This is a genomic window from Streptomyces iakyrus (genome assembly GCF_000717055.1).
In the GTDB taxonomy this organism is placed as follows: domain Bacteria; phylum Actinomycetota; class Actinomycetes; order Streptomycetales; family Streptomycetaceae; genus Streptomyces; species Streptomyces iakyrus.
In genome coordinates this window covers 1-55,702 of sequence record NZ_JNXI01000011.1, presented here as the reverse complement: position 1 = coordinate 55,702, position 55,702 = coordinate 1, and the positions used below count along the sequence as shown (strand labels likewise).

General features: G+C 72.8%; 48 protein-coding genes and 6 pseudogenes. 17 read left to right on the top strand and 37 right to left on the bottom strand.

The annotated features are described in order from the left end of the window. Positions 1-71: 71 nt before the first annotated feature. The gene (locus OO68_RS18065) at positions 72-1,523 is read left to right on the top strand and encodes a serine hydrolase domain-containing protein (RefSeq protein ID WP_033309415.1); all 1,452 of its coding nucleotides are present in this window, start codon (positions 72-74) and stop codon (positions 1,521-1,523) included. Here the strand turns inward: OO68_RS18065 and OO68_RS18060 are convergent. From OO68_RS18060 to OO68_RS48800, 7 genes and pseudogenes are all read right to left on the bottom strand, one after another. Next, a complete protein-coding gene (locus OO68_RS18060) occupies positions 1,515-3,161 on the bottom strand; it encodes a serine/threonine-protein kinase (RefSeq protein ID WP_033309414.1) in 1,647 nt (548 codons plus the stop codon). The two genes, OO68_RS18065 and OO68_RS18060, sit on opposite strands and share 9 nt — an antisense overlap. A 335-nt stretch (positions 3,162-3,496) precedes the next feature. Then, entirely contained in the window at positions 3,497-4,456 is a 960-nt protein-coding gene (locus OO68_RS18055) for a threonine/serine dehydratase family protein (RefSeq protein WP_033309413.1), read from the bottom strand. 175 nt (positions 4,457-4,631) lie between these two features. After that, positions 4,632-5,723 carry a polyprenyl synthetase family protein gene (locus OO68_RS18050; protein WP_106974365.1) on the bottom strand — a complete coding sequence of 364 codons (1,092 nt, stop codon included), beginning with the start codon at positions 5,721-5,723 and terminating at the stop codon, positions 4,632-4,634. Then, complete coding sequence (locus tag OO68_RS18045) at positions 5,720-6,775, bottom strand: tetratricopeptide repeat protein (RefSeq protein WP_033309412.1); 1,056 nt, start codon at positions 6,773-6,775, stop codon at positions 5,720-5,722. Before OO68_RS18045 ends, OO68_RS18050 begins: the two co-directional genes overlap by 4 nt. Before the next feature lie 172 nt (positions 6,776-6,947). Beyond that, positions 6,948-7,625, bottom strand: coding sequence for an AIM24 family protein (locus OO68_RS18040; protein WP_033309411.1), 678 nt, complete (start codon positions 7,623-7,625; stop codon positions 6,948-6,950). Between the two features lie 66 nt (positions 7,626-7,691). Continuing rightward, positions 7,692-7,856, bottom strand: a pseudogene (locus tag OO68_RS47690) (CAP domain-containing protein); the annotation flags it as partial. A gap of 48 nt (positions 7,857-7,904) precedes the next feature. Beyond that, a pseudogene (locus OO68_RS48800) lies at positions 7,905-8,036 on the bottom strand (CAP domain-containing protein); the annotation flags it as partial. A 261-nt stretch (positions 8,037-8,297) separates the two neighbouring features. On the opposite strand from OO68_RS48800, the gene OO68_RS18030 reads away from it, so the two are divergent. After that, on the top strand, positions 8,298-9,539 hold the full coding sequence (locus OO68_RS18030; protein WP_033309409.1) for an SGNH/GDSL hydrolase family protein: 1,242 nt from the start codon (positions 8,298-8,300) through the stop codon (positions 9,537-9,539). Positions 9,540-9,702: 163 nt separating this feature from the next. On the opposite strand, the gene OO68_RS18025 is transcribed toward OO68_RS18030, so the two are convergent. From OO68_RS18025 to OO68_RS18010, 4 genes are all read right to left on the bottom strand, one after another. After that, positions 9,703-12,639, bottom strand: a complete 2,937-nt coding sequence (locus tag OO68_RS18025) for a helix-turn-helix transcriptional regulator (protein WP_033309408.1) — start codon at positions 12,637-12,639, stop codon at positions 9,703-9,705. 112 nt (positions 12,640-12,751) lie between these two features. Further along, positions 12,752-13,105, bottom strand: a complete 354-nt coding sequence (locus OO68_RS18020) for a UBP-type zinc finger domain-containing protein (protein ID WP_033309407.1) — start codon at positions 13,103-13,105, stop codon at positions 12,752-12,754. Next, complete coding sequence (locus OO68_RS18015; RefSeq protein WP_033309406.1) at positions 13,102-14,547, bottom strand: ATP-binding protein; 1,446 nt, start codon at positions 14,545-14,547, stop codon at positions 13,102-13,104. The genes OO68_RS18020 and OO68_RS18015 overlap by 4 nt, the downstream gene beginning before the upstream one ends. Next, the gene (locus OO68_RS18010) at positions 14,544-16,220 is read right to left on the bottom strand and encodes an NAD(P)/FAD-dependent oxidoreductase (RefSeq protein ID WP_033309405.1); all 1,677 of its coding nucleotides are present in this window, start codon (positions 16,218-16,220) and stop codon (positions 14,544-14,546) included. Before OO68_RS18010 ends, OO68_RS18015 begins: the two co-directional genes overlap by 4 nt. A gap of 174 nt (positions 16,221-16,394) precedes the next feature. Between OO68_RS18010 and OO68_RS18005 the strand changes: the two genes are divergently transcribed. Next, positions 16,395-17,276, top strand: coding sequence for a universal stress protein (locus OO68_RS18005; protein WP_033309404.1), 882 nt, complete (start codon positions 16,395-16,397; stop codon positions 17,274-17,276). Between the two features lie 13 nt (positions 17,277-17,289). Here the strand turns inward: OO68_RS18005 and OO68_RS18000 are convergent, their stop codons facing one another. The 3 genes from OO68_RS18000 to OO68_RS17990 form a co-directional block, all read right to left on the bottom strand. Beyond that, positions 17,290-18,522 carry a DUF4032 domain-containing protein gene (locus OO68_RS18000; RefSeq protein WP_033309403.1) on the bottom strand — a complete coding sequence of 411 codons (1,233 nt, stop codon included), beginning with the start codon at positions 18,520-18,522 and terminating at the stop codon, positions 17,290-17,292. 41 nt (positions 18,523-18,563) lie between these two features. Further along, complete coding sequence (locus tag OO68_RS17995; protein WP_033309402.1) at positions 18,564-19,310, bottom strand: MBL fold metallo-hydrolase; 747 nt, start codon at positions 19,308-19,310, stop codon at positions 18,564-18,566. A 125-nt stretch (positions 19,311-19,435) separates the two neighbouring features. Next, positions 19,436-20,059: an alpha-ketoglutarate-dependent dioxygenase AlkB gene (locus tag OO68_RS17990; RefSeq protein WP_033309401.1), complete on the bottom strand. Its 624-nt coding sequence runs from the start codon at positions 20,057-20,059 to the stop codon at positions 19,436-19,438. A 102-nt stretch (positions 20,060-20,161) separates the two neighbouring features. Between OO68_RS17990 and OO68_RS17985 the strand changes: the two genes are divergently transcribed. Both OO68_RS17985 and OO68_RS17980 read left to right on the top strand, forming a co-directional pair. After that, positions 20,162-20,800 (top strand): TetR/AcrR family transcriptional regulator, encoded by a 639-nt coding sequence (locus OO68_RS17985; RefSeq protein WP_033309400.1) that lies wholly within the window; start codon positions 20,162-20,164, stop codon positions 20,798-20,800. Positions 20,801-20,817: 17 nt separating this feature from the next. Beyond that, entirely contained in the window at positions 20,818-22,491 is a 1,674-nt protein-coding gene (locus tag OO68_RS17980) for an FAD-binding dehydrogenase (RefSeq protein WP_033309399.1), read from the top strand. Between the two features lie 19 nt (positions 22,492-22,510). On the opposite strand, the gene OO68_RS17975 is transcribed toward OO68_RS17980, so the two are convergent. After that, positions 22,511-22,861, bottom strand: coding sequence for a DUF488 domain-containing protein (locus OO68_RS17975; protein WP_033309398.1), 351 nt, complete (start codon positions 22,859-22,861; stop codon positions 22,511-22,513). A gap of 146 nt (positions 22,862-23,007) precedes the next feature. Here OO68_RS17975 and OO68_RS17970 point away from each other — a divergent pair, with 146 nt between their 5' ends. Next, the gene (locus tag OO68_RS17970; RefSeq protein ID WP_033309397.1) at positions 23,008-23,451 is read left to right on the top strand and encodes a DUF6098 family protein; all 444 of its coding nucleotides are present in this window, start codon (positions 23,008-23,010) and stop codon (positions 23,449-23,451) included. 23 nt (positions 23,452-23,474) lie between these two features. On the opposite strand, the gene OO68_RS17965 is transcribed toward OO68_RS17970, so the two are convergent. Both OO68_RS17965 and OO68_RS17960 read right to left on the bottom strand, forming a co-directional pair. Next, positions 23,475-23,729, bottom strand: a complete 255-nt coding sequence (locus OO68_RS17965) for a WhiB family transcriptional regulator (RefSeq protein WP_030844076.1) — start codon at positions 23,727-23,729, stop codon at positions 23,475-23,477. Positions 23,730-23,832: 103 nt separating this feature from the next. Continuing rightward, positions 23,833-25,050, bottom strand: coding sequence for a saccharopine dehydrogenase family protein (locus tag OO68_RS17960; RefSeq protein WP_033309396.1), 1,218 nt, complete (start codon positions 25,048-25,050; stop codon positions 23,833-23,835). Between the two features lie 125 nt (positions 25,051-25,175). Between OO68_RS17960 and OO68_RS17955 the strand changes: the two genes are divergently transcribed. After that, positions 25,176-25,883, top strand: coding sequence for a TetR/AcrR family transcriptional regulator (locus OO68_RS17955; protein WP_033309395.1), 708 nt, complete (start codon positions 25,176-25,178; stop codon positions 25,881-25,883). 4 nt (positions 25,884-25,887) lie between these two features. On the opposite strand, the gene OO68_RS17950 is transcribed toward OO68_RS17955, so the two are convergent. Next, a complete protein-coding gene (locus OO68_RS17950) occupies positions 25,888-26,787 on the bottom strand; it encodes a LysR family transcriptional regulator ArgP (protein ID WP_033309394.1) in 900 nt (299 codons plus the stop codon). A 70-nt stretch (positions 26,788-26,857) separates the two neighbouring features. On the opposite strand from OO68_RS17950, the gene OO68_RS17945 reads away from it, so the two are divergent. Then, positions 26,858-27,475 (top strand): LysE/ArgO family amino acid transporter, encoded by a 618-nt coding sequence (locus tag OO68_RS17945; protein ID WP_033309393.1) that lies wholly within the window; start codon positions 26,858-26,860, stop codon positions 27,473-27,475. 81 nt (positions 27,476-27,556) lie between these two features. Beyond that, positions 27,557-28,849: an MFS transporter gene (locus tag OO68_RS17940; RefSeq protein WP_033309392.1), complete on the top strand. Its 1,293-nt coding sequence runs from the start codon at positions 27,557-27,559 to the stop codon at positions 28,847-28,849. 4 nt (positions 28,850-28,853) lie between these two features. Here OO68_RS17940 and OO68_RS17935 read toward each other — a convergent pair whose 3' ends face one another. The 3 genes from OO68_RS17935 to OO68_RS17925 form a co-directional block, all read right to left on the bottom strand. After that, on the bottom strand, positions 28,854-29,309 hold the full coding sequence (locus tag OO68_RS17935; protein ID WP_033309391.1) for a cyclic nucleotide-binding domain-containing protein: 456 nt from the start codon (positions 29,307-29,309) through the stop codon (positions 28,854-28,856). A 279-nt stretch (positions 29,310-29,588) separates the two neighbouring features. Further along, positions 29,589-31,058: an aminotransferase class I/II-fold pyridoxal phosphate-dependent enzyme gene (locus tag OO68_RS17930; RefSeq protein ID WP_033309390.1), complete on the bottom strand. Its 1,470-nt coding sequence runs from the start codon at positions 31,056-31,058 to the stop codon at positions 29,589-29,591. A gap of 69 nt (positions 31,059-31,127) precedes the next feature. Continuing rightward, positions 31,128-31,349, bottom strand: coding sequence for a hypothetical protein (locus OO68_RS17925; RefSeq protein WP_033309548.1), 222 nt, complete (start codon positions 31,347-31,349; stop codon positions 31,128-31,130). A 268-nt stretch (positions 31,350-31,617) separates the two neighbouring features. Here OO68_RS17925 and OO68_RS17920 point away from each other — a divergent pair, with 268 nt between their 5' ends. The 6 genes from OO68_RS17920 (at position 31,618) to OO68_RS17895 (ending at position 35,810) form a co-directional block, all read left to right on the top strand. Further along, complete coding sequence (locus OO68_RS17920) at positions 31,618-32,052, top strand: ATP-binding protein (protein ID WP_033309389.1); 435 nt, start codon at positions 31,618-31,620, stop codon at positions 32,050-32,052. A gap of 201 nt (positions 32,053-32,253) precedes the next feature. Then, the gene (locus tag OO68_RS17915) at positions 32,254-33,117 is read left to right on the top strand and encodes a SigB/SigF/SigG family RNA polymerase sigma factor (protein WP_033309388.1); all 864 of its coding nucleotides are present in this window, start codon (positions 32,254-32,256) and stop codon (positions 33,115-33,117) included. A gap of 30 nt (positions 33,118-33,147) precedes the next feature. Continuing rightward, the gene (locus OO68_RS17910) at positions 33,148-33,411 is read left to right on the top strand and encodes a DUF5133 domain-containing protein (RefSeq protein WP_033309387.1); all 264 of its coding nucleotides are present in this window, start codon (positions 33,148-33,150) and stop codon (positions 33,409-33,411) included. Between the two features lie 109 nt (positions 33,412-33,520). Next, positions 33,521-34,378 (top strand): ANTAR domain-containing protein, encoded by an 858-nt coding sequence (locus OO68_RS17905; RefSeq protein WP_051814705.1) that lies wholly within the window; start codon positions 33,521-33,523, stop codon positions 34,376-34,378. Positions 34,379-34,510: 132 nt separating this feature from the next. Further along, positions 34,511-35,347 carry a DUF1206 domain-containing protein gene (locus OO68_RS17900; RefSeq protein ID WP_033309546.1) on the top strand — a complete coding sequence of 279 codons (837 nt, stop codon included), beginning with the start codon at positions 34,511-34,513 and terminating at the stop codon, positions 35,345-35,347. 28 nt (positions 35,348-35,375) lie between these two features. Then, positions 35,376-35,810: a hypothetical protein gene (locus tag OO68_RS17895; RefSeq protein WP_033309386.1), complete on the top strand. Its 435-nt coding sequence runs from the start codon at positions 35,376-35,378 to the stop codon at positions 35,808-35,810. 24 nt (positions 35,811-35,834) lie between these two features. Here OO68_RS17895 and OO68_RS17890 read toward each other — a convergent pair whose 3' ends face one another. The 9 genes and pseudogenes from OO68_RS17890 to OO68_RS17850 form a co-directional block, all read right to left on the bottom strand. Continuing rightward, entirely contained in the window at positions 35,835-38,078 is a 2,244-nt protein-coding gene (locus OO68_RS17890) for an FUSC family protein (protein ID WP_033309385.1), read from the bottom strand. An 84-nt stretch (positions 38,079-38,162) separates the two neighbouring features. Further along, positions 38,163-39,533 carry an NAD(P)/FAD-dependent oxidoreductase gene (locus OO68_RS17885; RefSeq protein ID WP_033309384.1) on the bottom strand — a complete coding sequence of 457 codons (1,371 nt, stop codon included), beginning with the start codon at positions 39,531-39,533 and terminating at the stop codon, positions 38,163-38,165. Between the two features lie 219 nt (positions 39,534-39,752). After that, positions 39,753-41,480 carry a PP2C family protein-serine/threonine phosphatase gene (locus tag OO68_RS17880; RefSeq protein WP_033309383.1) on the bottom strand — a complete coding sequence of 576 codons (1,728 nt, stop codon included), beginning with the start codon at positions 41,478-41,480 and terminating at the stop codon, positions 39,753-39,755. Continuing rightward, positions 41,477-42,139, bottom strand: a pseudogene (locus tag OO68_RS17875) (SpoIIE family protein phosphatase); the annotation flags it as partial. The gene OO68_RS17880 and the pseudogene OO68_RS17875, both read right to left, overlap by 4 nt. A gap of 483 nt (positions 42,140-42,622) precedes the next feature. After that, positions 42,623-43,096 (bottom strand): annotated as a pseudogene (locus OO68_RS17870) (anti-sigma regulatory factor); the annotation flags it as partial. Then, positions 43,096-43,536, bottom strand: coding sequence for an anti-sigma regulatory factor (locus tag OO68_RS17865; RefSeq protein ID WP_033309382.1), 441 nt, complete (start codon positions 43,534-43,536; stop codon positions 43,096-43,098). The pseudogene OO68_RS17870 and the gene OO68_RS17865, both read right to left, overlap by 1 nt. After that, positions 43,536-43,955, bottom strand: coding sequence for an STAS domain-containing protein (locus tag OO68_RS17860; protein ID WP_033309381.1), 420 nt, complete (start codon positions 43,953-43,955; stop codon positions 43,536-43,538). Before OO68_RS17860 ends, OO68_RS17865 begins: the two co-directional genes overlap by 1 nt. Further along, complete coding sequence (locus OO68_RS17855; RefSeq protein ID WP_033309380.1) at positions 43,952-44,839, bottom strand: STAS domain-containing protein; 888 nt, start codon at positions 44,837-44,839, stop codon at positions 43,952-43,954. Before OO68_RS17855 ends, OO68_RS17860 begins: the two co-directional genes overlap by 4 nt. A 264-nt stretch (positions 44,840-45,103) precedes the next feature. Continuing rightward, complete coding sequence (locus OO68_RS17850; RefSeq protein WP_033309379.1) at positions 45,104-45,505, bottom strand: STAS domain-containing protein; 402 nt, start codon at positions 45,503-45,505, stop codon at positions 45,104-45,106. 309 nt (positions 45,506-45,814) lie between these two features. Here OO68_RS17850 and OO68_RS17845 point away from each other — a divergent pair, with 309 nt between their 5' ends. Then, positions 45,815-46,222 (top strand): hypothetical protein, encoded by a 408-nt coding sequence (locus OO68_RS17845; RefSeq protein WP_051814704.1) that lies wholly within the window; start codon positions 45,815-45,817, stop codon positions 46,220-46,222. Positions 46,223-46,268: 46 nt separating this feature from the next. On the opposite strand, the gene OO68_RS17840 is transcribed toward OO68_RS17845, so the two are convergent. Continuing rightward, on the bottom strand, positions 46,269-46,703 hold the full coding sequence (locus OO68_RS17840) for an ATP-binding protein (protein ID WP_033309377.1): 435 nt from the start codon (positions 46,701-46,703) through the stop codon (positions 46,269-46,271). A gap of 117 nt (positions 46,704-46,820) precedes the next feature. Next, entirely contained in the window at positions 46,821-48,719 is a 1,899-nt protein-coding gene (locus OO68_RS17835) for an AMP-dependent synthetase/ligase (RefSeq protein WP_033309376.1), read from the bottom strand. A 151-nt stretch (positions 48,720-48,870) separates the two neighbouring features. On the opposite strand from OO68_RS17835, the gene OO68_RS17830 reads away from it, so the two are divergent. Then, positions 48,871-49,104, top strand: coding sequence for a DUF6480 family protein (locus tag OO68_RS17830; RefSeq protein ID WP_033309375.1), 234 nt, complete (start codon positions 48,871-48,873; stop codon positions 49,102-49,104). A gap of 28 nt (positions 49,105-49,132) precedes the next feature. Here the strand turns inward: OO68_RS17830 and OO68_RS17825 are convergent, their stop codons facing one another. The 5 genes and pseudogenes from OO68_RS17825 to OO68_RS17805 form a co-directional block, all read right to left on the bottom strand. Beyond that, on the bottom strand, positions 49,133-50,221 hold the full coding sequence (locus OO68_RS17825; RefSeq protein ID WP_033309374.1) for a glutamate--cysteine ligase 2: 1,089 nt from the start codon (positions 50,219-50,221) through the stop codon (positions 49,133-49,135). A 110-nt stretch (positions 50,222-50,331) separates the two neighbouring features. Beyond that, positions 50,332-52,539 (bottom strand): 1,4-alpha-glucan branching protein GlgB, encoded by a 2,208-nt coding sequence (gene glgB / locus OO68_RS17820; protein ID WP_033309373.1) that lies wholly within the window; start codon positions 52,537-52,539, stop codon positions 50,332-50,334. Positions 52,540-52,542: 3 nt separating this feature from the next. After that, positions 52,543-53,913, bottom strand: coding sequence for a maltokinase N-terminal cap-like domain-containing protein (locus tag OO68_RS17815; RefSeq protein ID WP_033309372.1), 1,371 nt, complete (start codon positions 53,911-53,913; stop codon positions 52,543-52,545). Positions 53,914-53,941: 28 nt separating this feature from the next. After that, positions 53,942-55,090: pseudogene (locus OO68_RS42330) on the bottom strand (alpha-amylase family glycosyl hydrolase). Next, positions 55,087-55,702 (bottom strand): annotated as a pseudogene (locus OO68_RS17805) (alpha-1,4-glucan--maltose-1-phosphate maltosyltransferase); the annotation flags it as partial. The pseudogenes OO68_RS42330 and OO68_RS17805, both read right to left, overlap by 4 nt.

Genomic DNA, 55,702 nt, shown 5'->3' with positions numbered 1-55,702 from the left:
ACCGGCGAGTCCCCTGAGAGCGGGCCCGGAAACGGCTCGATCAAGGTCGCCGACGGGTGCAGGATGCATCCATGAGTGCTTCCCCCCTGCCGACTTCCGGCCCGGCCGCCGAGGGTGTCGACGCCTCCGGTGTCCACGCCTTCCTCGACGCCCTCGAAGCCGCCCCCGAGATCGAGCCGCACAGTCTGGTGATCATGCGGCACGGGCGCCTGGTGGCCTCCGGCTGGTGGGCGCCGTACACCCCCGAGCGACTCCACCTGCTGTACTCGCTCAGCAAGAGCTTCACCGGGACCGCGGCCGCCCTGGCCGAGGCCGAGGGACTGCTCGACTTCGACGCGCCGGTGATCTCGTACTTCCCCGAGTTCGAGGCCGGCATCACCGATCCGCGCAGCCGGGCCATGCTCGTCCGGCACGTGGCGTCCATGGCCAGCGGCCACCGGCGGGACACCGTCCACGAGGCCTTCGGGAGGGACCCCGCCGAGCCCGTCCGAGGATTCCTGCAGCTGCCGCCCGACGGGGACCCGGGCACGGTCTTCGCCTACAACCAGCCCGCCACCTACACGCTCGCCGCGATCGTCCAGCGCGTGACCGGCCGGCCGCTCACCGCGTACCTGCGGCCCCGGCTGCTGGACCCGCTGGGCATCGGCGAGGCGGCCTGGCGGTGCGACCGCGCCGGCCGCGAGCTCGGCTTCAGCGGTCTGCACGCCACCACCGACGCCGTCGCCCGGCTCGGCCAGCTGTATCTGCGCGACGGGCTGTGGGAGGGCAAGCGACTGCTGCCTCAGGGATGGGCGGCCCGGGCCTCGCACCCCCGCATACCGACCGCCGGAGCGATGGGAGACGTGGACCGGCAGGACTGGGACCGGGGCTATGGCTACCAGTTCTGGACGTCCCGGCACGGCTACCGGGGTGACGGCGCGTACGGCCAGTTCTGCCTGGTGCTGCCGGAGTACGACGTGGTCATCGCGGCGACCTCCGCGACCGAGCGGATGCAGGAGTACTTGAACCTGGTCTGGGAGCATCTGCTGCCCGCCTTCGGCCCCGGGCCGCTGACCGGCCGCGACGCCGCCGACGCGGAGCTGCGGGAGCGCCTCGGCCGGCTCGCGCTGCCGCCCGCCCCGGGCCGTCCCGCACCCCCGGAGCGGGAGCCGGACTGGACGGCCGCCGCGTTCACGCGCTCCGCGGAGACGGGGCCGGTCCGGTCGGCCGGGCTCGACCGGGACGCGGACGGCTGGACGCTCACCCTCACCGGTGAAGGCGACCGGGCGGACCACCCGGACCGGCTCGCCCTGCGTCTTGCGGGGGAGGACTGGACGGTCGCCGAGAAACCCGTGCCGACCGCGGTGAGCGGCGGCTGGACCGATGCCGGCACGCTGGCCGTGGACGTGGTGTTCCTGGAGACCCCGCACCGTCTGGCACTGACCTGCTCCCTCGCCGACGGGACGCTCACCGCGTCCTGGCGCACCCAGCCGCTGCACGGCGGACGGCTCACCGCCCTGTGCGCCCCGCGCCGCTCAGGCTGAGCCGGGCCGGAAGGTCTTGAAGAACGTGCGCAGCGCCACCTGGTTGGCGGCGTCCTCCCAGTCGGCGTCCGGGGTCGTCCAGCGCAGCGAGAAACTCCGGCCGCCGCCCAGCAGGACACCCCGGCCGAGGGTGTGCACCCGGATGCCGTCGACGTCCGCGGTCCATTCCATGTCGGCGGCCTTGCGGCCCTGGTACGTCGTCGCGCGGATCGCCCCGATCCGGTCGTAGTCGTCGGCCTGCTTGAGGTTCGGCTCGACGTCGTCCCGCCACACGGCCACGGGGTCCGGACCCGCCTGCTCGCTGTAGGTGACGGCCAGCGTGCGGTCGTCCCCCTTGGCGCCGAAGACGACCCGGTACGCGGCGCCGTCGCGGTCGGTGTCCAGCCGCTTCCAGCCCTCGGGCAGTGCGAGGGAGAAACCCTCCGCCGCTCGGTAGCGCTGGAAGCCGGGCGGCAGGGCCGTGGCCGGGGCGGACGGTGTGGGCGTGGGAGTGGGGGACGGGGACGAGGGAGTGGGGGAGGGAGACTTGGGAGGACTGGGCGGCCCGGACGGATCGGGGCTGACGCCACCGGTGCCCTCGCCCGGTGTGGCGGCGGAGGCCGGCGGCCGGGCCGGTGATTCGGCCGCGTCGCTGCCGCCGTCCGTGCCGGGCAGCCCCTGGGTCGCGGCGAGCACGGCGACCGCGACGGTGACGACGGCCAGGGCCGTCCCCGCCACCATGGTCCGTCTGCTCCACACCGGGCTCCCCGGCAGCATCGCGGCGTAGGCGCCGCGCAGCCGCGGGACCGGCGCCGTGGCCAGGGCCGCCTCGGGGTCCTCGCTGAGCGCGCGGGTCAGCGCCTCCCGCACGACCGGGCGGGTCAGCCGCTCCCGTGAGTCCTTGCGGAGCAGCCCCTGCACGACCTGGGTGAGCGGCCCGGCGCGCACCGGCGTGCGCAGCGGCAGCCGGTCCACGCCCTTCAGGGTGTTCTCCGGACGCCCCCGGTCCCGGAACGGCGGGCGCCCCTCGACCATCGTGTACAGGATCGCGCCCAGCGCCCACAGATCCGCCGCGGGTCCGATGCGCTGGTCACGGGCCTGCTCGGGGGACGCGTACGCCGGTGCCGTCAGACGCGGCGCGAGGGTCGCGCCGGCCAGGCCGAAGCCGGTGACGACGGCCGAGTGGTCCTCGCGTACGAACACCTGGCCCGGGCTGAGCTCGCCGTGGGTGATGCCCTGTGCGTGCGCGGCGTCCAGCACGTCGAGCAGCTCCAGACCGATCCGCGCCGCCCGCACGTAGTTGAACGTGCCCTGCTCCGAGAGGAGTTCGCCGAGCGGAGTGCCGTCGATCCACTCGTTGACGGTCCACAGGGCGCCGGCCTCCTCCGCGGCGTCGACGACCGTGGCGATGCGGCCGGGGCACAGCAGCGCCATGTTCTCGGTCGTACGCAGCAGGCGGGCCGCGGCCCGGCGCTCGGCCCCGCCCGGGTCCTCCGGAAGCCCGACCTGGGTCACGAGGCACGGGCGGGAGATCTCGCCGGTCCCGGTGTCCTCGGCGTACCAGCAGATGCGGTTGGTCTCCCGCTGGATGATCTCGAGCAGCCGGTACCGGCCGGCGACCAACTGGTGTGTGGAGACGTGCGCCCTGCCCATGGCCATCCCTCGCTGGAAACCTGGCTCTCACCTTTTCCAGAAGTACGGGGAGTGAGCCCGTCCGCGTTCAATCGGATCACAACTCGGTGTTCATTCTTGTCTTTTGTTCAAAAGATGGGATCAAGTGTGCGAGGGAAAACGGTCTTTCGCGGGCTCGGGTGCGGTTCACCTCGGCCGCCCGGGCTGCCACGGGCGCGAGGAATTCGCCCGTGGCTGGCCGTTCATTGGCGAATTCCGGCCCGGCCTGGTGGTAACCGGCGGTAAATGCGAACGTGTACGACGTCTGAACTCCGAGCCCTCCGATGAATTCCGCGACGGATTCCCCGACAGGCGCCGGATCGTCAGCGCAGACCGAAGCGATGCGACCAGGCGAACAGGTCGCCCGTCGTCACGTTGCCCCCGCACACCACCAGGCCGAGCCGGGCACCGTCGCCGACCCGCTCCAAAACCTGCCGGGCGGCGGGAAGCAGGCAGCCCGCCGCCGGTTCGGCCCACACCTTGGCGTGGTCGGCCAGGTCGAGGGAGCCCTGCACGGCCTCCCGGTCGGGAACCACGAGAACCTCGGTGACCAGGGCCGAGACATGGTCGTACGTCAGCTGCGACACGGACGGGGCGCTGAGGGTGGAGACGATCGACGACAGGGCGACCGGCAGCGGGCCGCCCGCCGCCAGCGCCTCGGACATGGCCTGCGCGCCCTCGGTCTCCACGCCCCACACCCGCACCCCGGGCCGGCGGGCCCGCAGTGCGGCCGCGACACCGGCGATCAGACCGCCGCCCCCGATGCTCACGAGGATGTCGGTGAGCTCACCGGCGTCGGCGGCGAACTCCAGCCCGACCGTGCCCTGCCCGGCGATCACCACCGGGTCGTCGAAGGGGTGGACCAGGGTCAGACCCTCCTGCTGGAGCCGCGTCATGAGCGCGAACGCGCCGTCCATGTCGTCGGTCAGCCGCACCGACGCGCCGGCCGCCTCCGCGATCTCGACGGCACGGGCGGGTGCCGAGCGCGGCATCACCACCGTCGCCTTCACATCGAGGGCCGCGGCCATGACCGCCAGGGCGATCCCGTGATTGCCGCCGCTGACCGCCACCACCCCGGCGGCCCGATCGGCCGCGCCCAGCGACAGCAGCTTCGCCACCGCCCCGCGCACCTTGAACGAGCCGGTGCGCTGGAGCAGTTCGAGCTTGGCGGTGACCGGCGCGCCGAGCAGCTCCGACAGCCCAGGGCTGTCCACCGTCGGGGTGCGTACGACGTGCCCGGCGATCCGCCCGGCCACGGCCTCGATCTCCGAGATCCCGGTCATGTCGGCCATCCTTCCGGCGCGGGGTCGCGGAACGCGCCGTGTCGAACCCTGACGCGGGGGAAGGGGCAAGGTCAAAGCGGTGCGGGTGGCGGGGTGCACGTCGATGGACCTGGCAGGGGCGGGACGAGGTGGGTCGTGTGCGGACCCCCGGCACCCCTGCCCGGCCGCAGGGCGTTCAGGTGTCGCGCCGTACCAGGTAGGCGAGCAGCGACCGCAGGTCCTCGGAGGCTCCCGTGGCCAACGGTGTCCCGGCCAGCGCCGTCTCGACGGCGGTGAGGTGCCGCCGGGCCTCCGTCATCGCCGCCGAACGGCCGCCCGCTTCCTCGATCAGCGCCGCGGCCGTTCCCGGCGCGCCCCCCGTCTCCAGGAGCGCGGCGGCGCGGCCGCCCAGCGGGGAACCGAGTGCCACCAGCACCGGGTACGTCTTCTTCCGCTCGCGCAGATCACCGTGGACCGGCTTGCCGGTGACCCGGGGATCGCCCCAGATCCCCAGCACGTCGTCGACGATCTGGAACGCGACTCCGAGATGCCGGCCCGCCCGGTCGAGTGCGGCGGCCGTCCCGGGGCCGGCACCCCCGAGCACGGCACCCAGTGCCGCCGCGCAGCCCAGCAGCGCGCCCGTCTTGTGCTCGGCCATCGCCCGGTATTCGTCCGGCCTCACTCGCTCCGGCCCTGTCCACGGACGATCGGCGAACAGGAGGTCGTCCGCCTGTCCGCGCACCAGGTCACCCAGCGCCGCGGACAGAGTCCGGACGGCCTGCGCGCCCCGCGGCTGGGCGGCGAGGGTCTCGACGGCCAGGGCGAACAGGGCGTCGCCCGCGAGCACCGCGGGCCCCGTGCCGTAGGCCTTCCATACCGTCGGGCGGCCCCGCCGGTCCGCGTCGCCGTCCATGATGTCGTCGTGCAGCAGGGAGAAGGTGTGCACCAGTTCCACCGCGACGGCCGCCGCCACCCCGGCCCGCTCCGGAGCACCCGCCGCCTCGGAGCCCAGCACCGCGAGCGCCTGCCGTACGCCCTTGCCGCCGGAGGCGACGGCCGGCGCGCCGCCGGCCCCGCACCAGCCGAGGGAATACGCGGCCATCTCACCGACCCAGGGATGCAGCCGCCCGACGGCTTCCTCCAGGGCCGGCCGGACCAGGTCGCGGCAGCGGTCGAGGACCCGGAGGGCGACGTCCGCGCCGGTCGCCGGATCGCGCTGCGCGGTGGGTGGCGATGCCGTCGCGGTGCCCCGGCGGGCCGCCTCCAGTGTCGTCGGCAGCGCCGTCACCGTGCCGCCTCCGTCGCCCGAGCGGCCGCCGGTATGCCGAGCTCGTCGTGTGCCCGGGCCACCATCCGGCGGGCGTGCTGCAGACCGATGCGCTCCAGCAGACCGGCGAGGTCGGCCAGTTCGGCCGCCGTCTCGTCACGGTCGCGGCCCAGGCGGGCCAGGGACTTGGCGAGCCCGAGCCGCGACAGCGCCTCCCCGCGCGGCTCGCGCATCTCCCGGAACTCTTCGAGCGCCTGCTCGTACAGCTCACGTGCCTGCGCGTAACGCCGCGCCCGGTACAGGACGTTGCCGCGCATCTTGTGGTTGTAGGCGAGCGCACTGGACAGCCGCATCGCGCGGCACGTCGTCTCCGCCTCGCTCAGCAGCTCCAGCGCCCGCTCGGTGTCGCCGTCGCGCACCGACACCACATCGGCCAGCCCGCGCAGCGCCCAGGCGTGGCCGCGTCGGTCGTCGGCACGGGCGGCGATCTCGGCGGCTTCCTCGAACAGCGCGTACGCCGTGTCGTAACGCCCGGTGTTGCGGTGCATCTGCGCGATGCCCTCCAGCGCCCACACCGTGTGCCGCGCCTCCCCGCGCCGCCGGGCCTCGGCGAGCAACTGCTCGTGCAGCCGGCCGACGGCCTCGTAGTCGCCCTGGATGCGGCCGGTCTCGGCCAGGCCGGCCAGCGAGTAGCCGCGGACGACGATGTCCCCGCCCTGTTCGCCCAGATCGGCCGCCAGCCGGAGCAGTCTGCGGGCCAGCGGGAGCGCGCCGCGCTGCCGGGCCAGCGTGCCGCCGCTCCACAGCGCCCAGGCCATCGCCCCGAGGTCCCCGGCCTCCCGGGCCGCGCGGTAGCTCGCCTTCCAGGCCCGGTCCGCGTCCTCGACCCGGCCCAGCCGGCGGTGCGCCTCGGCCACCGCCAGCCCGGAACGCGCCGCCTCCGCGGGCTGCCCGGCGCGCTCGGCCGCCCTCAACTGCTCGGTACCGGCGGCCAGGACGTCGGTCAGTGAGGAGTTGACGGACAGGGTGGTGAGTGCCCCCTGGTACTCCGGGGCGAATGCCTTGCCGTACATCGTTGCCTTTCGGTCCGTATACGCACCATGTATGCACGGTGCGTATACATGGTGTGTATAGAGGGGTGGAAAGCTGCCCTGGCCACAAGGGCCAGGGCATCACCTGTTGCCGGTCAAGACGTCGGAGGCACGGACCGGGTTGCCTGTGAGGCGCAGATCACCTGACGGGCCCTCAGTGCTGGCCGGCCTTCTGCGGGGTCGCCTCGCTCGGCCGGACGACGACGTAGCCCTCGCCCTGGAGCAGCAGTTGCACCGCCTCCCCGGAGCCGCCGCGCAGCATAGAGCCGATGGACTGGGAGCGGTGCAGGGAGGTCTGCAGGCCCGCGGTCCAGCCGACGATCGCGTCCGTGTCGACGTACACGGGGTACTGCGGCGAGACGGGGATGACGAGCGGATTGCCCTCGCACACCAGGCCCAGCTTGCCGTGCCCGGAGAAGACGCTGTTGAACAGTCCGCCGCCGGTGATGCCGGCGCCCTTCACGGTCGCGATGCGGTACGACAACGTGGCGTCGAAACACAGGACGTTGCGGCCGTTGACCGTGAACTCGTCACCGGGCTCGACGTCGACGATGAAGCAGTTCTGCGCCTCGTGCGCGAACCAGGCCTCACCCTGCCCGCGCACCGCCATCAGCGGCAGCCCCTCACCCGTGACCGCGCGCTTGAGCATGCCGCCCACGCCCTGGCCCTTGCGCTCGAACTGGAGGTTGCCCCGGTAGGAGATCATCGCGCCCTGCCGGGCGAGCATCTCGCCGTTCACCGTGTAACGGACGCACTTGGAGTTCTCGATCGTCATACCCGGCGCCACGGCCGGCTGCACCATGTGCTCACTGGAAAAGAGGTCACCCTTCATACCGGCATCCTCGCCCGGAGCGTCTCCCTCCGCCAAGATCGCGCCGAATGCCGGGTCCCAGCGCGGTCAGCCGCCGAAGAGCTGGGTCCAGTAGGTGCCCGCCCGGCCGCCCCCGGCGAAACCGATGCCGATGTGGGTGAAGACCGGGCTGAGGATGTTGGCCCGGTGGCCGGGGCTGTTCATCCAGCCCTCCACGACGTCGGCGGGGGAACGCTGGCCACAGGCGAGCTCGTCGCCCCGCAGGACGGCTCCCGGCGCCGAAGGCTGGTTGTAGAAGACGAAGTCGCCGTCGTCCCGGACCTTTCCGCCGTCGTCCGTCACGAGTGCGGACACGTCGAACGGACCGGGCACCCGGACGCTCACCGCACCTCCGGGGAGGGTCAGATTTCCCCCGGGAACCAACTCGTTCATCGTGCCGCCCTGCCCTCCCCGCGCGGGACCGGTTGCCCGGACAACGGCCGCAGGGGCACGTGGGTTCCCGCGCCGGCCTCTCCGATGCGGTCGCCCCGGCCGAGGCCGCATGTGTGGTGTGCGGCTTCGCCCCGTCCCACGCCGGCGGCGCGGCACGCCCGGCGACACCACCCCCCACGGACGCCGACGAGAGCACCACTACCGTGTCGTACGCCCGTGACACCGCCCGCACAGGACCGACCGGCCGAAGGAGCGCCGACGATGCCCCGCACCGCACGCCCCCGCGGCCGTACCGCCCTGGCCGCCCTCTCCACCTGCATCGCCCTGGGCTGCGGGACCGGCACGGTACCCCCGGGGGAACGGCCGAGTCCGCCGCCCGGCGCCCCGGCGGCGGCCGGGCGCGGCGTGGTCACCTGGGCCGCCTCCGCGGGCGACGTCGGCGAGGCGGCGGACGACCGCGGCTACCGGCTGATGGTGCACACCAGCGTCGGCGGCAGCGACCTCAGAGTGCGGCTGTCCAACGCCTTCGGCGAGCAGCCGGTGGCGTTCGCCGACGTCCACGCGGGACTGCAACGCCGCGGCGCCGCACTCGTCCCCGGCAGCAACAGGCGCCTCACCTTCGACGGCGCGCACTCCGTCACCGTCCCGGCCGGCGGCATCGTCTACAGCGACCCGCTGCCCGGCCACGTCCCCGCAGGACGCACCCTCGCCGTCAGCCTGCACGTGCCCCGGGCGGGCGGCGCGCTCACCGGGCACTGGCTGGCGATGCAGACGTCGTACACCACGCGTGGGGACCACGCCGCCGAGGAGGGCGCGGCGAACTGGAAGCGGAGGACCGGCTCCTGGTTCTACCTCGACGCCGTCACGGTACGGCCCCGCGAGGGGACCGGGGCCGTGGCCGCCCTCGGCGACTCCATCACCGACGGCTGGCAGTCCACGACCGACCGCAACCGCCGCTGGCCCGACCACCTGGCCCGCCGTCTGGCCGCGTCCGGCTCCACGGTCGCAGGAGTGGCCAACGCGGGCATCGCCGGGAACAAGGTCCTCCTGGACGGCCCCGGGCAGAGCGCACTGAACCGCATGGAGCGGGACGCGCTCTCCCTCCCGGGCGTTCGCACGGTCTTCCTCTTCCAGGGCGTCAACGACATCAAGGCCGAGCCCGGTGCCACGGGCGCCGGCCTGATCGCCGGATACCGCAAGCTGATCGACCGGGCGCACGCGGCCGGGAAGTGCGTCGTCGGCGCCACGATCGCCCCCTACAAGGGCTGGCAGGAGTGGGACCCCGCCGGGGAAGCGGTGCGGCGGCAGGTCAACGCCTTCATCCGCGGCAGCGGCGAGTTCGACGCGGTCACCGATTTCGACCGCGTCCTGCGCGACCCCGCCGATCCCGAGCGGATGCTCGCCGCCTTCGACGGCGGCGACCACCTGCACCCCAACGACAAGGGGATGCGGGCGATGGCGGAGGCGGTCGACCCCGGGAGCCTCGACTGCGGAACTCGCTGACACCGCCCCACGGCGCACGGCCCGGCACACCGCCCACGTCCGCCGCACCGCACCGGTCCGCCGCGCCCGGGACCGGCCCGCACCGGGATGGCGGCCACGGGCGGCGGGTCGGCGGCGTCGGACGACCCACGGCGGCCGCCGACCCGGCTCACGGTCCCGCCCGTCAGCCGGACGCCGACGGCTCCGGGGCGATCAGGCCCTCGCGGTAGGCGATCGCCACCGCCTCGCCGCGGCTCGACGCGCCCAGCTTGGCAAGGATGTTGGAGACGTGGACGCTCGCCGTCTTGCCGCTGATGAACAGCTCCTCGCCGATCTGCCGGTTGCTGCGGCCCAGCGCGAGCAGCCGCAGCACGTCCTGCTCGCGCGCGGTGAGCACGGCCGCCCCGTCGTCGCCGCCGGGCCTGTCCGACAGCCGGCCGCGACGGATCAGGGTGTCCACCCGGTCCCGCAGGGGCGTGGCGCCCAGGAGGTCCGCGGTCTCCCGGACCGCGCGGGCCTCGGCGGCGGCCGCCTCGCGCTGCCCGGCCGCCACCAGGGCCTCGGCGTAGCGCAGCCGGCACCGCGCCCGCTCGTAGACGTCGCCGTAGCCGAACGCGGTCACCGCCGCGGCCCAGGCCGCCACGTCCGGCCCCGACCGGGCCCGGAGCCACTCCGCCTCGGCACGCGCCAGCCACGCCTGCCCCTCAGGGCCCTGGGCGGCGCCGTTCTCGCCCCGGGCTGCCGTGGCCCGGGCCAGTTCCACCAGGTCCGACGCGGTGTCCGTCCAGCGGCGCGCCCCGGCCTCGTCCCCGGTCAGCCGCAGCCCCGCGGCCGCGTCGGCCACCGCCGCCAGCGCCAGGGCGGCGAGCCGGACCGTCACATCGGGACGGGCGCCCGTCTCGTCGGTGAGAGCCGCGACCGTGGACCGCATCCACCGCACCGCGTCCTCCGGATCACCGCGCAGCGCCGCGGCTTCGGTGAGCACGATGCCCGCCACCAGGGAGGCCATCCAGTCGAACGGCCCCTCCAGCAGGGCACGCGCCCGGTCGGCCGCCGCGACGTCACCCCGCGCGAGGGCCACGAACAGCGCGGGGCCCATCGTGTACCCGCCGGCGGCCGGCAGCACCTCGGCGTCGGCCGCCGCCGCCCGCACACACTCGTCCCAGCGGCCCAGCACGTTGAGCACCAGCAGCCGCAGGTAGCGCATCTCCAGCGGATACGGCGACGACAGCAGCCCGGCGCGCCGGGCCCGGTCCAGGCCCTCCGTCAGGAAGGGCACGCACTCCGCCAGCGCACCGGACTCGTAGCAGCCCATGGCCAGGTTGAACAGGGCACGCAGCTCGACGGGCGCGTTGCCCGAACTCCCAGCCAGCTCCCGGGCCTTGAGCAGCCGCTGACGGCCCTCCGGGCCGCGCCGCCCCTCGCCGTCGAAAACGGCCAGCGAGATCAGCAGGTCCGCCTGGGCGTCGGTCACCCGAAGCCGCTCCGCCACCCCCAGGGCCCGGCGGGCCACCTTCAGCGCGGTCTCGTTCTCCCCGACGTGCCGTGCGGCCAGGACATGAGTGGCCGCCGCCCACACCCACGTGTGTGAAGGAGGGTCCTCCGGGATCATCGCCAGGGCTTCGCTGCTGTAGGCGAACGCCGCCGTCAGGCTGTCCACCCGCAGCAGGTCACCGGCGAGCGTGTAGCGGACCCGGGCGGCGAGTTCGGAGTCGGCGTCCTGGCCGAGCTCCGCCAGCGCGGACCGGGTGAGGGCGACCGCGCGGTGCAGCTCCCCGGCGTGCGCGGCCGCCGCGGAGGCCCGCAGGGTCAGCGTCACCCGGTCGACACCCCCGCCCGCCGGACGGGCCTCGGCTCCGACGGCCGGCCACAGATCGAGGGCCGTTTCGAGATGCCGCTGCTCCTCGGCCGGCGCGCCGACCTGCTGGGCGTGATCGGCGGCCTCCAGCGAAGCTGCCAGCGCCTCGGCCAGGTCGTGGCTCTCTCGGTAGTGGTGGGCGCGCTCGGCGGCACTCTCGGCGCGGTTCCCGCGCCCGGCGAGCAGCCGCGCGAACGCGCCGTGCAGCCTCGCCCGCTCCCCGGGCAGCAAATCGGCGTAGACGGCTTCGCGGGCGAGGGCGTGCCGGAAGGAGTACGTGTCGTCGTCCCCGGAGACGAGCAGTTGCCGCCCCACCGCCGCCCGCAGCGCCGACTCCAGCTCCGTCTCCGGCAGCCCGGCCGCCTCCCGCAGCAGATCGTGATCCACCCGGCGCCCGGCGACCGCGGCGGTCCGCAGCACCTGCTGGGCGGTCTCGGACAGCTGCTCGAAACGGATCAGCAGCACATCGGCGAGCCCGCTGGGCACCCCACCGGACTCCGTGTCGGTGGCGGCCAGCAACTCCTCCGCGTAGAACGCGTTACCCTCGGCCCGCTCCACGATCCGCCGCACCGTCGCCTCCGGCAGCGGCCTCGGCTCCAGGGCGCGCACCAGCCGGTCCACATCGGGGTCGGCCAGCGGCCGCAGCTCCAGCCGCTCGACGACGGGCAGCCGTATCAGCTCCGCCAGCAGGGGTCGCAGCGGATGCCTGCGGTGCAGGTCGTCGGTCCGGTACGAGGCGAAGACGGCGAGCCGGTGCCGGAGCACGCCCCGGCCGAGCAGGAACCGCAGCAGATCCCGCGAGGACTGGTCGGCCCAGTGCAGATCCTCCAGCACGAGCAACAGCGGCGCGACCTCCGCCACATCGGCCAGCAGGCCCGCCATCCCCTCGAACAGCCGCAACCGCCCGTCCACGTCCCGCACGGCATCGGATCCGGCCCCCAGCAGCCGCTCGACCACGGGATACGCGGCCAGTGCGTCCGAGAACCGTTCGTCGGCGGCCAGCGCCCCCAGGATCTCGGTGAACGGCAGATACGGCAGCCCCACGTCACCGAGATCCACACAGTGCCCGGTGACGACGGTCATGCCCGTCGCGGCAGCCAGCCCGCCGGCCTCGTCGAGCACGCGGGTCTTGCCGACGCCGGCGTCCCCGGCGATCAGCACGGCCCTCGCCTCACCGCCTCGCGCCCGCTCCAGGACACCGGAGATCCGCGTGAGTTCGGCATCCCGTCCGACGACGGGCGTGGCCGATGACGCCTGCTGCACAGAACCAACTTTCTTTTCAGGGGCGGGGCTTTGCCAGGGTGCGGCTCCGCCGTGCGGGCGCGATCGACCGCGGAGGAGACGCGGCCACCGTAGGCCGGAAAGCCTCGGTCACCTAGGCGCGCAGAATCTTCGCCCAGTCACCGGGCACCCGCCCCGCCGGCCCCGGCGCGGGCTGGTCGGCCGGATGACTCACCGGCTCTGCCAGCTCGGGCCCGCCCTCGTACAACTCGTTCGTCTCGTAGTTCCAGTACCAGTCCTCGCCCGGCTCGAAGCTCTGCACGAACGGATGCCCGGTCTCCCGGAAATGCCCCGTCGCGTGCTTCGCCGGCGAACTGTCACAGCACCCCACGTGCCCGCACTGCGCACACCGCCGCAGATGGAACCACCACCCGCCCGCCGCGTCGCACTCCGCGCAGCCACTGCCGCTCGGCGCGGCCCCCGGGTCGATTCCGTTCTCCGCACTCATGCCGACTCCTCCTCGACCGCTGTCAGCGGAAGCAGTACCTGGAAACGCGTGTCGCCCGGCTCCGACTCCACCTGGATGCTCCCGTGGTGCTTGTTGACCACGATCCGCCAGGAGATGTCGAGCCCGAGCCCGGTCCCCTCACCCACCGGCTTGGTGGTGAAGAAGGGGTCGAAGATCCGCCCCCGGTCCTCCGCCGGGATGCCGACGCCGGTGTCACGGAACTCCACCAGCAGCCGGTCGTGTTCCGAGGCCGTCCGCACCGTCAACGTCCCCTCCCCGCCCGCGCTGTTCATCGCCGCGACCGCGTTGTCGATGAGGTTCGTCCACACCTGGTTGAGCTCCGCCGGATACGCGGGGACCTCCGGCAGCGTACGGTCGTAGTCCTTGACGACCTTGATCCGCTTGCCGATCTTGCCCGACAGCATCAGCAGGGTGGAGTCGAGGAGTTCGTGCACGTCGGCGTGGCGGAAGGGCGCCCGGTCGAGCTGGGAGTACTGCTTCGCCGCGTCCACGAGGTGCGAGATGCGGGCGGTCGAGTCGTTGATCTCGTCCATCAGCAGCTCGGTCTCGACGGTGTAGTTGAGCCAGCCGATCGCGCTGGGCAGGATGTCCTCGTCCACCGCCGCCTTGACCTGGTCCAGCCAGTCCACGTCGAGGCCGGCCTGGACGAAGGTGGGCGCGATCCGCCAGCCCTCCGGGATGCCCTGGTCGTCCAGCCAGTCCGTCACGGCGTCCTCGCGGTCGGACGCCTCCAGCGGACTCAGCACCGGTGCCTTGGCGACCCGTTCGGCCGTCCGCTCCTGGATGTCGATGAGGTTGGCCATGACCTCGGGGGAGTAGGAACCCTGTGCGATGATCGCCAGCTTGTGGCGCATCTTGCCGACCCGCTCGCGCAGCGTCGCGGTCGCCCGGACGGCCGCCGCGGCCGGGTTGTTCAGCTCGTGCGTCAGACCGGCGGACAACGAGCCCAGCGCCAGCAGCCGTTCGCGCTGCCCGATCGCCCGCTGGGTGCTCTTCGAACCGAAGAACAGCCCCTCCAGCAGATGCACCGCCATCGGGAACCACTCCTGCATGATGCCCGCGAAGGTGTCGGCGGGCAGCACGAAGAACCGCGTCGGCTCCGTGACGCGCATGGAGTTGTTGTAGACCTGCCGCACCCGGTCGCCCAGATACGCCTGCATCGACCCCGCGTACACCCCGCGCTGGGAGGTCCGGGTCACCTCCACGTCGTCCCCGCCGACCCGGCGGTACAGCACCACCGTGCCTTCGAGCATCACGTAGAAGCAGGTGGCGGGCTCGCCCTCGGTGTACACGGGCCCGGGCTCGAACCGCTCCACGCGCCCCTCGGCGCACAGCCGGCCGAGCTGCTCGGGCGTGAGCTTCTCGAACAGGAACAGCGCCCCGATCTCCTGCGGGTTGCACGGCGCCGCCCGCCCGCTCACGACTGCTCCAGGTACCGGTGGACGAGCATCACGGCCATGGCTCCCTCTCCGACGGCGGACGCGACCCGCTTCGCGGACTCGGAGCGGGCGTCGCCCGCCACGAACACGCCGGGCACACTGGTCTCCAGGTGGTACGGCGGCCGGTCCAGCTCCCAGCCCTCGGGCGGACGGCCGTCGGCGGTCAGGTCGGGCCCGGCGAGGATGAACCCGCGCTCGTCCCGCAGCACCGTGCCGTCCAGCCAGCCGGTCAGCGGGGCCGCGCCGATGAACACGAAGACCCACTGGGCGTCGACCTGTTCGGTCTGCCCGCTGTCCACGTCCCGCAGGGTCAGCCGCTCCAGACGGCCGTCACCGTGCGCCTCCTCGACGACCGTGCGGGCGCGCACCCGGATGTTGGGCGACTCCTCGATCTGCTGGATCAGGTAGTGCGACATCGACGCCGCCAGCGACTCGCCGCGCACCAGCAGCGTCACCGACTTGGCGCCCCGGGACAGGTACATCGCCGCCTGCCCGGCCGAGTTGGCACCGCCCACGATGTACACGTCCTGCCCCTGGCAGGCGGGGGCCTCCGTCAGGGCGGAACCGTAGTACACCCCGCAGCCGGTCAGGTCCTCGCAGCCGGGCGCCGCCAGCTGCCGGTAGGACACGCCGGTCGCCAGGATCACGCTGTGCGCGGCGACCGCCGAGCCGTCGGAGAACCGCACGATGCGAGCGGCGCCGTTGACCTCCAGGGCCGTCACCTCGCGCGCGGTGAGGATCTCGGCGCCGAACTTCGCCGCCTGCCGCCGCGCCCGGTCGGTGAGCTGTGCTCCCGACACGCCGTCGGGGAAGCCCAGGTAGTTCTCGATGCGGGAGCTCTGCCCGGCCTGCCCGCCGGTCGCCGACCGTTCCACCAGGACCGTCCGCAGCCCCTCGGAGGCGCCGTAGACCGCCGCGCCGAGTCCGGCCGGGCCGCCGCCGATGACGACCAGGTCGTAGAAGTCGGCCGTCGGCATCGTCGCGAGCCCGACCCGGGCGGCGAGGTCGACGGCCTCCGGCTCGACCAGCGGTGTCCCGTCCGGTGTGATCACCACGGGCAGCCGCATCCCGTCCTCGCGTGCCGCGGCCAGCAGCCGCCGCCCCTCCGGCTCGTCGGCGGAGTACCAGCGGTACGGCACCTGGTTGCGGGCCAGGAACTCCCGTACGTCCGAGGAGCGCGACGACCAGCGGTGCCCCACGACCTTGGTGCTGGGCACGGGCCGGAAGTCGCTGGACCGCCACGCCTGGAGCAGATCGTCGAGGACCGGGTACAGCTTCTCCTCGGGCGGGTCCCACGGCTTCAGCAGGTAGTGGTCGAGATCGACGACGTTGATCGCGTCGATCGCGGCGTTCGTGTCCGCGTACGCGGTCAGCAGCACGCGCCGCGCGCCCGGGTAGACGTCCAGGGCCTGTTCGAGGAACTCGATGCCGTTCATCTGCGGCATCCGGTAGTCGGCCAGGATCACCGCCACGAGGTCGCCGCGCAGCTTCAGCTCCCGCAGCGCGTCCAGCGCGGACGCGCCGGACTCCGCCCGCACGATCCGGTACGACGCGCCGTACCGCCGCCTCAGGTCCCGGGCCACGGCACGGGAGACACCCGGGTCGTCGTCCACGGTCATGATGACGGTCCGCGCCGAATCGGCGGCCTGTGCCATACGTCCCCCACACCGGGCGGTCGACTCACGGCGCGGCGCCCCGGAGCACCGCGCCGACCTGAGCCCATCGTATGTTCGATCGCTGCGCAGCGCTCCGATACGGAGATCGGCGGCGGCGGGCGTAGTGAAGACTGGGCGGCAGCAGGTAGTGATCGTGACTAGGGAGGCAGCGGGATGACACGCCCGATCACCGCAGGGGTCGACGGATCGCAGGAGAGCCTCGCGGCCCTCGCCTGGGCGGCGCGGGAGGCGGTACGGCGCGACCGGCCGCTGCGCGTGGTGCACGCCTGGCGGTTCCAGCCGCAGGAGGCGCTGGAAGCGGGGATCGAGGGGGACGCGGACAGCCAGGGCGAGTGGGTGCACAGCGCGGTGAGCGAGGCCGTCGGGACGGTCACCGAACGGCATCCGGACCTCGCGGTGACCACCGATGTCATCGAGGGCCCGGTGGCCGACACCCTGGTGGCCGCCGCGGCCGACGCCGAGACGCTGGTGCTCGGCTCGCGCGGGCACGGCCGCATCGTCGGCTTCCTGCTCGGCTCGGTCGGCCAGCAGGTGATCGCCGCGGCCACCCGGCCCGTGGTGCTCGTCCGGGCCGGCGACCAGCCCTCGTCCGAGGCCGCCGGGCGCGAGATCGTCGTCGGCCAGCAGGGCGACCCGGAGGACAGCGCCGAGGCGTTGCGCTTCGCCTTCGAGACGGCCGCCGCGCGCGGGGCGACCGTGCGGGTCGTCCGGGCCTGGAACCTGCCGCCCGTCTTCGCCTACAGCCCGGGCTCGCTGAAGCTCCTCGACGAGGCCGGCGGGCTGGAGCCGTACGAGAAGAAGAGCCTGGCCGCCGCCGTCCGGCCCTGGCGGGAGCGCTTCCCCGGCGTGCCGGTCGAGGAGCACGTGGAGATGGGCAGCGCGAGCCAGGTGCTGCTGTCGGTGGCCGGGACGGCCCAGCTGATGGTCGTCGGACGCCGGGCCCACCGCACGGCCGTCGGGGCCCGCATCGGCTCGGTGGCACACGGGATGCTGCACCACGCGGACTGCCCGGTGGCGGTGGTGCCGCACGCGTGAGGGCTCCGGCCCCTCACTCCGCCGTCGGCTGCAGCGTCTTGCGGGCCGTGGGCAGGATGTTCCGGATGTAGTCCTCGACCACCGCGTCGAGGCCGATGTCGTGCTGGGCCCGCTCGGACAGGTACCAGCGGTGTTCCAGGAGCTGGTGGTAGATCTCCGCCGGGTCCATCGCACCGCGCAGTTCGACGGGCACGGCCCGCACGGTCGGCCGGAACACCTCCCGCACCCAGCGGTGCGCCAGGACTTCAGGGCGGGCTCCGAGAGGATCGCCCGGCGCGTAGTCGTCCTGGGTCGCCATCCAGCTCTCCAGGTCGTTCAGCAGCCGCCGGGCCTGGTTCTCCTCCGTGTCGAGACCGGTCAGGCGCAGCAGCTGCCGCTGGTGGTGGCCCGCGTCGACGACCTTGGGCACGAAGCTGACCGTGTCGCCGTTCGAGGCGTGCTCGATCTGCATCTCGGCGACGTCGAACCCGAGGTCGTTCAGGCGGCGGATCCGGCGCTCTATGTAGTGGTACTTGCCGGCCGGGTAGACGGAGGCCCGGGTCAGTTCGTCCCACAGGCCGCGGTAGCGGGCGCAGATCTCCGTGCCGAACTCGATCGGGTCCACGGACGGGTGCAGTGCCCCCGACGCCTCCAGGTCCAGCAGCTCCCCGCTGATGTTCACGCGGGCGAGGTCGAGGTCGTACTCGCGCTGCCCCTGGCTGAGCTGCGGATGCAGGTCACCGGTCTCGGCGTCCACCAGGTAGGCGGCGTAGGCGCCCGCGTCGCGCCGGAAGAGGGTGTTCGACAGGGAGCAGTCGCCCCAGGCGAACCCGGCCAGGTGCAGTCGCACCAGGAGCACGGCGAGCGCGTCCATCAGCCGGTGCATGGTGGCCGGCCGCATGGTCGTCTCGAACATCGAGCGGTACGGCATCGAACCGCCCAGGTGCCGGGTGACCAGGACGCTCTCCAGCGGGGCCCCGCTCGCGTCGGTGCGGCCCGTGACCACGGCCAGCGGGTCCACCGACGGGATGCCGAGCCGGTCCAGGTCGCGCAGCATGTCGTACTCGCGCAGCGCCGGGCGCTCGGCCAGCTCCTTGACGGCGATCACCTCGTCGCCCGCCCGGGAGTAGCGCACCACGTGCCGGGAGATGCCGCGCGGCAGCGGCACGAGGTACTCCTCCGGCCACTCCTCCAGGGGGACGTCCCACGGCAGTTCCAGCAGGAGCGCGGGGTGCTCCGGGTTGGTCGCGCTGATCTGCAGTGCCATGGGCCGGGTGTCCTTGTCTCGCCGCCGATCGTCACATCAGATTAGAGGGCGCGTTCCCGGGCCCGGAGAGCGGCGTCCCGCACTGGCCCGCGGTGGACCGGCCCGTGCCCGGGGAGCAGCAGTTCGCCCTCCAGTTCCGCCAGGACGTCCAGGGAGGCCAGGGCGCGCGGCCGCTCGTGGTGGAACATGTCCGGCAGCAGCTGCGGCCCCTCGACCCGTGAGGTGGGGTGCCCGCTGACCAGGGCGTCCCCGGAGATCAGCACGCCGGTGCCGGGCAGGTGGTAGGCGCAGTGTCCGTCGGTGTGGCCGGGTGTGTGCACCGGCACAGGCCGCCCGGGCAGGTCCAGGGCGCCCGCCGCCGGGAACGCCTGCGGGGCCGTGACGGGGACGTGGTCCGTGCCGCCCGAGCGCAGGGCGTGCACCGCCCACGGCAGCACCCCCGGGCGCCAGCCGTTCTTCAGTACCGTGCCGATGGACACCTGGTGGAGGAACTCCCGGCGCGCGTGCGGCACTTCGGCCTCGTGCAGGTGGACGGGCGTGCCGTGGGCGGCGCGCAGGTACTCGGCGGATCCGAGGTGGTCGTTGTGCGCGTGCGTGATCAGGACGGCCGTGACCGCCTCCGGGGCGCTGCCGACCTCCGCGAGCGAGGCGAGGAGCTGCTCCCGGTCGCCGGGGTAGCCCGTGTCGACCAGCGTGACGGCGTCCCCTTCGGTGAGGATCACCCAGTTGGTGTTCGAACCGTGCACCAGGTAGGTGCCGTCCGCGACGTGCTGTATGCCTGCCCGCATGATCGCCCCGCGTTGTGTGGTCCGCTCCCGCTCCCGACGGGAGAAGGAAAGCAGACCCCGCGGCGGCCGGAACCGCCGGGTCCGGCCGAACGGGCCGCCGCGGCGGGGACGTTCGGGGCGGCGCGTCACCGCACGCCGTGCGGGCGGAACTGAATGCTGATGCGCGGCCCCGTCGCCCGCGTGCTCTTGGGGATCGCGTGCTCCCAGGTGCGCTGGCAGGAGCCGCCCATCACGACGAGGTCGCCATGGCCCAGCGGACGGCGGACGGTATCCCGGCCGCCCCCCACGGGGCGCAGCAGCAGGTCCCGGGGCGCTCCGACCGAGAGGATCGCGACCATCGTGTCCTCGCGCGCACCGCGCCCGATCCGGTCGCCGTGCCAGGCCACACTGTCCCGGCCGTCGCGGTAGTAGCACAGCCCGGCCGTGGCGAAGGGTTCGCCCAGCTCCTCGCCGTAGTGGGTGCTGAGTGCCTTCCGCGCCTCGGTCAGCACCGGGTGCGGCAGCGGGTCGTCCACGCCGTAGAAGGCGAGCAGGCGGGGGACGTCGACCACGTTGTCGTACATCTTGCGGCGCTCCGCCCGCCACGGGACCTCGGCCGCCAGGTGTTCGAACAGTACGTCCGAGCCGTTGAGCCACCCCGGCAGCACGTCGAGCCAGGCGCCGAAGCCGAGGTCGGTGCGGCTGATCCCGTCCAGAGGGCCGAGGCGCAGCTCGTCGGCCTGGTCGAAGAGGGAGCCCTGGAGGTGCATGAAACCAGCGTACCTCTGAATCGAATATGTGTTCCATGGGGGCTCGGCTCTTTCGATACAGTGATGTATCCAATACAGTCGCGTATCGAAAGGGGGCCGGGCATGGCTGTCCAGGGAAGCAGCGGGCGCGTGACGAGGCGCCGGGTCCACACCCGCGCCAACCTCCTCGACGCGGCGTTCTCCGTGTTCGCGGCCAAAGGCTTCGGGCACGTCTCGATCGAGGAGGTCTGCGAGGCCGCCGGCTACAGCAGGGGTGCCTTCTACTCCAACTTCTCCAGCCTCGACGAGCTGTTCTTCGCCCTCTACCGCCAGCGGGCCGATCTGATCGCCGAGCAGGTGTCCGGCGCCCTCGCCCTCGACGGGCCCGACCTCGACGTGCCCGCCGCCGTGGACCGCGTCACCGACGTGCTGCTCCTCGACCGTGACTGGCTCCTGGTGAAGACGGATTTCCTCGTGCACGCCGCCCGCGACCCCGAGGTCGCACGGGGCCTGCTCGAACACCGCGCGCGGCTGCGGCAGGCCATCGCCGACCGGCTCGGCCGGGCCCGCGGACACACCGCATTGCCCGCGGTCCTGGGCGACGCCGACGGCGCCGCCCGTGCCGTGGTCGCCGCGTACGACGGCGTCACCACGCAACTTCTGCTGGACCGGGACGTCGAGCACGCCCGCGCCTGGCTGAAGCAACTGCTCACGGCCCTGCTGACCGATGGCAGCGGCACCCTCGCCCACACGAAGAACTGAAGAAGGGAACGGTCGCCATGGATGCCGATGTCATCGTCGTCGGAGCGGGTCTCGCCGGTCTGGTCGCGGCGCACGAGCTGACCAGCAGGGGCCGGCGGGTCGCCCTCGTCGACCAGGAGAACGCGGGCAACCTCGGCGGCCAGGCCTTCTGGTCCTTCGGCGGGCTGTTCCTCGTCGGCTCGCCCGAACAGCGGCGCCTGGGCATCAAGGACTCCTTCGACCTCGCCTGGAGCGACTGGCGCGGCAGTGCGGGCTTCGACCGGCTGGAGGACGAGGACTCCTGGGCCGTGCGCTGGGCCCGCGCCTACGTCGAGTTCGCCGCGGGGGAGAAGCGGTCCTGGCTCGACGGGCACGGCATCACGTTCCTGCCCACCGTCGGCTGGGCCGAGCGAGGCGACCTCACGGCACACGGGCACGGCAACTCCGTGCCCCGCTTCCACGTCGCCTGGGGCACCGGCACGGGCGTCGTCGAACCGTTCGTGCGGTACGCCAAGCAGGCCGCCCGCGACGGCCTGCTCACCTTCCACCACCGTCACCGCGTCGACGCGCTCAACGTCGAGGGCGGCACCGCCCGGGGCGTGCGCGGCACGGTCCTGGCCGAGGACCCCTCACCCCGGGGCGTCGCCTCCAGCCGCGACGCGGTCGGCGAGTTCGAACTCACCGCCCAGGCCGTCATCGTCACCAGCGGCGGCATCGGAGCGAACCACGACATCGTCCGCCGCTACTGGCCCGAACGCCTCGGCACCCCGCCGCGCGAGATGGTCACCGGCGTCCCCGCCTACGTGGACGGGCGGATGCTCGACATCAGCGCCGAGGCGGGCGTCCGGCTGGTCAACCGCGACCGCATGTGGCACTACACGGAGGGCCTGCAGAACTGGGACCCGATCTGGCCCGGCCACGGCATCCGCATCCTGCCCGGACCGTCCTCGATGTGGTTCGACGCCCTCGGCCGCCGCCTGCCCGGGCCCTTCCTGCCCGGCTACGACACCCTCGGCACGCTGAAACACCTGCGTACCACCGAGGACATCGCCGGCTACGACCACTCCTGGTTCATCCTCTCGCAGAAGATCATCGAGAAGGAGTTCGCCCTGTCGGGCTCCGAGCAGAACCCCGACATCACCGCCAAGGACCGCGCCGGATTCCTCAAGGAACGCATCCTCGGCAAGGGCGCGCCCGGACCGGTCGACGCGTTCCTGCGCAAGGGCGCCGACTTCGTGACCGCCTCCACCGTCGAGCAGCTCGTCGCGAAGATGAACGAACTCACCGACAAGCCGCTCCTCGACGCGGCCGGCATCAAGCGCCAGATCGAGGCCCGCGACCTGCAGATCGCCAACCCCTACGCCAAGGACGCCCAGGTGCAGGGCATCCGCAACGCCCGCCGCTACATCGGCGACCGCCTCGGCCGGGTCGCCACCCCGCACCGCATCCTCGACCCGGCGGCCGGGCCGCTGATCGGCGTCAAACTGCACATCCTCACCCGCAAGACCCTCGGCGGCATCCAGACCGATCTCGACTCCCGTGCCCTCGGGACCGACGGCAAGCCGGTCGAGGGGCTGTACGCGGCCGGTGAGGTCGCCGGATTCGGCGGCGGCGGTGTCCACGGCTACAACGCCCTGGAGGGCACCTTCCTCGGCGGCTGCCTCTTCTCGGGGCGGGCGGCGGGCCGGGCGGCGGCCCAGCAGACCGCCTGACCTCGCCGGACGGCCCGTCTCACGCCTGGAGGAGGCGGGCCAGTACCGTCGCGTGGCTCTCCTGCGGCGTCTTCGAAGCGGTCAGCAGCGTCACGTCCCCCTTCCGCAGCAGTGCGCGCACGCCGTCGAGGGCCTCGGCGGCCTCGTCGGCGGCGAGCTCCGCCTCGTACCGCTCGGCGAACTCCTCGTACGAGCCCCCGCCCGCGTGGTACCAGCGCCGCAGCTCCGTCGACGGGGTGACCGCCTTCGGCCACTCGTCCACCCGCGCCGCGTCCTTCGCCAGCCCGCGCGGCCACAGCCGGTCGACCAGGACCCGCACCCCGTCCTCCGGCTCGGCAGGATCGTAGACACGGCGCACGCGCACGCTCATGGTCGGCTCCTCTTCTCGGCGCTCCGGGGGTGCCGCGAGCCTAACCCCGGCCGGGTGTCCGCACCGCCCGGAGCCGGACGACCGGTTCCGCTCGTGCCGGGCGGGTACTCCGTCCGCCTGAACACGCCGGGGAAGGAGGTCATGACATGAATGCCCCCGACGACCTGCGGCTCGTGCGCACACTCGACGAACTCGCCGAGCTCGTGGAACGCCACCGGAACCTGTACGTCCGCTGGTCGCGCGGCCCGGAGATCGATCTCCGCAAGGTGTCCAGCACCGATGATCTGACGGGGGTGTCCCTGCCGGGGCTGTCCGCCAGCCCCCTCGGCGTCGAGGAGTGGTGGGAGGACCGGCCGGTCCGCGTGTGGGTGGCCCGCCGCCTGCACGACTACGCCCATCTTCCGCACGACAAGGGGCCGGGAGTCCACCCCTGGGTGCTCGCCGGCAAGGAGGCCGCCCGCGGCCCCGACAACGAACCGCTGGTCACCGACGTCCGCCCGCTGTGCCGGATCGACCCGAAGGCCATCGACGAGGCGAAGGCGGAGGTGGCCCGGCAGGGAAACCCCTGGGGACCGCTGCGGCGCAGCTGAGTCCCCAGGGGTGGTGGCCGGTGTCAGCCGGAGCGGCGGCGGGCGGCCGTGCGGCGCTTCAGCGCACGCCGTTCGTTCTCGCTCGTCCCGCCCCACACGCCGATGGACTGACCCGTGTCCAGGGCCCATTGCAGGCACTGCTCCTGCACCGGGCAGCGCCGTCGGCACACCGCCTTGGCCTGTTCGGTCTGCAGCAGAGCCGGGCCGGAGGTGCCGATCGGGAAGAAGAGCTCGGGGTCCTCGTGCCGACAGGCAGCGTGGTCTCGCCAGTTGTCCATCGAAGTCACCTGCATCGCAGTAGAAACGTGCTCTCTCGGATGCTTACTCCTCTTCGGGTCACCTGTCGATGGTTCGTGAAACAGGGCGTTCCCGGACAGTCCTTCACTGCTCCCGCATGCCCCAGGGGGAGCCGTAGTCCGTCAGCAGGTCCAGGAAGGGCCGCGCCGGGAAGGCCTCCGGGCCGAGGACACCCGCACCGGACCAGGCGCCCGTCGCCAGGAGTTCGAGCGCGACCACGGGGTTGACCGCGGTCTGCCAGACCACGGCCTGGGAGCCGTACTCCGTCATGGACCACTGGTTGTCGACCACGTGGTAGAGGTACACCTCGCGGGGCTCGCCGTCCTTCACGCCCTTCACCCAGGTGCCCGCGCACGTCTTGCCGTGCATCCGCTCGCCGAGCGTCGCCGGGTCGGGCAGGCACGCGGCGACCACGTCCCGGGGCGAGACCTTCACCGGCCCGTCCGGCCCGGGCACGGTCACCGGGTCGGTGCGGTCCAGGCCCAGCAGGTGCAGCGTCTTCAGCGTTTCGACGAACTCCCGGCCGAGACCGTACTTGAAGGTCACCCGGCGGGCGTCGACCCAGCGCGGGACGAGCAGCACCTCCTCGTGCTCCACGTTGACGCACTCGACCGGGCCGATGCCCTCGGGGAAGTCGAAGACCTCGGGCTCGCTGAAGGGCTCGGTGGTGAACCAGCCCGTGCCCGTCTCGTAGACGACCGGCGGGTTGAGGCACTCCTCGATGGTGGTCCAGATGCTGAAGGAGGGCGCGAAGTCGTAACCGTCGACGGTCAGGTTCGCGCCGTCACGGATGCCGATCTCCTCGATCTCGTCGAAGAGTTCGTCGGCGGCGTGCCGCGCGAAGACGTCCGACAGGCCCGGCTCCACGCCCATGCCGACGAGGGCCAGCAGCCCTTCCTTCTCCCAGTCGGCGGCCTGGGCGAACTGCTCGTCGCCGAGCTTGACCCCGCACTCCTCGTACGGCCGCTCGGCATGCGGGCGGGACAGCGACATCGCCATGTCGAGATAGGTGGCGCCCGCGGTGCGGGCGGCGCGGAACAGCGGCATCACGAAGCGGGGGTCGGTGGCGTTGAGGAGGACGTCGCAACGGTGCCGGGCGAGCAGGCGGGTCACCGCCGCCTCGTCGCCCGCGTCCACCTGCTCGGCGGTGAACCGCGGATCGCCCTCCAGCGCCGCGACCGCGGCCTCGGCCCGAGCCGGGTCGTAGTCGGCCACCACCATGGCCTCGAAGAACGGCCTCCGGGCCGCGATCCGGGTGATCGCCCCGCCCACACCACCGGCACCCACGAGCAGTACACGCATGACAGAAACTCCCTATTTGCGAAGAACGCGACGCGTCCTTGAGGGAGATGAAACGCCGCCCCCTGTCATAAGGTCAATGGCGTTGGCATAAGGACCGGGGCCGGTCCCCGGGGAGGGAGCCCGCCGTGCCCAAGCCCGTGGTGCCCGAGGAGAAACGCCGCCGGCGCAGGCCCACCAAGAGCGGCACCGTGCTGTCCGAGGAACTGATCGTCGAGACCGCGCTGCGCATGCTGCGCGAACACGGCAGCGCGGGACTGACCGCCCGCCGGCTCGGCCTCGCCCTGGACGCCGACCCGAGCACGCTCTACCGCTACTTCCGGGGCATGGACGACCTGACCCTCGCCATCGGCGACGCGCTCATCGGCCAAGCCCTTCAGGGCTGGCGGCCCACGGGGGAGTGGCGGGCGGACCTGCGGTCCTTCGGACTGCGCATCCACGCCGCGTATCTCGCCCATCCGCAGGCGGCCCTGCTGACCACGAACCGGGTCACGGGCCGGGCCCACGAGCTGGCCGCCGACGAAGCCGTCCTGGACGTCCTGCGCACGGCCGGGTTCCCGCTGCCCGACACCGTGCGCATCTACCACGCCTTCATCGACCAGACCCTGGCCTTCGCCGCCCTGGACGCCGCCTCCCTGGCCCTGCCCAGCGACTCGCTGCACGCCGACGAGGACATGTGGCGCTCGACGTACGCCCGCCTGCCCGCCACGACCCACCCGCGCATCGCCGAGGCCGCGCCGCTACTCGCGACCCGCATGCTCACCAGCGCCTATCCGGCGGCCCTGGAGATGCTGCTGGACAGCGCGGCGGCCCGGCTGGAGGCCGTCCGGGACTGAACCGTCAGGGCCGCAGCGCCTGCGCCGCCGTCGCCGTCACCGTCTCGGCGACCTGCGCCAGCGCGGGGGAGTCGAGCTTCCACTGCTGCCAGTACAGCGGCACGTCGACCGTGCGGCCCGGAGCGAAGCCGACGAGCCGGCCCTCGTCCAGCAACGGATCCGCCTGGGGTTCCGGCACCAGACCCCAGCCCAGACCGGCGGCCACGGCCTCGACGAAGCCCTCCGAGGTCGGCACGTAGTGCCGCAGCGCGCTCGCGCCGCTCCGCCCCCGGGTGAGCCGCCGGACGAAGCCGTCCTGGAAGTCGTCGCGCCGGTCGAAGACCACCACGGGCACCTCCTTCAGCGTCTGTGCCAGGGGTGCGCCGAGGTACCGCGCGGCGAAGCCCGCCGCGGCCACGGGGAGGTAGCGCATCCGCCCGAGCGACCGGACCGAGCAGCCCGGCACGGGATCCGGAGACGAGGTCACCGCCGCCATCACGGTGCCCTCCCGCAGCAGGGCCGCCGTGTGGTCCTCGTCCTCGCGGCGCAGCTCGAAAAAGAGCCGGAGCTCCTCCGGAACGCGTGCGAGGACGGGCAGGAACCAGGTGGCCAGCGAGTCCGCGTTCACCGCCACGGACACCCGGGTGGGCTCCCCGTCGCCGCTCAGCCCGAGCTCCGCGTACGCGTCGTGCTCCAGCCGCGCCACCTGGCGGGCCAGCCGCACCAGCACCTCACCCGACTCGGTCGGCCGCACCGGCTTCGTCCGCAGCAGCAGGACCCGGCCCGTGCGCTGCTCCAGCGCCTTCACCCGCTGGCTGATCGCCGACGGCGTCACATGCAGCGCGGCCGCCGCCGCGTCGAAGGTGCCCTCGTCCACGACGGCGAGCAGGGTCCGCACCTGATCCAGCGGCAGATCCGTCATCATCACGCCTGCTAATGATACGTAAGAATCTTTAGCTGGACCCCACGCCTGGTGCCTCCCTAGCGTCGACGCCATGACCAGCACCTTCACCGCCGGCGCCGCCGGTTTCGGCACCGGCCTGTCCCTCATCGTCGCCATCGGAGCCCAGAACGCCTTCGTCCTGCGCCAGGGCATCCGCCGCCAGGCCGTCCTCGCCGTGGTCGCCATCTGCGCCCTGTCGGACGCGGCGCTCATCGCACTCGGGGTCGGCGGGGTCGGCGCGGTGGTGGTGCGGTGGCCGGGCGCGCTGACCGCGGTCGGCTGGATCGGCGGCGCGTTCCTGCTGGTCTACGGTGCCCTGGCCGCCCGCCGGGTGTTCCGGCCCGGCGGTGAGGCGCTGCGGACGGAGGGGGAGGCGGCCGGATCGGTGCGCCGGGCCGTCCTCACCTGCCTGGCGATGACCTGGCTGAATCCCCACGTCTACCTCGACACCGTGTTCCTGCTGGGCTCCGTCGCCGCCGACCACGGTTCCCTGCGCTGGACGTTCGGCCTCGGCGCGGTGCTGGCCAGCCTGTGCTGGTTCACCGCCCTCGGGTTCGGCGCCCGGATGCTCGGCCGGTTCCTCGCCAAGCCGGCCGCCTGGCGCGTCCTGGACGGCCTGGTCGCCGCCACCATGATCGTGCTGGGTGCCGTACTGATCGCCGGAAGCTGAGACCGGCCGCCGGCACGGCCGCGACGGGTGCGATAGTGATCCCCGCCCGGAAAGATGTAGCGAGCATCGAGGAAGCGGCGCGTGGACGCGAGCGAGAGCACGACCGAAGAGCGGGAGCCCGGACCTCAGCCGCCCCGGCGGCGCGGCCGGCGGCGCTGGGCCATGGACACCCGTCCTCTGCGCCGCCCCGCCTACCGGCGACTGTGGGGCTCGACCATCGTCACGGCCGTCGGCAGCCAGCTCACCGCCGTCGCCGTTCCCAAGCAGATCTACGACATCACCGGCTCCTCGGCCTGGGTCGGCGCCGCGAGCCTGGCCGGGCTCGTGCCCCTGATCGTGTTCGCACTGTGGGGCGGGGCGATCGCCGACGCCATGGACCGGCGCAGACTGCTGCTGATCACCAACAGCGGCATCGCCGTCACCTCGCTGCTGTTCTGGCTCCAGGCCTTCGTGGGACTGGAGTCGGTGGGTGCGCTCATGCTGCTGCTCGCCGTGCAGCAGGCCTTCTGGGGGCTGAACGCGCCGGCCCGCAACGCCTCCATAGCCCGGCTGGTCCCCGAGGACGAACTGCCCGCCGCGAACGCCCTCGGCTCGACCGTGATGCAGACCGGGCAGGTGGCGGGCCCCCTGCTCGCCGGTGCCCTCATCCCCGTCATCGGGCTGCCCGAGCTGTACCTCATCGACGCCCTGGCCCTGTGCGTGACGGTGTGGGCGGTCCACCGGCTGCCGTCGCTGCCGCCCCGGGCCGGCACGGCGGTGCGGCGCGCGGGCGTGAAGGAGATCGCCGCCGGTTTCCGCTACGTCTCCGGGCACACCGTGCTGCTGCTGTCGTTCCTCGCCGACATCGTCGCGATGGTCCTCGGCATGCCCCGCGCCCTGTTCCCGCAGCTCGCTTCCCAGACCTACGCCCCGTACGGCGAAGGCCTCGCGCTGGGCCTGCTGTTCGCGGCGATCCCCGTCGGTGCCGTCCTGGGCGGGCTGTTCTCCGGGACCTTCTCCCGGGCCCGCCGGCACGGCTGGATGGTCATCGGGGCGGTCGTCGCCTGGGGGGTGGCCATCACCGGCTTCGGACTGAGCCGCAACCTGTGGGTCGCGGTGGCCTTCCTCGCCCTGGCCGGGGTGGCCGACATGGTCTCCATGGTCTTCCGCGGGGCGATCCTGCTGTCCGCCGCCACCGACGAGATGCGTGGGCGCATGCAGGGCGTCTTCACCGTCGTCGTGGCGGGCGGCCCGCGCCTGGCCGACGTGCTGCACGGCACCGCGGGATCCGCCTTCGGACCCCGCACCGCCGTCGCGGGCGGCGGACTCCTGGTCGTCGCGGTGATGCTGGTGCTGGCCGCCGCCGTACCGGCGCTGCGGCGCTACCGCGTCTGACGCGTCACAGGGCTCCGCGCCGGTGCAGCGTGTACTGCTCCATCAGCTTGCCCCGGGTCATCTCCAGCCGGTGCGCGAGCACCTCGGCGACATTGCGCACCAGCATCATCCCCAGCTCCGGATCCTCGTGGCACAGCCCCAGCACGGCCTGCGCGTCGAACTCATAGGCCCGTACCGGGCTGAACGCCACCGCGCCGAAGTCCCAGGTGTACGGCGGGAACAGCCAGGACCAGCCGAGCAGGTCGCCCGCGCCCAGGCTGGCCACGGTCACCCGTCGCAGGGAGTTCACCTGCTGGTCCAGCGAGACGGCGCCCGAGCGGATCACCCAGAAGCGGTCGGCCCTGCCGTCCGCCTCGAAGATCCGTGCGTCCTCCGGGAAGGACACCTCCCGGGCGAGGGTCATGAGACGCTGCCGCTGGGGCGGAGGCAGGGCGGTCAGGAGTTTGATCGCTTTGGTCATGCGGAGCTCCTCGCCGGGCGGTCGACTGCGGTGCTGTCCCTACAGCCATTTCAGCCGCTGCCGGGGCCGTGGGCACCTCGGCGTACGCGACTTCTTGCGACGGCCCGTCCGGGCATGAAAAAGCCCTGGCTGGACGGGGGAGACCAGCCAGGGCCGTAAGCGGTGGCGCACGGAGGACGGGGGGTCGACTCCGTCACCACGTATGAATGAACCGTAAACCATCTGGGCGGTGGGTGCGCCCCGAGGACCGGGTGGCGTGACCTGTTTCACCCTGGGGTGTCACTTCACGAGCACGCGGACCGTCTCCAGTTCCGGGTCCTCCGGGTCCGGCAGGTGCATGCCCGCGTCCAGCCCCGTCCGCAAGTACGCCAGCACCGGCTCGGTCAGGCGCTCACCCGGGAGGACCGCGGGGATGCCGGGGGGATAGGGCGTGATCATCTCGGCCGCGACCCGCCCGGCCGCTTCGGACACCGGCACGCTCTCGGCCGGCCCGAAGAACGCGTCCCGGGGCAGCACCGCCTGTTCCATCCGCAGCTCCGGCGGCGACGGCACCTCCACCTTCGGCGCCCTGGGCAGGTCGCCGGCCGCCCGGGCGAGGTCCCGCAGCGCCTCCAGCAGCTCCCCGGTGGTCTCCCGGTCGTCGCCGTGGGTGATCTGGGCGCCGATGCGGCGGTGATCCACCAGATGCGCGTCGATGTGCCGGTGCTCGCGCAGCCAGTCCGCCGCCTGGAAACCCGTGATCCCGAGGCCGGTGAGGTCGATGACGCCGGGCAGCGGGTCGAGGTCGTCGGCCAGGCCCGGGCCGCAGAAGTCGCTCCGGTCGTTGACGTGCAGCCCGTCGATCTCCTCGATGGCGGCCCGGACCTCGGCGGCGAGCTCCAGCGCACCGCCCATCAGCTCCTTGCCGTGCAGCGCCATCTGCCGCCGCCAGCCGTCCAGGCCGGCGAAGATCAGCACCGAGGGGCTGGTGGTGCCCAGCAGGTCCGCGCGCATGCCCAGCAGCTCCGGCGGCACCAGGTCGCCCTGGAGGTGGAAGACCGAGCCCTGCTCCAGGCCGCTGCCCATCTTGTGGATGCTCGTCACGCAGATGTCCGCGCCCGCGTCCATCGCCCACGACGGCAGGTCCGGGTGGAACGGCAGATGCGCGCCCCACGCCTCGTCGACGATGAGCGGCCGCGAGCGCCGGTGACAGACATCGGCGATCGCCCGCAGATCCGCGCAGCCGCCGTAGGGCGTGGGACTCGTGACCAGCGCGCCGCGCGCGTCCGGATGCGCGTCGAAGGCCCGGTCGAACTCCTCGGCGGACGGGGGATGGGCCAGGTTCCGCTCGGCGTCCCACCGGGGCTCGACCCAGACGGGCTCGATGCCGGAGATGATCAGCCCCGCCACCACCGACTTGTGGGCGTCGCGGCCGACCAGCAGCTTCTCGTGCGGGCCCGCGACCGACAGCATCGCGGCCTTCACCGAAAGGGAACTCCCGCAGGTGCTGAAGTAGGTGTGCTCGGCGTGTACCGCGTCGGCCATCAGCTCCTGGGCGCGTTGCAGCACCCGGCCCCGGGTGAGCCGGTCGTCCAGACCGCCCGAGGCCAGCACGTCCCCGAGGAACACCGCGTCACCGAGGATCTCCCGGACCGCCGGATCCGCCCCGCGGGCCTGCTTGTGCCCGGGCGGCGTGAACGACAGATGCCCCTTGCGTCGGTACTCGTCCAGGGCGTCCAGAACCGGTGCTCGCGTGTGGTCGGCTGTCATGCGCACCGGGTGCCCGGCGTGTGCCGTCGCAATCCGGTCACGCCCGCACAAGCACCGCCCTGCGCCCGGTCACCCCTCCGGGGCGTGTTTGCCCGGAGCCACGATCTCGTCCAGCACCCGCAGCACCGCCTCGTACGACATCCGCCGCACGGTCGCGTCCCGGGCCCCCTGCGGATCCGTCGCGTCCAGCTCCTCGCTCCTGGTCCGCCACGTCCTCTCCTCCTGTACCGCGCACTCCCTCGCACGCTGGATACGCCGCAACAGCTCGTCGGAATCCACCACATCGGTCATGCCCACCGCCTACCCGTCCAGAGCACGGAGATGACATCGAGTCACGGCCGACCGGGGTGTTTTCGGGTCTTCCGGCCGGACCGGAGGTTTGCAGGTGCAGGGAGAGGTGAGCCGAAGAGTAAGACCGCGGCGCTCGCGCGGTGCGCGCCCCGGCTGTCGCGGCAGGTCGAGACAAGCAGTGGGTCGGCGGACCCCGGGCAGCCCGTGCGGGCGGCCCCGGGACGCGGTCCGGACCCGTTTTCCGTCCGTGCTGTCAGGGAGCTGCAGAATGTGCGAGGAGCACATGATCGATTCCGTCTTCGAGCCGCCCGGCGCCCACCGGGCCCGGCCGTGCAAACCCGCCGAGGCACGCCGGGCGGTGGAGCGGGCCGTGGCCGAACGCTGCCGGGCCACCCACACCCCGTGCGACACGGACGCCCTGTCCGACGCACTGCTCGTCGCCTCGGAACTCACCACCAACGCGATCCTGCACGGCGGCGGCGTCACCGACTTCCGGGTGGACGTCGACGGCCCCGGTGTACGCGTCTCGGTGAGCGACCGCAGTGACGCGCTGCCCGTGACCGTACCCCGCACCGATCCGCACGGCCGGCTGCGGCACGGCGGCCACGGCTGGCCCATCGTCTGCCGGCTCGCCCGCGACGTACGGGTGTCTGACCTGCCTGCCGGGGGCAAGTGCATCACCGCTGTCGTCCCCCTGTCCTGAACGCCCGTGAGCCGGCACTCGACAGATTGCACTGCAAAGCGGAGTTTGTTCCACCGGGGTCAGGGCAGACGCAGTTTCGTGCTTCGGACCGGAGGCGCGCCAGCGGGAGCGGTATGACTGCCCCGGGTGGCCCTCCAGGCGATCCGGGCAGCGTCCTTCCCGCGGTCAGTCCCTGAAACCACCGTTCAGGAGCGAATCCGCATGCTCATTGAAACGCCCACCCATCGTCCCGGCACGCCCGAAACGACGCCCCCCGCTTCCCGGCGGCGTCACGACGACGCCCCCGACACCGCCGCCCTCTTCGCCCGGATGGCGGAGCTTGAAGAAGGCCCCGAGCGGGAGGCCGTCCGCGACGAACTGGTCACCCTGTGGCTGCCCATGGCCCACCGCATCGCCGGCCGCTTCCGCGACCGCGGGGAGTCGATCGAGGATCTCCGGCAGGTCGCCGCACTGGGCCTGGTCAAGGCCATCGACCGGTTCGACCCGAGCCGGGGTGCCTTCGAGAGTTACGCCGTCCCCACCATCACCGGCGAGGTCAAGCGGCACTTCCGGGACCGCATGTGGGCCCTGCGGGTCCCCCGCCGTGTGCAGGAGCTGCGCAACAAGGTGCGGGTGGCACGCCGCGAACTCACCCAGAACCCGGGCAGCCCCGAGCCCTCCGTGGCGGACCTCGCCACGCACACCGGCCTGACCGAGGAAGAGGTCAACGCCGGGCTCGAAGCCCTGGACAGCTTCAGCACCCTGTCGCTGGACGCCGAGCTCTCGGCCGACGACGACGGCTACAGCCTCGCCGACACCCTCGGCGCGGCCGACTCGTCCTACGACGTCGTCGTGGACCGCGAGTCCGCCAAGGAAGGCCTGCGCCGCCTGCCGGAACGCGAACGGGCCATCCTCTACATGCGCTTCTTCGAAGACATGACCCAGAGCCGTATCGCCGACCACCTCGGCATTTCCCAGATGCACGTCTCCCGCCTCATCAGCCGCAGCTGCGCCCGCGTGCGCGACGAGGTCATGGGGCAGCGGACGGGCAACCGGGGGAGCGGCGGCACCTCCACGACGGCCTGACCATCCGACCCCATGAGGAGCGAAACGACCATGCTGAGGCCCCACCCCGACGTGCTGCGCAGACTCGTCGACGAGTACGAGGCCCTGACGGCCGCCGAGGCCGCCCGCGGACCGGCGGAGCCGAACCCCCGGGCACGTGACCTCGCGTACACGCTGTGCGTGTCCACCGGCACCCGGGACGTCAAGCGTGCCCTGGAGGCCGCCCACCAGTGGCTCGCGGCCGCACCCGCACCGGCACGCGAACCCGTCGCACCGATGGCCGGACGGCGCATGCCGGCCACGGAGCCCGCCTGATCCCCGCGCACCCCTGACGCCGGGGGAGACGCAGCGCGACGAGGCCCGGCCGACGGCACAAGCCGCGGCCGGGCCCCGCGCGTCATGACGACGACACCCTAGGAGTTCCATGTCCACAGCGGGGCGGGCGGCAGCCGCAGACGACGGCGAGCTGGAGCGCCTGCGCGCCGAGCTGCGCGACCTGCGGGCCCGGGCCCGGGTGCGCCCGCTGATCTCGCAGGCGCAGGGCATCCTGCAGGAGCGGTACGCGCTGCCGGACGGGGAGAGCGCCTTTGCACTGATGCAGCGGGCGTCCCAGCGGTACAACGTCAAGCTGCACACCCTGGCCGGAGTCCTGGTGACCGCACCGCGCCCCGACGGGCCGGACGCCCTGTGGTTCCCGCGGCGCGCCCGTGGGCCGGAGCCCGAGCTGACCTTCACCCAGGCGCACCGGTCCGGGTCCGGCAGCCGGGGCGCCGTCCTGAAGGCCGTGCTGCGGTCCACCCTGACCGTGACCGGCACCGACATGGGCAACGTGCAGCTCACCGACCCGGCCCGGGGCGGGCTGCGCATGGAGCAGCACACCGGCCTCACGGCCGACTTCGTCGACTTCTTTGCCCACGTCGGCGAGGACGGCACGTCCTGCGCCCAGGCCGCCCGGGATGTCTCCCAGGTCACCGTGCACGACGTGGAGAGCGATCCGGTGTTCACCGAACCGGCCCGGCAGGCCATCCTCGCGGCGGGCAGCAGGGCCTGCCACAGCGTCCCGCTGACGACCGAGTCCGGACTGTGCGTCGGCATGGTCTCGGCCCATATGGCACGCCCTCTGGACGGATTGACGACGGCTCAGACCAAGGCCCTCGACACCGTGGGCGGCGAGGCCGGCCGCTGGCTCGCCTGGCACGACCGCACGGTGGTCCTGGACGCCCTGGAGCACCTGCACACCCTCGGCCGCGACGGCCGCGGAACGAGGTTCCGGCGGTCCTGAGCCCGCTACGGGAGGGGCGCCGCCGTACGGCTGTGCAGACAGCACCCGGCGCGAACCGGAATCTGCTGGTCCGGGCCTTGTGCAGGGTGTGTGAACGCCGACCCGGGGCATCCGCACTGCCGGGAGGTCGACATGAACACGAGTGCGATGGCACAGAGCGGTCGGTTCCGGGCCCGGCGGATGGCGCGGGGTTCGGCGACCGAGGGGGCGGCACGGGCGGGTTTCGCCGCCCGGGGCGTGATCTATCTGCTCGTCGGAGCGCTGGCCCTGCAGATCGCCTTCGGCGACACCGGCCGGCAGGCCGACCGCGGGGGAGCGCTCCAGGAACTGGCGCAGAAGCCCTTCGGAGCCGTACTGCTGTGGGCGCTGGGCATCGGGCTCGTCGGCATGGCCCTGTGGCGGCTGTCCGAGGCGCTCTTCGGCTCGGTCGGCAAGGACGGCCGCAGCGCCCGCAAGCGGCTGATGGCGACGGCCCGCTTCGTCTTCTACGTCTTCGTCGCCTACTCGGTGCTGTCGTTCGCCGTCAGCCGCCACCAGAGCGGCGGATCCAGCGACCAGCAGTCCCGGGACGCCACCGCCCGGGCCCTGGAGATCCCCGCCGGCCAGTGGCTGGTCGGTGCCGCGGGCCTCGTGATCGTCGGCGCCGGGGGCTGGATCGCCGTACGCGCGGTGCTGCGCAAGTACCACGACAAGCTCCGGCTGGGGCAGATGAGCCGGCGGACGCGGCAGCTCGTGGACGTCACCGGCGTCGTCGGCGGCGCCGCCCGCGGGCTGGTGTTCGCGGTCGCGGGGATCTTCGCCGTCCGCGCCGCCGTCGACTACGAACCCGACAAGGCCAAGGGCCTCGACGACACCCTGCGCACCTTCGCCGACACCCCCCTCGGGCCCTGGCTGCTGGTGTGCGTCGCGGCCGGGCTGGTGCTCTTCGGAGTGTTCTCGTTCGCCATGGCACGGTGGCGGCGCGTCTGAGCCGCGTCTCGTGGGGAACACGAAGCGAATGAGCGATTCCGAGATTCCGCATGGCGACGGCCGGCCCGTGGACATGTACCTGGACCTCCTGCGCATCCGGATGGACACGGAGGACTACCGCCTTCTGATGCGCGCGGTGGAACCGGTCCTCGAGGCGATCGAAGAGGAACGCCTGTCCAGCCTCGACTTCGCGCTCGACTCCGGGCCCGACGACGAACTGCCCCAGGAAGTCCGTGACGAGGTGGCCCTCGTCATCGCCACCGCCGTCACCGGCCGCCTGGACAACGAGGTGGTCGAACTCCACCTCGACGACACCGGCCCGGTCCGGATCGTCACGGACGCCACCACCGCGTCCGACCCGATCCGGCTCGGCGAGATAGCCGACTACATCCGGGACCGGCACAAGCAGACCGAGGAACTGCGGGGCATCGCCGAGGTGAGCGGGCTGCCCACGGACTTCTGACGCGGCCGTCAGGCCGCCGGCGAGTCACCCCTTGGGCGCCGCGACCGGCACGCCCAGCGGCCGGGCGAGGCCCACCACGGCCTCGTCCAGCCGCTCCAGATGCCGCAGCACGCGGTCGGTGATGCGGCCGTAGCGCGGTGTGCCGGCGTCGGATCCCAGCAGGGAGGCGATGCTCGGCCCCGTCTCGACCTGCGCACCCGCGTGCTCGTCGGCGACCCGGGCCGCGATGACCCCGATGTTGCGCACCGTGCGCCCGGCGGCCCCGCGCAGCCGTGGGTCCGCCGCGATCGAGGGGTGCGTGGGCAGCAGCTCGGCCGTCGCGGCCAGCGTCCGCGCGTGATAAGCGCACGTCTCCAGCAGCGCCACCACGTAGCGGGCCGTATGGCGCCGCGTCCGCAGCGGGGTGACCGGATGGATCAGCGGCTGGGTCGCGGCCCGCAGGTCGGCCAGCGCCTGGTCGAGGTCGCGCGCCTTGTCCAGCAGTTCGTCCGCCGGTCCGCCGCTGAGCTGGCCGACCGCGGCCTCGGTGACCTCGGCCAGCCGCTCCAGCACCGTGCCGAGCAGTTCGTCCGTGCGGCGGTCCGTCCGCACGGGCAGGACCAGCGCCGCCGCGACCACCCCGCAGGCCGCGCCGAGCGCCGTCTCCTGGATCCGCAGCACGAGCACGTCGAGGCTGTAGGTGTGCAGCAGCGTGTACAGCAGCCCCAGCATCGCCGTGACGAAGAACGACATCAGCGTGTACGACAGCGGCGCCGTGTAGAACATCGCGAAGATCAGCACCAGGACCAGGGCGAACGCCGTCCAGGTGTGCCCGCCGACCAGCCCGGCCAGGAGGATGCCGGCCACTACGCCGAACACCGTGCCCAGCAGTCGGCGGTACCCCTTGACCAGGATCTCGCCCGTGGAGGCGGTGTTGAGGAAAACGATCCAGCACGTCAGCACCGCCCAGTACCAGCGCTGCGTGGACAGCAGTTCCCCGCCCACGATGGCCAGTGAAGACCCGACGGCGACCTGCACGGCCGCCCGCGTGGTGGGCCGCCGCAGCCCGGTCTGCTCCTCCTGCGGCGCTTCCTCGCCGCCACCGTCGATCGCGGCGTCCTCGGCGTCCAGTTCCTCGCGGGAGCGGGCCGTCGCGGGACTGTCGTCCGACTCGTCCTGAGGGCCGTCCAGGGCGATCCGCAGCCCGAGCACCGCGCGGGCCGACTCGCCGATGCCACGGAAAACGTCCTGGACGGCGGCCGACGCGGGCGGCAGATTCTCCTCGTCCCGGTAGCCGAGGAGCCGGTTGCGCACCTGCGCAAGACCGGTGCCGGTGTCGCCGCTGCCGGCCCGCAGCACCAGGGCGTGCAGCGCCTGCAGATCACGGCGGAGCGTGGCCCCCGCCTCGTCCGGCAGCTCGGGACCGGCCACCGACGGGGCGGGCGCGCCGGGCAGGTGCAGGGTGAGCGTGTCGGCCCGTTCGGCGGTCCGGGCGGTCAGCAGCAGCAGGCCGAGCCGCTCCGCGGCGATCTCGGCGTCCGCGATCCTGCGCTGCACCAGCCGCGCCGCCGACTCGTCCGGGGTGCCCTCCTCCAGCCGCCCCTGGATCATCATCGCGGTCTCGTGCAGCCGCGCGGTGCCCTCGCGGACGGCCTCCAGCGCCTTGTCCATCTCATCCGCGGGAGCGTCGAGGAGTTCGGCCTGCGCGGCCACCAGCTGGGCCAGCCGCGCCCGGAAGGCCAGGCGCAGGCGCAGCAGCACACCGGTGGGCGTCGCGGGTACGACCGCGAACCGCATCAGCGCACTGGCGCAGAACGCCACTACCAGGGCACCGCACAGCGCCGGCAGGGTGGACACCGTGGCGCCGACGAACAGGGACAGGAAGTAGACCTGGAAGCCGATCAGCCCGAGCGCGGTGCCCCGGTCGCCGAATCGGCGGCCGTAGACCGCGCAGAAGATCAGGACCACGAAGAAGACGTCACCGACGAAGAGACGTGTGTTGAGGATCGCGCCCAGGGACACCGAGGCCAGGGCCACCGGCAGGCCCAGCGCCAGCGTCACGGCCTGCGCGGCCGGCTGCTTCTCCCGGATGGCGAAGGTGGCGACCATCGCCGCCATGGCCCCCGCCACCAAGATGTGCACATCGGCCCGCAGCAGGGAGAGCACGGCCAGGGTCAGCGCGATCGCGCCGACCGTCCGCAGCCCGGCCGTCAGACGCAGCAGACCGGGGTCGGACGCCGCGATCCGGTCCCGCAGCCGTGCCCGCACCGCGCGTCCCGCTGCCCTCACGCCGCCGCACTCTCTCCCGACTCACACCAAGATCCGTATCTCAGCATGACATGCCACGGGTGGACGCTCCCGTCCGGCCCGGTCCTACTCCGGCCGGCCGGACCCCTCGACCTGCGCCCGCACCTGCTCCGGCGTCAGATAGGCGTCCGTGTACTCGAAGTCCTTCAGCCGGGCGGCCTTGCGGGCCTGGAACCCCGTCCGTACGAAGTCGTCGCCGGCGACGGCGTTGAGCAGCCAGTTCGTCATCACCCGCGTCTTGGCCACGTTGGTGCGCAGCGCCGACCAGTGGTAGCCCCGGGCCACGGCCTGGGCGGGCAGCCCTCGCAGTTCGATGCCCAGCGGCTTGGAGACCGCGTCGGTGCCGCCGAGGTCGACGACGAGCCCGAGGTCCTTGTGGACGTAGGGCTTCATCACCTGGCCGCGCAGGGACGCTATGACGTTGTCGGCGACGTGCCTGCCCTGCCGCAGGGCGTGCTGCGCGGTGGGCGGGCACATGGCCCCGTCGCCCTTGGCCAGGTCGGGCACGGCGGCCGAGTCGCCGAGCGCGAACACCCCGTCGTCGCCCGGCAGGTTCATCTCGGGGGCGACCGCGAGCCGCCCCTTGACCGTCTCCGCGCCCAGCGTGGCGATGAGCGGGCTGGCGACGACCCCGGCGGTCCAGATGAGCGTGCGGGTCGGGATCACCCGCCCGTCGGTGAAGGTGACCTCCTCGGGGCCCGCCTTGGCGATGGAGGTGCCCAGGGAGATCTCGATGCCCCGCCGGCGCAGGATCTCCTGCGCGCTGCTGCCGAGCTTGTCGCCCAGCTCCGGCATCAGCTTCGGCGCGATGTCGATCAGATGCCACTTGATGAGGCCCGGGTCCAGCCGCGGATAGCGCTTGACCGCGGCATGCGTGAGCCGTTGCAGGCACGCCGCCGTCTCGGTGCCCGCGTAACCGCCGCCGACCACCACGAACTGCAGCCGCGAGGCCCGCTCCACGGGGTCCTGGCTCGCGTCGGCCAGGTCCAGCTGCGAGATGACGTGGTCCCGGATGTACGCCGCCTCGGCGAGCGTCTTCATCCCGAACGCGTGGTCCGTCAGCCCCGGGATGTCGAAGGTCCGGGTGATGCTGCCGGGCGCCAGCACGATGTAGTCGTACGGCTCGTTGACGATCTCGTCGGTGATGGTGCGGATGACACAGACCTTGGACTTGAGGTCCACGCCGATGGCACCGCCCGGAATGATCCGCGTGCGGTACTTCTTGCTGCGCCGCAGCGAGACGGCGATCGACTGCGGCGTCAGCACGCCGGAGGCGACCTGGGGGAGCAGCGGCAGGTAGAGCTGGTAGGCGAACGGCGTCACCAGCGTGACGTCGGCCTCGTCCGGGGAGAGTTTCCGTTCCAGACGGCGGACGCACTCCACGCCGGCGAAGCCTGCGCCAACCACCAGGATCCTGGGTCGTGTCACGGTGTTCATCCCTTTCTGCGGCTCCAGGCGGTCTGCCTCGAACGCCTTCCGACTGCCCCTGGATCGCTGGTTCGCACCCTTGCGATCCCACCGTGTGTCCCGCGGGCGCGCCAGTCGGACGCGGCAGGCAGACGAACGCGTCGATCACCACCATGCCCGCACTCTGGCCGAAAAGCACCAGGCAGGAGTGAAGAACGCGTGCACACCCGGACGGCCGGGGACCCGCCGTCAGGTGCCGACGTCACCTTGGACATGACACAGCAACAGGCACACGTCGTCGTCCCGCTCGGAATCGCTCAGCAGCGGATGCAGGAGCCGGTCCGCCGAGCCCTCCAGGTCCGCGTCCAGCTCCGCGGAACGGAACCCGCCGAGCGCCGAGGCCAGCCGCTCGATCCCAGGATCTATGCCCTGCGCACGCCGCTCCACCAGCCCGTCCGTGTACAGCGCGAGCGTCGAGCCGGGCTCCAGCCGCTCCGTGTGGTCGGCGATCTCCTGGGTGAGCGGGATGCCGAGCATCGCACCGGGCTTGGCGTCCAGGGTGCGCACGGTGCCGTCGGGCAGGCGCAGCACCGGTGGCGGATGCCCCGCGGCGGCCCAGGTCAGCGTGGGCTCGTCCGGGTGGAACCGGGCGATGACGGCGGTGGCGTACAGGTCCGGCTGGAGGTGGTGCAGGAACCGGTGCAGCCGGGTCAGCAGCCGGCCCGGGCTGTCGCCGTCGACGGCGTACGCCCGCAGCGCGGTGCGCAGCTGGCTCATCATGACCGCCGCGTGCAGACCGTGTCCGGTCACGTCGCCGATGACGGTGATGAGACCGCCGTCCCGCTGGGGGAACGCGTCGTACCAGTCACCGCCGATGTTCAGCCCGTGCGTGGCCGGAAGGTACCGGGCGGCCAGGCTGAGGCCCGGCGTGGCGGGCAGATCGGTCAGCAGGGCGCGTTGCAGCGTTTCGGCGATGTCGCGGTTGTGCTCGAAGCGCCGGGCGTTGTCGATGGCGATGCTGGCCCGCCGGGTGAGCTCGATCAGCATCACCGCGTCGTCCGGGTCCCAGCGCTCCCCGGGCGGCGACAGCGTCAGGACCCCCAGCGGCGCCCGTCGCGTCGGCAACGGCACACACAGCAGCGGCCGCCCGGGATCCAGCGCCGACGCCGGCTGGTCCTCGACGCCGGGCAGGTTGCCCGGGTGGTCGGCGGCGTACTGGGGCCGGCCGGTGCGGGCCGCGACCACGGCGGCGGCCGGATGCGGCGCCGACCGGTCCTTGTCCTCCTCGTGGTCGAAGAGCCAGACGTCTACGCTGCTCGCGTACTCCGGCACCAGCAGGTCCGGCAGCCGGCGCACGATCTCCTCGTGGTTCAGCGACGCCGTCAGCACGGCACTCGCGTCCGCGAGGAACGTCAGCCTGCGCCGGGCGCTCTCCGCCTCGTTGCGGGCGCTGCGCTCGGCGGCGAAGGCCTCGCGCTGGGCCCGCCCGGCCGCGTCCAGCTCGGCGTGCAGGGCCAGCACGCCCTGGTTGGTCTGGTGCAGCTCCTCGCGGTGGAAGAGGACCAGGTCCTCCTGCTCGGAGAGCTTGTCCAGCACGACGGCCGTGTCCTCGTCGGCGCCGAGCAGCGCCTCCGACAGCGCGGCGGGGTCGGCGGCGACGGTGCCGTCCTCGGTGGCCTCGGCCGTCTCCGGGCAGGGGACCGTGACCTCCCAGAGCGGCTCCCCGGCGGCGCAGGCCTCCGGCGACGGGGTCACCACGACGTGCAGCAGCCCCTCCTCGGCGGGGGAACCCGCCACATCCATGGTCAGCCGCCAGGTGCCGCCCTTGGTGAGGCACTGCCGCAGGTGGGCGCTGAGGCCGGCGGCCAGCCGGGTCCGTTCGACGGTGGGCACACCGTATGCGGCGGCCAGGCGCGCGAGCGAGATGCGGGCGCGGGCCGCGTCGGTGACGGTGGTGATCTGCCAAGTGCGCATCATGGGTGTTCCGGCGGGGTCGAGGTCAGCACGGCCACGGCGGTGTCGTCCCGCACCGGCAGGGCGGGACTGCTGGCGTCACGTATCGTCACGGCGGCCGTCACGGCCGGGTCGGACGACGGCAGCCCGGGACCGGACGGCGGCGTCCAGCGGCTGGGCAGGCCGTCGGTGTGCAGGATCAGCAGGGGGTCGTCCGACCAGTCGGCCTCCTCCTCGCGGAGGGTCGCGGGCCGGTGGACCCCGACGATGCCGGGCCGCGACAGCAGGGCACGCCAGGCACCGCCGGTGCGCAGCCGCGCTCCCACGTTGCCGATGCCGGCGAACCGCAGCCGCCCGGCCGACAGGTCGAGCTGGGCCACGGCGACGGCGGCGCCCCGGGTGTCCCGCAGCGCGTCGTGCAGCCGCCGCAGCGACTCGGCGGGTGAGAGGTGGGCCCAGCGGTGCAGCGCCGTGACCGCGGCGGACGAGGCCCGCGCGGCCTCCGGCCCGTGGCCCAGCCCGTCCGCCAGCATCAGCGTCACCCGGTCCCCGGCCCGGACCCAGCCCCAGGCGTCCCCCGAGTACTCGGCTCCGCCGTAGGGGATGTTCACCCCGCCGACGCGCACCCCGGCGACCGGCAAGGAACGGTTCTGCGAGGCGGCTCCCGGGCCCGGGGCCGCTGCCGCGCGGCCCTCGTCCCGCCCGGCCCAGCGCGGGGCGCTGCCGGTGGACCCGCTGTCTGTCGGAGGGCGGGTCTGGTCGCTGGGCACGGCGGCGCTTGCCGGGGTGGGGGCCGCCTGTGGGGACACCGCTTCGGTGCCCGGTGCGCCGTTGGCCGCCGGGTGGTCCCGCCCGGCCCAGCGCGGGGCGCTGCCGGTGGACCCGCTGTCGGCCGGAGGGCCGGCTTGGTCGCCGGGCACGGCGGCGCCTGCCGCAACGGGTGCGGCCGCCGGGGCAGCCCGGAGGCCGGGCCGGCCTTCCGGCGTGCCGGCGTCCGGGAGGTCGTGGACCGGTGCTCCGGGGAGCCCCGGCTCCGTCTCCTGCGCACGGCCTGCCGTCGCCGGACCCGGTCCCGGGAAGCCCGGCGCGGTGCCGGAGACCGCCGCGTGGCCCGTCAGGCCGCCGCAGGCCACCGCGCCGAACGGCGGCTCGCCGCCCTGCCACCGTCCGCCGGCGGACACCCTGCCCGAGGGCGGCACCGGTGCCTCACCGGCCCGGGGCGCCGCACTCACGCGGGCCACCGCGACCGTGCCGCGGCCGGGGACACTGTGCAGGGCGAAGTCGTCGGAGAGGCGCAGGCACGTGCCGAGGCCCGCGCCGAGCGAGCCGGTCGTGGTGAAGCCGTCGCGCAGCGCCGCGGGGACGTCATGGATGCCCGGGCCGTGGTCGATCGCGGCGATCTGCACCACCCTGGACCCCTCCCGGCCCTCCCGCAGCACGGGCGGGGCGACGACGTCGATGAGCACCTGACCGCCCTCGGCGTGCTTCAGCAGGTTCGTGGCCAGCTCGGTCGCGACCAGCGCGGCCGCAGCCGTCCGCCGCTCGTCCAGCCCGGCCAGTGCGGCCGCGCCCTCCGCGGCGACCCGCGCGTCGCGCACCCGGGTCGCGTCGCGCACCGGCACGTCCCACACCCGCGGCATCAGACCTCCTCGCGCGGACGTGGCGGCCGGCCCACCCAGCAGGTCACCCGCACCGTGGTGCCCGACCCCGGTGTGGTGTCGATGTCGAAGTCGTGCACCAGGCGCCGCGCGCCGCTCAGCCCCATACCCAGACCGCCGCCGGAGGTATAGCCGTCGCTCAGCGCCAGGTCCAGGTCGGCGATGCCCGGCCCCTCGTCGGTGAAGGCCAGCCGCAGCCCCTGCGCACCCGCGGTGCCGACCTGCGTCGCCTGCATCTGTCCGCCGCCGCCGTGCACCAGGGTGTTGCGGGCCAGCTCGCTGGCCGCGGTGACGAGCTTGGTCTGGTCCACCAGGCCGAAGCCGAGCCGGGCGGCGGCCTGCCGCACGTGCTGTCGCACCCACACCAGGTCCATGTCCGACCGGATGGGCAAGCAGGCCTCCACGCCCGCGGCGGTGTGCATCACGGACTCTCCTGACGCGGGCCGCCGGGACGGCGCACCGGGGCCTGCTGCGCGAGGAGCTCCATGCCCGCCTCGGTGCTGAGCGCGGTGCTCAGCCCCGGCAGGGACAGCCCCAGCTCGACCAGGGTGATGGCGACCGCCGGACGCATACCGGCCACCACGGTGCGCGCGGCCAGCAGCTTGGCCTGCGCGGCGATCTCGGCCAGCACCCGGCCGAGGAAGGAGTCGACGATCTCCACTCCGGAGATGTCGATGAGGACCCCGCGCACCCCGGTACGGGAGATGGTCTCGGCGAGGTCCTGCTGAAGCTGCTGCGCCGTGCTGTCGTGCAGGTCCCCCTGGAGCGTGACGAGCAGGACGTCGCCGAGCCGGAGGACCGGCACGTGGCCGGTCACGGGACGGGGGTGGGCGTCGTTCACCGCTGACCCGCACCCGGGTTCACGATGTCCGCGCCGAGCTGGTGCAGCGCGTACCCCAGCGCGTCGGCGAGGTTCGCACGCGTGATCACGTCCAGGTCCAGTCCGAGATGCACGATGGTCTGAGCGATGGCGGGGCGGATGCCCGAGACGATGCACTCGGCGCCCATGAGCCGCGCCGCGGCGACCGTCTTCATCAGGTGCTGCGCCACCAGCGAGTCGACCGTCGGCACCCCGGTGATGTCGAGGATCGCGAACCGCGCGTGCTGCTCCACGACGGCGTTCAGCAGCGTCTCCATCACGATCTGGCTGCGGGCGCTGTCGAGCGTCCCGATGAGCGGCACGGCCACGATGCCGTCCCACAGCCGGATCACGGGCGTGGCGACCTCCATCAGCTGCATCCGCTGCCGGTCGCTGAGCGCCTGCCACTCGCTGAGCGCCGTCTGCATGGCAACCAGCCGCAGGGTGCCCATCAGCACCGTCAGCGCGGTCGAACAGGCCAGCAGGTGCTCGGCAGGGGCCTGCTCCAGGTCGGCCGCCAGCAGATTCTCCACGGGCGGCCGCAGGGCGGCCAGCTCGCTGGAGACCTGGGTGTTGGACAGCCCGGCCCGGGAGCGTGCCGCACCCATCCGGGCCAGCTGCTCGCGCACACCGCTGAATCCCGCGGCGTCCGGGTCCTCCACCTGCTCCGAGTCGGCCACCTGGGCCAGCGCGTCCACGACGGCCTTGCCCGCTTCCACCGCCTCGTCGCGCGAGACGGTGAACACGGTGCGGAACAAAGGCTCGTCCGCCCACCGCTGGGCGATCTGCTCACGCCGGCGGTGCAGGAAGTCCCTCACCTCGTGGCTGGGCGTGGCGAGCTGTCCGTCCGCTTCGTGCTCCGGCACCTGGTTCTCTCCTCATCCGCGTTGCGTCGGCCGAGCCCGCTTCTGGCAACGAGACGGCGATGTGACACTTGCCGGGCGACAACTCTAACCATGCGCCGACCTCGCACGACACCTGCTCCGGCGCAAGCGATCCGGTTCAGGGAAACGGCGGTTGGAGCCGCCGTCAGCGGCGTGCGAAGGGCGAGCCGTCGTCCGGGCAGGGCGGAGCGGGGGCACCGGGCCACCGGCCTTCGCCGGCGCCCTGCCCTTGGGGCCTCCGGACCGTCAGACGTTCGGCTCCTCCGGCTCCGCGGGCTGCTGCGGCCCTTCGTCGACACGGGTCAGGGCCTCGTCGACGCTCTCCGATATCGGCACGGTGATGCTGACGCCGGTCAGGTCGAGGATGCGCCGCACGGCCGGTGCCGGGCTGATGACGTGCACGCTGCCCTCGGTCTTACGGGTCTCCTGGTACACCCGCAGGATGATGTTCATCCCGGACGAGTCCATGAAGGGGACGGACGACAGGTCGAGCAGGAAGTGCCGTCGGCCGTGGTGGAGTTGGTTGGCCAGATGGGCCTGGAACTCGGTCGCGGTGTCGACGTCCAGGTAGCCGTCGACCGTGATCAGGGCCACGTCCTCCCGGGGCAGTTCGACTTCCACGGACAGCGGGTTCTGGGCGAGGGGCACGGATACCTCCAACAAGTACTACGGCCTGGGCTGGTCACCTCTGGGGATGACCGCGGTGCGAGGGGATCCCGGTCGTTCTCCGGACTCGAATTCCGTTGCTCATGCGCCTCCCTTCACCCACGGACTCGGATGTCACCGCGCACCCGCGATTACCCCGGAACCCGTCCTCCATGCCTCCTCGGTGGAACATCGCCGGGACCGGCCGCCGGAAGTCGCGCGCGGTAGCAGGCATGTGCGCCGAATGCGCTTGCGGCAGAAGGGTAATTGCTGCTGTGGGACGGGGCGGGCGCGAGGCGCCCGCCGGAGAAGATGCGATCCGCACATCGCCAGGGAGGATGGGGCAGCGTGGCCATCGACAGAATCTGGTCGTACGCGCCGGACAGCGGTCACACGGAAGGGCAGGACCTGACCGGCTTCGCCGTCGCCGCGACCGACGGCACGATCGGGCACGTGGACCGGGAGGCCGCCCCGCACGACATGCGGCACCTGGTCGTCGACACCGGCGTCTGGGTGTTCGGCCGCAGTGTCCTGGTACCGGCCGGGGTCGTCACCGGCATCGACATGGCGGAGAGGAAGGTCACTCTGGCGTGCAGCAGGGGGGACACCAAGGCGGCGCCACGATTCCAGACCGACAGCGAGACCAGGGACCGGGAGTACCTGCGGGCCGTGGGTGACTACTACGACCGGCTGCCGCCACGCGAGACGGCCGCGGTCTGAGCCGTCCGAGCCGGTCACGGGCGCGGCGCGCCCGTGACGCTCCGGCTCACCAGGGCATGAACACGTGCACGTCCTTGCCCCGGTCGTCGGCCACCACGCTGACCTGGTCGCACAGCGTGTGGATCAGATGCCAGCCGATGCCCCCGCCGCCGCTGCGCGGATCGAAGGGGCGAGGGGCGGGCTCGGTGGTGCTGGTGTCGTGCAGGACCACATGCACCCCGTCGAACGTCCGGCGCATGCGCAGCGCGAACGGGCCCGGGGCGTACTGGACGGCGTTGGCGGCCAGTTCCGTCACCACCAGCAGGATGTCGTCCCAGTACTCGGGTGCAGAGGGCGGGGAGGAGCGTGCCAGATCACGCAGGAACTCCTCCGCGGCCAGCCGCGCGCCTGTCACGTCATGCGGCTCGCCCACGAAGCTGTTCGTGCGGCTCGGGATCTCCTCGGAGGTCAGGGCGTCGTCCCCACGCGGCTCGGTTGACATATCGCCTTTCCGGCCCGGGCGTCAGCTAGGGCTGTCGTCAGGGCTGTCGTCCTTTCTCTTGCGTCGCCACTGTTGCGTGTTCCCGAGCGGACGGGGCCTACGCGTCCGGCCACACGCTCACCGGAACACGTTGTCGGATTCGTCCCAGTTCGACGGTTCCTGCGGGGCGCTCGGCCGCCCGGGACGCCTCCGTGACTGGTACATCGCCTCGATCTCGGAAGCGTAGTGGCGCACGATCTCGTCCCGGCGCAGCTTCATCGACGGCGTGAGCAGCCCGTTGGTCACGTCGAACGACTCCGGCAGAATCCGGAACACCCGGATCGACTCCGACGGCGACACGACGCTGTTGGCCGCGGCCACGGCCCGCGCGACCTCCTCCCGCAGCGCGTTCTCCTCCCGGGCCTCCCGCATCTCGCCCTGGAGCGCCAGCCCGGCCCGCCAGTGCGCCAGAAACTCCGGGTCCAGCGTGATCAGGGCACCGACACAGGGCCGGTTGTCGCCGACCACCACCGCCTGGTGGATGAGCGGGTGCATCCGCAGCCGCTGCTCCAGTGCCAGCGGGGCGACGCTCTTGCCGCTGCTGGTGATGATGATGTCCTTCTTGCGGCCGGTGATCGTCAGGTAGCCCTCCGTGTCCAGCTGCCCGAGGTCGCCGGTGGCGAGCCACCCGCCGCGCAGGGCGGCCCGGGTGGCGGCCTGGTCGCCCACGTAGCCCTGGAACACCGAGGGTCCCCGCACCAGGATCTCCCCGTCCTCGGCCACCTGGATCTCCATGCCGGGCAGGGCCTGCCCGACCGTCCCGGACTTCTCCCGGCCGAGCGGCTGCATCGTCACCCCGCCCGCGGTCTCCGTCAGGCCGTACCCGTCGTGCACGTAGATGCCGATGCCCTCGTAGAAGAGGGACAGCTCGCGGCTGAGGGGGGAACCGCCCGACGTCGCCCGCCGCACCCGTCCGCCCAGCGCGGCCCGCAGCCTGCGGTACACCGTGCGCTCGTACAGCGCGTGCTGGAGCCGCAGGTCGAAGCCGGGCCCGCGGCCGCGGCCCAGCCGCTGGCGCTCCAGGGCCGCGGCGAAGTCCCGGGCGGTCTCGGCGGCCCGCTCGAAGAGGGCGCCGTGGCCGCCCTGCTGGGCGGTGCGCAGGAAGTTCTTGTAGATCTTCTCCAGGACCGACGGAACCGCGTAGAGGTACGTGGGCCGGAACGACCGCAGCGCCGCGGACAGCGCCTCCCCGCTCAGATCGGCCTGGTGCCCCATCAACAGCCCGCCGCGCACGCACAGCCCCTGGATCATCAGCCCGTACACATGGGAGAAGGGCAGGAACGCGAGCACGGAGCCCTGCTCCCCGCGCGGCGCCGCCGTGTGCCCCCAGCCCGCCAGCAGCGTGTCGCAGGGGCCGGCGAGGTTGCGGTGGCTGAGCGCGCAGCCCATGGCCCGGCCGGAGGTGCCGGAGGTGTAGGCGATGACGGCCGTGGAGTCCGGCAGGACGATGCGGCGCATCGAGTCGACCGTGGCGAGCGGGATCAGCTCGCCACGCGCCGCCAGGTCCGCCAGGGCGCCCGCGTCCAGCTGCCAGACGTGACGCAGCAGCGGCAGCGACGCGCACACCGAGCCGACGGTCATCACGCCCTGCTCGTCCTCGACGACCACGGCCACACAGCCCGCGTCCCGCAGGATCCACTCCACTTGGTCGCGTGACGCCGTCGGGTAGACCGGGACGACCTCGGCGCCCACGGACCACAGCGCATAGCACAGGATCGTCCACTCGAACCGGGTGCGCGCCATGATCGCCACACGATGGCCCGGTGCGATCCCCGAGGCGATCAGCCCCTTGGCGGCGTCCACCACCTCGTCGCGCAGCTCGATCGCCGTCACCTCCTCCCAGGCCGTGGAGGCGGGGTCGGCCCGGCGGGCGAGCATCGGCCGGGTCGGTTCGCGGTCCGCCGTCTCGAAGACGCTGTCGGCGAGCCCGCCGGTCAGGGGCGCCACGGCCCGGGGAGCGAGGGCGAGGTCGCGCATGCACTGCTCCTGACGTGTACGGGGTGTGACATTGCCGACGGGTACCGTCATCGGCGGTGCTCGAATGTAGTCGAGTCGAGACCCTTCGGGGTCGGAAAATACGGAACTGGACCCGCTGATGATCCCGGCGTGATCGGGGGACCCGGACGGCATGACTCACATCAGCCCCGATCCCGAACCCGAACGCACCCCAGGTCTGGAACCCGGCGGCGGTGTACCGCCGGGCGAGACCCCGCCCGCGGAGAGCAGCATGCCGGAGACGCTGCCCCGCGGGACCCACAACCCCACCAAGGGCTGGGCCAAGGCCCCGCTGACCGTGATCATCGTCGTCACCGTGCTGATCGCGGCGTTCTTCCTGGCCTACGCCCTCGTCCTGATCCTCTGAACCCACCGTCCGGGCATGCCGGGACGCCTCACGCCTGCGTACGGCGGACGCACTCCGTGACGACGTCCCGCAGACTCCCCGTGCGCTCCATCAGCGCGCGCTGCACCTGAGCCCCGTTGCCCTCCCGCAGCAGCTCGTCACAGGCGGCCTCGGCCCGCGCCAGGTCGCCCGTACCGTCGAGGGCCTCCTCCACGTGGTCCAGCAGGGCGCGGACGACGGCCTCGGCGGGCATCCGCCGCATGGTCGCGGGGTGCAGCAGCTCGCCCGCGAGTCCGGACCGGGCCGCCCGCCAGTCGGCCAGCCGCAGCAGACTGACACTGTGGTCGAGCGGCTCACAGCCGGCTCGCCACTCACGCGCGGCGGTCTCGACCAGCCCCCGGACCAGCGTGGCGATCAGCACGGCCGTGCCGGAGTGCAGACAGACGTCCGAGACGCGCAGCTCCACGGTCGGGTACCGCTGCGACAGCCGCGCGTCGAAGTAGATCATCCCGTCGTCGAGGAGCGCCCCGGTGGCCACCATGTCGGCGATCAGACGGTGGTACCGCTCGGCCGAGCCGAAGATCTCGGTCGGCCCGGCCGACGGCCAGCGCAGCCACACCCGGCTGCGGTAGCTGTTGTAGCCGGTGTCCTTGCCCTGCCAGAACGGCGAGTTCGCGCTGATCGCCCGCAGCACCGGGAGCCAGGGCCGCAGCCGGTCGACGACCGCGACGCCCTCCTCGTCGGACTCGACCGACACGTGCACGTGGCAGCCCATGACGAGCTGCTCCCGGGTGGCGATGCCGTACTGGTCCGCCATCCACTGGTAGCGCCGGCCGAAGCCGACGGCGGGGCTGACCGGCAGCGGTGAGGTGGCGAGCGCCGCCACAGTGCAGCCGATCTCCTCCGCGTGCTGCGCCGCCTCCGTACGGCAGCGGACGATCTCCGCGCGCAGGCTCTCCATGGACGACTGCGGATGCGTGGCGAACTCCAGCATCTGCTCGTGGAGTTCCTTCTCGAACACGTCCTGATCCGCGCCGTTCTTCTCCGCCCGGGCGAGCACCGCTGCGGACAGCGCCCGCGGTTCCCCGGTCTCCGGATCGACCAGGAGGAGTTCCTCCTCCACTCCCACGGTGCGCACCTGATGCCCGCCCTTCTGTGCCCTGCCGCGTCGTACCGCCGGGTGCTCCCGGTGGTACGACCTCCAGTGCCCCTCTCAGCGGGGAGGACACCTGGTGGGACGGCGGGACTTCACCCGGCGGACGGCGTCAGCCACACCGTGGCCAGCGGAGGCAGCGTGACCCGCACGTGGCCCTCCTCCGGTTTGACCGGATCCGGGTTGGTGACACCGCTGCCGCCGTAACGCGTGTCGTCGGTGTTGAGGCGCTCCTCCCAGGCGACGACGTCCCCCGGCACCCACAGGCCGTAGTCCTGCCGGACGACGGGGGAGAAGTTCGACACCGCCAGCAGCGGCCTGCTCTCGGCGTCGTAGCGCAGGAACGCGAAGACGTTGTCGTCCGCCGAGTCCACCGCCACCCACCGGAAGCCCTCCGGGCGGGTGTCGCACTGCCACAGCGCCGGAGTCGCCCGGTAAGCCGCGTTCAGGTCGCGCACCAGATCGCGCACGCCCCGGTGGTCGCCCGCGGAGTGGTAGCCGTCGTCGAGCAGCCACCACTCCGGGCCGTGCTCCACCGACCACTCGGCGCCCTGCGCGAACTCCTGCCCCATGAAAAGCAGTTGCTTGCCCGGGTGGCCCCACATGAAGCCGAGGTAGGCCCGGTGGGTGGCCCGCCGCTGCCACCAGTCGCCGGGCATCTTCGACACCAGCGCCTGCTTGCCGTGCACGACCTCGTCGTGGGAGATCGGCAGGACGTAGTTCTCGCTGTAGGCGTACACCATCGAGAACGTCATCTCGTGGTGGTGGTACTTGCGGTGCACCGGCTCGTGCGCGATGTACTCCAGCGAATCGTGCATCCAGCCCATGTTCCACTTCAGCCCGAAGCCGAGCCCGCCGGCGTCGGTCGGCCGGGTCACCCCGCCCCAGGCGGTGGACTCCTCCGCGATCGTGACCACGCCCGGGGCCCGCCGGTACACGGTCGCGTTCATCTCCTGCAGGAATCCCATGGCGGCCAGGTCCTCCCGGCCGCCGTAGGCGTTCGGCTCCCACTGGCCGTCCTCGCGCGAGTAGTCGAGGTAGAGCATGGATGCGACGGCGTCCACGCGCAGGCCGTCGATGTGGAACTCCTCGCACCAGTACACGGCGTTCGCGACCAGGAAGTTGCGCACCTCGGTGCGGCCGAAGTCGAACTCGTACGTGCCCCAGTCCGGGTGCTCCGCACGCCGGTCGTCACCGGGCTCGTACAGCGGCTCCCCGTCGAACCGGGCCAGCGCCCAGTCGTCCTTCGGGAAATGCGCCGGCACCCAGTCCATGATCACACCGATGCCGGCCCGGTGGCAGGCGTCGACGAAGAACCGGAAGTCGTCCGGTGTGCCGAGCCGGGACGTCGGCGCGTAGAACCCGGTGACCTGATAGCCCCAGGAACCGTGGAAGGGATGCTCGGCGACCGGCATCAGCTCGACGTGGGTGAAACCCATGTCCTTCACGTACGCCGGGAGCTCCTCCGCGAGCTGCCGGTACGTCAGCCCCGGCCGCCACGACGCCAGGTGCACCTCGTACACCGAGAACGGCGCCTCGTGCACCGGGGTGTCGGCGCGGTGCGCCATCCACGCGCCGTCACCCCACTCGTAGTGCGAGGCCGTCACGATGGAGGCCGTGTTGGGCGGCTCCTCGCAGCGCCGGGCCATCGGGTCGGCCTTGAGGAAGCGGTGTCCGTACCGGGAGTGGATCTCGAACTTGTACGCGGTGCCCTCGCCGACACCCGGCAGGAACAGCTCCCACACGCCCGAGGCGCCCAGGGACCGCATCGGGAACTGCGTCCCGTCCCAGTGGGTGAAGTCCGTGGCCACCCGCACGCCCTGGGCGTTCGGCGCCCACACGGTGAACCGGGTGCCCTCGACGCCCTCGTGGGTCATGGGCTGCGCGCCGAGCGCCTGCCACAGCTGCTCGTGCCGGCCCTCCCGGATCAGGTGCAGGTCGAGCTCGCCGAGCGCGGGCAGGAAGCGGTACGGGTCGGGCGTCTCCTGCTCGCCCTCCTCGTACGCCACGTGCAGCGTGTACGCGGGGACCGCGTCCAGCGGCAGCACGCCCGAGAAGAGGCCGTCACCCTCGGAGACGAGGGCGGTGCGCCTGCCGTCGGTCACGACGCTCACGGAGCGGGCGAAGGGGCGCAGCGCCCGGAACACGATCCCGGCCGGGACCGGGTGGGCGCCCAGCAGCGCGTGCGGATCGTGGTGGGCACCCGCCAGCAGGCGCCCGCGGTCCTCGGGGCTCAAGGCGGGCGCGGTCGTGCCCGGGACCGGGCCGGACGGCTCCGGGATTGAGGTGTCGCGCAGGGCCACGGCTCAGTCTCCTCTCACGGCGAGGCGCTCGATCGCCGCCATCGGTACAGGCAGCCAGTCGGGGCGGTGCCGTGCCTCGTACAGCACCTCGTACACGGCCCGGTCCGTCTCATAGGCGCGGAGCAGTCCGTGCTTCTTGCGGGGGTCCCAGCCGGCGCGGGCGGCGTAGCCCGCGCAGTAGGCCTCGCGGCAGCGGCGGGCCCACTCCGGGCGCCAGGGGCGGCGCTGCCGGGCGGCGTAGTCGAAGGAACGCAGCATCCCGGCGATGTCCCGCACCGGGGAGTGGGCGCTGCGCCGTTCGGAGAGCGGCCGGGACGGCTCGCCCTCGAAGTCGATGACGAACCACTCGCGCCCGGCCCGCAGCACCTGGCCCAGGTGCAGATCGCCGTGGATGCGCTGGGCGGGCGGCCCCGGGTCGCAGCCGGCGAGCGCGGCGAACGCGGTCCGCAGGCCCGGCACGAACGGCTGCAGCGCGGGCACGCAGTGCGCGGCGGCGTCCAGCCGGTCGATCATCGCGGCCGCCGTCTGCCCGTTCTCCCCGGGCCCGCCGACGGGGAACGCCGACGCCAGCGCCAGGTGCACCTCGGCCGTGGCCGCGCCCAGCGCCCGGGCCTGGACGGTGAAGTCGTCCCCGGAGGCCAGCGCGTTCAGCCCCAGCGTCCAGCCGTCGGAGGCGTCCCGCAGATACGGCTGGAGCACGCCGAGGGTGGCCTTGAACGGATGCTTCGTCTGGAACCAGGCCACGGGCGCGGGGACACGGTGGCAGCCCTGGCGGGCCAGCGCGCCCGGCACCTCCAGGTCCGGGTTGACACCCGGCTGGATGCGCCGGAAGACCTTCAGGATGTACTCGTCGCCGTACACCAGAGAGGAGTTGGACTGCTCGGCGTCCAGCAGCCGCGGCACCAGCCCCGCGGGCACCTGGTGATCCGGGTCGCAGTCGAAGCGCAGGGGGCCCGCGGAACCCGGGTGCCGCAGCCGGTCCAGCAGGAGCTGGGCCGAACGGGGGTCGTGCAGCGCGTCGTAGACCGTCAGCCCGGCCAGCGGCCCCTCCTGCACCCGCCCGATGAGCGCCCGCCCGAGCCGCGGCGCCGGATGCTCCCGTACGCCGAGCAGCAGTTGGTAGCAGTCGCCCGCCGGAGGAGCGCCACCGGGCGAGGGCACGCCCGTGTGGCCGGCGTGACCGGCGTGGACCAGCAGATGCAGGCAGCCCGGGAAGAGCTCGGTCATCGACAGCAGGCCGAGCTCCGTGACGGGCCGGTCCTTGCCCGCGAACCAGCGCTGCCGGGGCAGCCAGTCGCGCAGCAGCCCGCCGAGCGACTCCATGGGCTCGGCCAGACGCGCCGGGCCCGGGCGGAGGGATGCGGTCTTCGGCATGGTCACGCCTCCTTCTCTCGGCGCAGGCTCACAGTCGCCGGCCGATGCGGGATGCGACTCGAGTGAGCCGGAACCAGTAGAAGCCGTGGCCCCCGAGGGTCAGCAGATAGGGCAGCTCGCCGATGGCGGGGAAGCGGACCCCGCCGAACAGCTCCACCGGGTGCCGCCCCGCGAACTCGCGCAGGTCCAGCTCGGTGGGCTGCGCGAACCGCGCGAAGTTGTTGACGCACAGCACCAGGTCGTCCTCGTACTCCCGCAGGAACGCCAGCACCGCGGGATTGGAAGAGGGCAGTTCGGTGTACGAGCCGAGTCCGAAGGCGGGGTTCTGCTTGCGGATCTCGATCATGCGGCGGGTCCAGTGCAGCAGCGACGACGGCGACGACATCGACGCCTCGACGTTGGTCACCTGGTGGCCGTAGACCGGGTCCATGATCGCCGGGAGGCAGAGGCGCGTGCGCACCGCGTCCCGGTCGCCGAGCCAGATGTTGTCGCCCATGCCGATCTCGTCGCCGTAGTACAGGATCGGCGAGCCGGGCAGCGACAGCAGCAGCGCGGTGAACAGCTCGATGGTGTGGCGGTCGTTGTCCAGCAGGGGAGCGAGGCGCGCATGCGGGGGTCCTTGGCGTACTCGGCCCACATGTAGTCGCGCTCTTCGTCGGTGACCATTTCGAGCGTGAGCTCGTCGTGGTTGCGCCATGTGGCACTCGTCGCCGCCGCTCGGGTAGTCGCCGAAGTAGTCGACGACGTCCTCGGGCCACTGGTTGGCCTCCGCCAGCAGCACCGTGTCCGGGTACAGGGCGTCGATCTCGCGCCGGACCCGTTTGAGGAACGCGTGTGTGGCGGGCAGGTTCTCGCAGTTGGTGTCCTCGGCCGCGTAGAGATAGGGGACCGCGTCCAGCCGGAACCCGTCGATGCCCAGGTAGTCGGAGACGTCGTAGCCGCCGTCGCGCAGCGGGGACTTGAAGAACGGCGGCAGCCACAGGCAGTCGACGCCGAGCCACTGGAGGTAGTCGAGCTTGGAGGTGAGGCCCTTGAGGTCGCCGACGCCGTCGCCGTCGCTGTCCTGGAACGAGCGGACGAGCACCTCGTAGAAGACGGCGCGTTTGAACCAGTCGGGGTCCCTGTCCCGTGCGGGAGTGTCCTCGAAGGTGTCCGGTACGGGCTCGTTCACGGTCATGACGTTCCTGCCCCTCCGATCGCGTGCGCGGCGGGCGGGGACTGGACGTGGAAGACGTGCGCGGGAGCCCGCCCCGGCTCCAACCGCACGTAGTTGTTGCGCCCCCAGCGATAGGTCTCGCCGGTGAGCTCGTCGCGCACCGGCACCGGCTCGTGCCAGTCCAGGCCGAGTTGCGGCATGTCCAGCGAGACCGTGGCCTCCTGGGCGTGGTGCGGGTCGAGGTTCGCGACCACCAGGACGGCATCGGATCCGCTGCGCTTGCTGTACGCGATGAGCGCGTCGTTGTCGGTGTGGTGGAAGCGGAGGTTCCTGAGCCGGTGCAGCGCGGGGTGCTCCCGCCGCATGGTGTTGAGCCGGGTGAGCAGCGGGGTGATGGTGCGGCCCTCGCGTTCGGCGGCGTCCCAGTCACGGTGCCTGAGCTGGTACTTCTCCGAGTCCAGGTACTCCTCGCTGCCCTCCTTCAGCGGGGTGTTCTCACACAGCTCGTAGCCGGAGTAGATGCCCCAGGTGGGCGAGAGGGTCGCCGCGAGCACGGCCCGGACCTCGAAGGCGGGCCGGCCGCCGTGCTGGAGGTAGGCGTGCAGGATGTCGGGGGTGTTGGCGAAGAAGTTC

Excerpts from the sequence above, each read along its gene's own strand:
- OO68_RS17895 (WP_033309386.1), top strand. The coding sequence starts at position 35,376 with ATGAGCGATTCCGAGATTCCGCATGGCGACGGCCGGCCCGTGGACATG.
- OO68_RS17930 (WP_033309390.1), bottom strand. The coding sequence starts at position 31,058 with ATGACAGCCGACCACACGCGAGCACCGGTTCTGGACGCCCTGGACGAG.
- OO68_RS18055 (WP_033309413.1), bottom strand. The coding sequence starts at position 4,456 with ATGACCGGGATCTCGGAGATCGAGGCCGTGGCCGGGCGGATCGCCGGG.
- OO68_RS17865 (WP_033309382.1), bottom strand. The coding sequence starts at position 43,536 with ATGCACACCGCCGCGGGCGTGGAGGCCTGCTTGCCCATCCGGTCGGAC.
- OO68_RS17970 (WP_033309397.1), top strand. The coding sequence starts at position 23,008 with ATGAATGCCCCCGACGACCTGCGGCTCGTGCGCACACTCGACGAACTC.
- OO68_RS18005 (WP_033309404.1), top strand. The coding sequence starts at position 16,395 with ATGACACGCCCGATCACCGCAGGGGTCGACGGATCGCAGGAGAGCCTC.
- OO68_RS17975 (WP_033309398.1), bottom strand. The coding sequence starts at position 22,861 with ATGAGCGTGCGCGTGCGCCGTGTCTACGATCCTGCCGAGCCGGAGGAC.
- OO68_RS17885 (WP_033309384.1), bottom strand. The coding sequence starts at position 39,533 with ATGAACACCGTGACACGACCCAGGATCCTGGTGGTTGGCGCAGGCTTC.
- OO68_RS17840 (WP_033309377.1), bottom strand. The coding sequence starts at position 46,703 with ATGTCAACCGAGCCGCGTGGGGACGACGCCCTGACCTCCGAGGAGATC.
- OO68_RS17915 (WP_033309388.1), top strand. The coding sequence starts at position 32,254 with ATGCTCATTGAAACGCCCACCCATCGTCCCGGCACGCCCGAAACGACG.
- OO68_RS18020 (WP_033309407.1), bottom strand. The coding sequence starts at position 13,105 with ATGAGTGCGGAGAACGGAATCGACCCGGGGGCCGCGCCGAGCGGCAGT.
- OO68_RS17965 (WP_030844076.1), bottom strand. The coding sequence starts at position 23,729 with ATGGACAACTGGCGAGACCACGCTGCCTGTCGGCACGAGGACCCCGAG.
- OO68_RS17935 (WP_033309391.1), bottom strand. The coding sequence starts at position 29,309 with ATGACCAAAGCGATCAAACTCCTGACCGCCCTGCCTCCGCCCCAGCGG.
- OO68_RS18045 (WP_033309412.1), bottom strand. The coding sequence starts at position 6,775 with ATGTACGGCAAGGCATTCGCCCCGGAGTACCAGGGGGCACTCACCACC.
- OO68_RS17905 (WP_051814705.1), top strand. The coding sequence starts at position 33,521 with ATGTCCACAGCGGGGCGGGCGGCAGCCGCAGACGACGGCGAGCTGGAG.
- OO68_RS18000 (WP_033309403.1), bottom strand. The coding sequence starts at position 18,522 with ATGGCACTGCAGATCAGCGCGACCAACCCGGAGCACCCCGCGCTCCTG.
- OO68_RS17880 (WP_033309383.1), bottom strand. The coding sequence starts at position 41,480 with ATGATGCGCACTTGGCAGATCACCACCGTCACCGACGCGGCCCGCGCC.
- OO68_RS17960 (WP_033309396.1), bottom strand. The coding sequence starts at position 25,050 with ATGCGTGTACTGCTCGTGGGTGCCGGTGGTGTGGGCGGGGCGATCACC.
- OO68_RS17900 (WP_033309546.1), top strand. The coding sequence starts at position 34,511 with ATGAACACGAGTGCGATGGCACAGAGCGGTCGGTTCCGGGCCCGGCGG.
- OO68_RS17815 (WP_033309372.1), bottom strand. The coding sequence starts at position 53,913 with ATGCCGAAGACCGCATCCCTCCGCCCGGGCCCGGCGCGTCTGGCCGAG.
- OO68_RS17925 (WP_033309548.1), bottom strand. The coding sequence starts at position 31,349 with ATGACCGATGTGGTGGATTCCGACGAGCTGTTGCGGCGTATCCAGCGT.
- OO68_RS17950 (WP_033309394.1), bottom strand. The coding sequence starts at position 26,787 with ATGATGACGGATCTGCCGCTGGATCAGGTGCGGACCCTGCTCGCCGTC.
- OO68_RS17845 (WP_051814704.1), top strand. The coding sequence starts at position 45,815 with ATGCGATCCGCACATCGCCAGGGAGGATGGGGCAGCGTGGCCATCGAC.
- OO68_RS17995 (WP_033309402.1), bottom strand. The coding sequence starts at position 19,310 with ATGCGGGCAGGCATACAGCACGTCGCGGACGGCACCTACCTGGTGCAC.
- OO68_RS17990 (WP_033309401.1), bottom strand. The coding sequence starts at position 20,059 with ATGCACCTCCAGGGCTCCCTCTTCGACCAGGCCGACGAGCTGCGCCTC.
- OO68_RS17910 (WP_033309387.1), top strand. The coding sequence starts at position 33,148 with ATGCTGAGGCCCCACCCCGACGTGCTGCGCAGACTCGTCGACGAGTAC.
- OO68_RS18010 (WP_033309405.1), bottom strand. The coding sequence starts at position 16,220 with ATGGCACAGGCCGCCGATTCGGCGCGGACCGTCATCATGACCGTGGAC.
- OO68_RS17830 (WP_033309375.1), top strand. The coding sequence starts at position 48,871 with ATGACTCACATCAGCCCCGATCCCGAACCCGAACGCACCCCAGGTCTG.
- OO68_RS18060 (WP_033309414.1), bottom strand. The coding sequence starts at position 3,161 with ATGGCCATGGGCAGGGCGCACGTCTCCACACACCAGTTGGTCGCCGGC.
- OO68_RS17920 (WP_033309389.1), top strand. The coding sequence starts at position 31,618 with ATGTGCGAGGAGCACATGATCGATTCCGTCTTCGAGCCGCCCGGCGCC.
- OO68_RS17945 (WP_033309393.1), top strand. The coding sequence starts at position 26,858 with ATGACCAGCACCTTCACCGCCGGCGCCGCCGGTTTCGGCACCGGCCTG.
- OO68_RS17835 (WP_033309376.1), bottom strand. The coding sequence starts at position 48,719 with ATGCGCGACCTCGCCCTCGCTCCCCGGGCCGTGGCGCCCCTGACCGGC.
- OO68_RS17985 (WP_033309400.1), top strand. The coding sequence starts at position 20,162 with ATGGCTGTCCAGGGAAGCAGCGGGCGCGTGACGAGGCGCCGGGTCCAC.
- OO68_RS17980 (WP_033309399.1), top strand. The coding sequence starts at position 20,818 with ATGGATGCCGATGTCATCGTCGTCGGAGCGGGTCTCGCCGGTCTGGTC.
- OO68_RS18040 (WP_033309411.1), bottom strand. The coding sequence starts at position 7,625 with ATGAAGGGTGACCTCTTTTCCAGTGAGCACATGGTGCAGCCGGCCGTG.
- OO68_RS18030 (WP_033309409.1), top strand. The coding sequence starts at position 8,298 with ATGCCCCGCACCGCACGCCCCCGCGGCCGTACCGCCCTGGCCGCCCTC.
- OO68_RS18065 (WP_033309415.1), top strand. The coding sequence starts at position 72 with ATGAGTGCTTCCCCCCTGCCGACTTCCGGCCCGGCCGCCGAGGGTGTC.